The organism is Actinomadura macra NBRC 14102 (assembly GCF_001552215.1).
GTDB classification, from domain to species: Bacteria; Actinomycetota; Actinomycetes; order Streptosporangiales; family Streptosporangiaceae; genus Spirillospora; species Spirillospora macra.
Genome location: NZ_BCQT01000032.1, coordinates 1 through 56865 on the forward strand (window position 1 = coordinate 1; position 56865 = coordinate 56865).

Below are 56865 nucleotides of genomic sequence, written 5' to 3' on the forward strand. Positions count from 1 at the left end.
GGCCGGTGATCTGCGTGACATGGGTGGTGTCATGTTGCGACCCCTCGCAGGGGCGATGAGGACCACCGCTAGAGGTCCTGGACGACTTCCGGTGGACAGGGTTGCGACCCCTCGCAGGGGCGATGAGGACCGACCACTACGGGCAGTCTGGCGCTGCGGATGGCCACGTTGCGACCCCTCGCAGGGGCGATGAGGACGCGGCGGCCGCCACCCGCAGCGGCGGCGGCCAACTGTTGCGACCCCTCGCAGGGGCGATGAGGACCGACGGCCGCGTCCCGGAGCCGGATCGGGTCGGTGTGTTGCGACCCCTCGCAGGGGCGATGAGGACTGGCGCGGATTCCTCCGCGGGGCTCGTCGGCCTGCACGCGTTGCGACCCCTCGCAGGGGCGATGAGGACCTCTAGCCACGTCGTAGCCCCGCGCCCGGACGAAGTGTTGCGACCCCTCGCAGGGGCGATGAGGACGGGTCGGGGCTCGGCGGTCATCGGATCGTCTCCGACGTTGCGACCCCTCGCAGGGGCGATGAGGACGGGTAGGGGGTCAGGTGGCCGCTGCGCGCTCAGATTGTTGCGACCCCTCGCAGGGGCGATGAGGACGACCCTGAGTCCGATGGTGATCAGCATCGCCCCCCCAAGTTGCGACCCCTCGCAGGGGCGATGAGGACGTCTCGGCGTTCTTCCGCGACACCCTGCAGGGCGCGATGTTGCGACCCCTCGCAGGGGCGATGAGGACAATCGCCTGAGAGGGGATCACGCGACAGGGGGGCAGTTGCGACCCCTCGCAGGGGCGATGAGGACTCGTAGAACCCCGCGCCACCGACCCGCCCCGCAGGTGTTGCGACCCCTCGCAGGGGCGATGAGGACTACCTCAACCTGGCGCACGGTGGCCGGCTCGGCGCCGGTTGCGACCCCTCGCAGGGGCGATGAGGACGGAGCATTCGGCGTGGTGGGCCGGTCCGTCTACCAGTTGCGACCCCTCGCAGGGGCGATGAGGACGCATCGGGCCCACCGTCTGGTCACCCTTGTCCAGGTGTTGCGACCCCTCGCAGGGGCGATGAGGACCCCCACCTCTGCGAGGATCATCCGGTACGCCTCTTGGCGTTGCGACCCCTCGCAGGGGCGATGAGGACGACGTCGTTATGGGACAACATGGCGCATCTCTCCGGGAGTTGCGACCCCTCGCAGGGGCGATGAGGACCAGTTCCTTCAGCCACTGCGACGGGAGATCCGGTCCTCATCGCCCCTGCGAGGGGTCACAACATCTCCGGTCCACTGCCGACGCGCAGGTCTCCGAGGTCCTCATCGCCCCTGCGAGGGGTCACAACGGCTTGAAATCGGCAAGGAGCGGATCCAGTTCTCGTCCTCATCGCCCCTGCGAGGGGTCACAACCGAGGGCCCCCAAGGGCATGACCCTCGACGACCTCTCAGGTCCTCATCGCCCCTGCGAGGGGTCACAACAGATGCCGTACACCTCGGCAACAGCTTCCTCTTCGAGCGTCCTCATCGCCCCTGCGAGGGGTCACAACCCCTGTGCGGCAAGACCCCCGCCGAATGGACCGACCAGTGTCCTCATCGCCCCTGCGAGGGGTCACAACTCGCCCAGATGCGCGCCGACGTCGAACGACTCTCCCAGTCCTCATCGCCCCTGCGAGGGGTCACAACTCGGCCTGGACGAGGCAGCCGTCGAGCGCGGTGTGGAGGTCCTCATCGCCCCTGCGAGGGGTCACAACACGGAGATGCCGTGTCGGCCGTGGACATCGGCGACGGTCCTCATCGCCCCTGCGAGGGGTCACAACCCGTCCTGTCCGCCCATGAACATCAGCTCGCGCAGCGTCCTCATCGCCCCTGCGAGGGGTCACAACGCGCGCTGAACCGGTCACTGGGCGGCGACGACCAGCGTCCTCATCGCCCCTGCGAGGGGTCACAACCCCCCGAGCGGACCTCAGCCTGTTCGCTGACCAGCGGTCCTCATCGCCCCTGCGAGGGGTCACAACCCCCCGAGCGGACCTCAGCCTGTTCGCTGACCAGCGGTCCTCATCGCCCCTGCGAGGGGTCACAACCCCCCGAGCGGACCTCAGCCTGTTCGCTGACCAGCGGTCCTCATCGCCCCTGCGAGGGGTCACAACATCGCTGAGCCGATCCGTGTCGGGATCCACCAGGGTCCTCATCGCCCCTGCGAGGGGTCACAACATCGACGAATCATGCGGCTACAAGCCCACCTGGACCGTCCGGACGCCGTCCGCCGTACCTACCAGCTCCTCGCGGACCGCCTCGATGACCTCGACGTCGAACCCGATGACGAGACTCGTAAGCTCGTGAAGCTTCCGACGACGAAACGAAACGGGTGTGTCAATTTAACGGCTGATCTTGGTTGTTGAGTGGTCAGTTGTTGCTCGGGGTCAGGCGGCCCTCGAAGGCGATCTGGAACGCGTTCAGGGGTGCCTTCCAGCGCATGGTCCACCTCTTGCGGCCCTTCCCCGTCGGGTCCAGGCTCATCAGCGCCATGTAGATGCACTTGAGGGCGGCGGCCTCGTTCGGGAAATGTCCGCGGGCGCGGACGGCCTTGCGGATGCGGGCGTTGACGCTCTCGATCGCGTTCGTGCTGCAGATGACCTTGCGTATCTCGACGTCGAAAGAGAGGAAGGGCACGAACTCGGCCCAGGCGTCCGACCACAGCTTCACGATCGCCGGATACTTGGTGCCCCAGGACTCCTGGAACTCCAAGAACCGCTCCGTTGCCGCATCCTCGCTGGGTGCGGTGTAGACGGGCTTGAGGGCCTTGGCCACCTTGTCCCAGTCCTGCCTGGCCGCGTAATGGAACGAATTCCGCAGCAGGTGAACCACACACGTCTGGACAATCGTGCGAGGCCAGACGGTCTCCACGGCCTCGGGAAGACGCTTGAGTCCGTCACAGACCAGCATGAGCACGTCGTCCAGGCCGCGGTTCTTCAGTTCGGTGAACACCTGCAGCCAGTACTTCGCGCCCTCGCCGCCGTTACCGGCCCAGATGCCGAGGATGTCGCGGGTGCCCTCCACGGTCACCGCCATCACGACGTAGATCGGACGGTTGGCGACCTGCCCGTCCCTGATCTTGACGTTGATGGCATCGACGAACAAGACGGGATAGACGCGGTCCAGGGGCCGGTTCTGCCAGTCGGCCATGCCGTCCATGACCTTGTCGGTGATGGTGGAGATGGTCTGTTTGGACACCTGAGCTCCGTAGACCTCGACCAGGTGCGCAGAGATCTCCCCGTGGGTGAGTCCCTTCGCCGACAGTGACAGCACCATCTCATCGACACCGGTCAGGCGGCGCTGACGCTTCTTGACCAGCTGCGGCTCGAAGGTGCCGGCGGTGTCGCGGGGAACCCTCACCTCGACCGGGCCGACGTCGGTCAGCACGGTCTTGGCCCGGGTGCCGTTGCGGCCGTTGCCGTTGTTCTTCCCGGCAGGATCGTGCTTGCGATAGCCGACATGGTCGGTGATCTCGCCCTCCAACGCCGACTCCAGCACCCGCTTGGTCAGCTGCTGCAACAGCCCGCCGTCGCCGGTCAGCTGCAGCCCCTCGGTCCGAGCACGGTCCACCAGCATCGCGATCAACTGCTCGTCCGATGCCGCACCCTGCGGCGCCTGAACCGGCTGCTCGGCGGACTCGTCCTCAACGACGGTGTCACTCACTTGGCGTCTCCTTGATCATCGGATCCGCCGTTCATTAGACACTCCCACCGAAACTGACGAGGAGGGACGGTGCGCATCAAGCTCGCGGGCGTTGGTCGCGCGCGAGGATCCGGTCGGTGCTTGGGCAGGGAAGACGCGTTGTCAGGACCGAGGGGATGTGATCGGGTATCGGGGTGGACGTCGACCAGTTCTTCAGCTACGGGCCGCGCGCTCCATTTGAAGTACAACATGTCTTCACTGACCGGGAAGGGCCGATCCAGGCATTTCGAGACCGGTTCGCCCAACTAGCCGACCGGTCGTGGACCGTCGACGAACTACTCGACTTCCAGCGTCCGGCGTCCAACCTCATCGCCGTGTGTGGTGAAGGCGGCATCGGTAAGTCCACGCTGGCCCGGCGCGTCGCGTATCTGGCGGTGAACGGTGAACTGGACGGTTTGCCGCGACGAGGCGCGCACGCGGTACTGGACTTCGCCGACCCGGCCAGTTCAAGCTTCGAGGCCGTCCTGCTTCGGGTACGTGCCGCGTTCGCACCGCTTGCCAGATCGTGGCTGGCGTTCGATGTGGCGCTGGCCGTCTACTGGCAGCGCAAGCATCCGGGCGAATCACTGACGGCGTTCCTGCGGAAGGAAAACGCCTCGGACTCGCTCGGCGTCGCCGACCAGGTCGGTGCCGCCGTTGATCAGCTCCTCGGCGGCTTCGGCGCACTGTCGGTGGCGTACCGGGCGTTGAACCTGCTCGGCCGGACTACCGCGCAGAAGGCACGGTTGAAGCGGCTGCGGGCCGACCTGCCCGCGCTCGATCCGATCCTGTCCGAGCAGGACCCCGATCGGATGCTGGGCTACATGCCGGTGCTCCTGGCCGCCGACCTGGAACGAGCGCGGCGCAAGCATCCGGTGCTGGCGCTGTGCGTGCTGGACACACTCGAGAACGTCCAGCGCCTGCCTGCTGAGCGCGGTGGCCTTGAGGACCTCCTGTCGCGGTTGGTGTACCTGATGCCGAACGTGGTGTTCGTCGCGGCCGGGCGGCTCGCGCTGCGCTGGCACGAGCCGGCCAGGGCCGTCGCGCTGACCTACGGCGGCGAGCTCCGCTGGCCGGGCCTGGCCGGAGGCGACCAACTTGGCCTGGACGGGTTCGACCGGGCGTCGGCCGAGGCGTACCTGACTACGCGGCTCACCGTGGACGGGACCCCCGCGATCGGCCCCGACATCCGGGACCAGGTCATCGCGGGATCGGGCGGGTCGCCGCTCTACCTCGATTTGTCGGCCGGGCTGTTCGGTCAGTACCTGGCACGCGGCGAAGCGCCGCCGGCCGACGCGTTCGGGCTCGGGTTCCCCGAGTTGGTGCTGCGGACGATGCGGGACCTGTCCGCGCCCGACCGTGACCTCCTACGCGCCGCCGCGCTACTCGAGGCGTTCGACGAGGACATCCTGCACGCGGTGCTTCCACACATGCGGCGCCGCCAGATCGAACGGTTCGTGCAACGCCCGTTCGTTCGGCGCGACGAGACGGTGTGGCCGCCGTACCGGCTGCACGAGAACCTGCGCCGCAGTGTCATCGAATGCGACGCCGACACCGACGACGGCTGGACACAGACCGAACGGACCCGCAACGCCGAGCAGGCGACCGAGCATCTCACCCGCGTGGCGCTGGAAGTCTGGGACGACGACGCTGACCATCCACTTGCCCTGGGTAAGCGGAGCAGGCGATGCGTGGCGGCGTTTCTGCTCGTCCTGCACGCGGCGGACGAGCATCGGCTGGCGCCGGAATCCCTGGGTGACATCGCCTACAGCCTCACTGTGCTCGGACACTGGCAGGTGCTGGTGTCCCTGCCGGAACTGTCCGACTCGCCGCAACTGGCTCGGCTGACCGAGGCCGCGCGGGTGGCGGCTCGCGGAGATGTCAACGCCGAGGACCGTTACCGGGCTTTGCGCGACCTGATCGGTGAACCCGAGGGCCCGTACGCCGACTATTTCCGGCACGAGTTGGCGAGCCGCGCGCATATAGCCGGACGGGTCGAGGAGGCCGCCGACCATCTGTCCGGCATCGAGCCCGCGTCGCTGATCGGTGCGAGTGCGCGGTTCGGATTGGCCGACAACGCGCTACGCCGCAGCGTCTACCGCTCCGTGGTGCGGCTGATGGACGGCGCGTCGCAGGTGGGTCCGGATCAGGTGCGTGCCGCCGACCTGCTCGGCCACACCTACCTGCATAACGCCCGGTTCGCCGAGGCGGCCGAGCTCTTCGAGTCGACACTGGAGGCGGCACGCGAAGCCAACGCGCCGCTGTGGGAGGCGCGCGCACTACGGCACCTTCTGCTGGCGCTGATGTGGCACGACCCGGACAGGACGCTGTCACTGCTCGGCCGGGCACGTGAGCTGAACAGCTCCGCAGGCGAACCGATCGGGCTCGCCCAGTGCGACATGGCCGAGGCGATGGCACGGGCGCTGCGTGGTGAACGCCGCGCCGCCACAACGCTGCTGGACGCGGCGGCGCGGCGCTTCGGGGAACTTGGGGCCTCCCGTGAACTACTGCCCGTCGAAGCACTGCGAGTCCTGCTGGACGCCTCCGGTGGCCGGACGGATCAGGCCGCAGGCACCGCGCGGAGCCTAAGTGAAGACTGCCTGCCTGTCTGGGCGCCGGTGACACGATCGTGGGCCGGGCTGGACGCCGACTTCAGCGCCATCGGGTGGCTGGATGACCCTGACTCTGCGCGCCGCCGCTGGTCAGAGACGCTCGCCCGACTGCGGGCCCCGATCTGTGGTCCTCTGGACGTCGGTGACCGGCACGCACTGATCCCGACCGGCCGGGTGCCCGACGCGCTCATCGAGTCCGCGATCGGTGCCGCCTTGGGCAGCCCCGCGTTCGACGGCCGGCGAGACCTGGCGGCCGCGCTTGAGTCCCTCGGCAATGACGGTGTCGTGCGGGGGGCGCGGACGGTGGTGAAGGTGCGTCGGCGGCTGCACGAACGACTGGAGACCGTCCGGAACTTTGAGGAACTGCGCGCTGCGAAGGGCATCCGGGCGCCCCGGCTGCTGGACGCCGCAACGATCGGAGACGCCTGGTGGGCCGTCCTGGAACGCCTTCCCGGTGTGCCCGCGGACCGCCCGACGCCCGCACGACAGCGGGAACTCGGCCGCCAGCTCCGGCTCTGGCACTCCCGACCTCCCCGCGGCGGTCTGCGGCTGGACGATCCCGGCGCGCTGGGCGTCCTGCTGGGCTGGGCCCGGACCACCGCCCCGGACGCCTACCCCACCATTGCCGAACACATCGGCGCAGCCTGCGAAGGGCTCCCCATGACCGCGCTCCACGGCGACGCCGCGGTCTGCCACAACGCCCTGTTCGAAGGAGACGTTCTAACCGGGCTACTCGACCCGGGCGCGACCGAGGCCGGACCGCCGATGCTCGACCTCGCCTGGTCCCTGGCAGTCGACATGCCGCGCGGCGCGGATGCCGGCCCGCTCATCGAGGGCTACGGCCGCGACGCCGCCGACCAGGACTCCTTGACCGCGCTGCTACCGCTGATGATGCTGCGCCGCCTCATCGACGCCCCGTCCCTCGGCCTCGCCGGAACCGACGGCATGTGGATCACGCATTGGCTTCGTGACCACCGCCCCGACCTGCTCACCCTGGCCCGATGAGACCGGCTCGGCGTGCACACGCGTACGGAATGTAGTTGTCTAGCACATTCGCGGGCACAGCAAGCCGCTCATGCAGGTCGTCCTGGTCGTCTCGCGCGTAGAAGCGGTTGAGCCCGTCGAAGAGCGCCAGCCTGTAGCCGGCCGCCAGGACGCCGGGCTCCCACTCCTGGTGACTCGGCTGAGCCGTAAGCGGAACGGTCGCCTCGACCACGATCACCCGCGGCTGCCACACCCGCAGGTCAGCCGACCGCAGCACGGCGGCCTCGGCTCCCTCTACATCGATCTTCAGCAGGTCGAACCCTGGTTCCGCGTGCGCACCAAGCACCGTCTCCAACGTGACGACCTTGACGAGCAGCTCCTCATGACGCCAACCGTCCGCGAGATGCCTCTCCAGGACGTCCCTGCGCAGAGTGCTGAGACCACCGCCCCCGCTCTTTCCCCGCCCTGGGACGATCCGGAAGAACATCGTGGTGCCCGGCTCACCTCCCACGGCCACGCGCAGGTTCACGTCGCTTGGCCGGGCCTGGTGAAGACGTGCGTGGCGCTCGGGCAACGGTTCGACGTTGACCCCCCACCAGCTCAAGCCGTCCACGAGGTTCTTGGTCAGCGAGCCGCTGACGGGTTCCCCTGCCCCGACATCAACGAAGAACCCGCCCCTCTGGCCCGCGAAGGCGCGCATCAGCACGACGTCCTCCGCATTTCCCGCGTACGCGATCAAGTCATAACCACTCACACCCGCCAACCTACGGGCCACTCCATAAGCCTCCCCTAAAGACCGTCAAGGCGTTTGGTGGATGATCGTCGCTCTCAGGGGGAGCAATCAGGACTGCTTTCCCTTGTCGGGCCATTTCATGGCAGGATCGCACGATACTAATCATACGTCGGAAGAGTATTCGCGGGCTTGACGAATCGATGTGAGTGTTCTTTGCTGGTGGCCGGTTCGCCGCGCAAATTCGCCGCTAATGGGACGCGGCGGCAGGGCGGCCGGTCAGGGGGATCCAGAAAGTGTCGAGATCCAATATCGAAACCACGGCCTCGGCAACGGGGGGCGTCGACGTCGTGGCGGCGCGTCTTCCCGAGGCGGGTTGATCAGATTCCGCTGGCGCGGCAGTTCGCGATGTTCCTCTTCGCCGGGACCCCGATCGCCTCGGACGTGGGCTTCGTGGTGACCGAGCTGGCAACCAACGCGGCGCGTCACACCCGATCGGGCCAGCACGGAGGTCGGTTCACCGTCGAGCTGGTCCTCGGTGGCCTGGCATACATCGGCGTCACCGACCTGGGTGGCGGCGGCTATCCGATGGTGAGGCTGCCGTCCCGCTCGTGGCTATCGTCCCGAAGGACACCGGGCGAGCATCTAATTCCGTGAGGAACCCCTCATGGCGGGCCTGACCGAATTCTTCAACCGTGAGGTGTTCGGACCTCACCGTCGGGAACGCCTGCGCGCAACGCTCGCCCGGCTCGATGACACCCATCTCCACGAACACCGGGAACGCCTGGTGACGGTCGAGCGACAGATCGCGGAGCTGAAGCGCCGCAAGGAACGTGTCCTGGACTCGTTGGAGGCTGCCGACGAACCTACCCCTGCGTTCGTGAATTCCATCAATGAACGCACCACACGCATCGGCGCGGACCTGGAGGCCAAACAAGCCGCACTACGCGAACTTCGGGATGCGACTCCGGTGGCGCCGTGTCCCGAGTTGCTGGACCACTGCCCGACAGGGACGGTCGACCTTGATCTGCTACCTGAGCCGACCCTGCGGCGTCTGCTGGACGCCTTCGCCGTCCAGATGCGTCACGACAAGCAGGGCAACCAGGTTGACGTCCAGGTCACGATCACGCCTGAGACGGCGGACACGCAACTACGGGCCGCGAATGTAGTGATCATGGGGGATGGTGGCGGGCCGGATGGTGATCTTGCAGCCATGCGCGTGGTACCCCCTACGGGATCCCACGCAGACCGGCTCTGGCCCCCACCCCACCGAACGGCCGCCTAACGATCCCGTCCCGCTTCCCGGTCCGGTCGCCGGTCTCCCTCGCTTCGGCCAGCTGATCGCGGGCGGCCGAGACGCGCTGGGCGGCGGCCGGTTCGGTGGGGCGTAGTTCCTCTAGCAGGGCGGTCAAGCGCTCGACGGTCTCGGTCATGGCGGCTTCCTCCGTTCGGATTCCCCACGGCCGGCCCGAGTTCCGCCGCGCGGTCGGCGCTGACAAACGCCCAGCTTGGGCCTGGCAGAGATCGTCACCGTCCTAGACGTCAGCGCCGACGATTTGATGCGGGCCAGGTTGGGGTGGTGCGGTCCGGTGTTGCCGGGGGAAGCCTGTTGGCGTGGGCCGGGTCCGGAAGTGTGTGGTGTGCGGTGCGCGGGTGGCCGAGGCGCTGACGGCGGCCGCCGTCACCGACGACCGCGCCCGCGGCGCCACATGGAACACCAACGGCGCCGCGCTGGGTGTGGACGCCTTCCACCGCGCGGCGCCGGTACACCGGGGCCCGCCTCGGGTTCTGGGTGCCCGGGACGCCGGTCACGCTGAGGAGGCCGACGCCGAGGTCCCGTCGTCGACGCCGACGCCACCGCCATGGAGATCGCCAGTGTCCTGGCGGGCACCCGCGGCCCCATGGTGGGAGTCTCCGGGGAGGCCGACCGCGCCGACGCGCCCACGATCGGCGTCGTCACGGCGGCTCAGCCGCTCGAACGGCTCCTGCCAGCCCGGCCGGGCTCCGCCACATAGCTGCCTGCGCTGATCAAATGGTTTCGGTGAAGCGTTCGCCCTTTGGTCATGGACCCCGCTACCAGGATGACATCGCCGGTGTCGGCGGTGTCAGAGGTGACCTGCGCACCGACGGAATTCACGCGCACCACCGTCACTCCGTGTTTGAAGCGAGGACGGTCTCGCCCAAATCCACACCGACGATGCCACGGGGCGGATGCATCTGACCTGGGTGACGCCGCCAATGAACATCAGCACGTCGGCGACCCGCCAGCTCTGCGGCCGCAACTCGGCGACGTCGAGAAGGTTGAAACCGGCGTTGTGCGGGCTGGGCGTCATCCGAGCCGATCGTTAACATCCGAGCACGGGCCCACCCTGCGCGAAGGGCCTGGTCATGGCCGCGCCATGACGCTCAGCGACAGGGCGACGCTACAGTGGAAGAGGCGATCGGTTTCAAGGGAATGAGGGGTCCGTCTTGGTGATGAACCCGGCTTTGAGCCCGGGTTCCAACCGGGGGAGGGACGATAATGTCCAAGTTCATGGATGTTCACCATGGCATGAACGGAATATCTGGCGACCAGCTCAGGGATGCCCACGCGGCCGACCTGGCCCTCCAAGGTGAGGAAGGCGTCGTCTTCGAGCGGGCCTGGGCGGACCCGGAGGCCGGCACGGTTTTCTGCCTCTCGGAGGCTCCCGACGCCGCCGCCGTACAGCGAGTCCACGAGCGTGCCGGCCACCGCGCCGACGAAATCCACCCCGTGCCGCTGAGCGTCTGACGGCCCCGTCCAAGCCGAATCGTGTAGTTCGCCTGTGGCGAGCACGCCGAGTACGGGCGACATTCGGCCACCGTGGGGTGTGCATCTTACCGGCCCTTGGTTCTGGGCCGGCAAGGACGGCTATGCGCCGTGCCCTGGGCCGGGAGGGGCTCGCGGCGGTAGGGGCCCGGTGATCTCGCGATTGGATTGAGGTCCGACGTCACCCTCCAGGGCGGGTGGCGGCTTCGGGAGGCCGATGACCCCGGTGGCTTGCGGCCCCTTCCAGGGCGCTGCCGGGTCTGGTTGAAGGTTCTGGGAAAACGTTGCGGCCCGGCTGTCGATATGTGGTGAGCCCGTTCGTTGTGGGATGAGGGCGGGAAGGGCCCGCTCGGCATGAGGAGCACTGTCATGACCAAGTACATGCTGTCGGCCCACAGCGCCGAGGGCCAGTCCCCGCCGCCTATGAGCCCGGAGGACATCCAGCATGTCACCGAACAGGTGCTCGCATTGGAGGGGGAGATGAAGGAGGCAGGCGTCTGGGTGTTCGGCGGGCGTCTGCACAGCCCCGACACCGCCACGGTCGTGCGTGCGTCGGGGCAGCAAGTGATCACGACAGATGGACCTTTCGTTGAAGCACGTGAGCATCTCGGTGGCTTCTACGTTCTTGAGGCAGCCGACCTCGACACGGCGCTGTCTTGGGCCGCGAAGGTCACCTCCATCGTTGGCGCGCCGATCGAAGTCCGGCCCTTCGCCGGCCAGCCCGAGGGTTGATCATCGATGCGGCCTTGGTCGGCCGGATCTTCCGCGCGGAATCCGGCCGGTCGCTTGCCGCGCTGATCAGCGCCATCGGCGACATCGACCTGGCCGAGGACGCGGTGCAGGAAGCGTTCGCCATCGCCCTGCGCAAGTGGCCTGCCGCCGGGGTACCGCCCAACCCGGGCGCCTGGATCACCACCACCGCCCGCAACCATGCACTCGACCGGCTTCGTCGCCAGGCCAGAGAACGGCGGTTGCTCGGCGACGCCGCAATCTTGACGTCGCCGACGAAGGAGGCGGATCACGCGCTCGATGACCGGCTTCGGTTGATCTTCACCTGCTGCCACCCCGCCCTGTCGCCCGAGGCCCAGGTGGCGCTTACACTGCGGCTCCTCGGCGGCATGTCGACCGCGGAGGTCGCATACTCGTTCCTCGTGGCCGAGCCGACCATGGCCCAGCGCCTTGTGCGCGCAAAACGAAAGATCAAGGCGGCGCGGATACCGTACCGCGTTCCGGACGAGCACGAACTGCCCGACCGGCTTCCTCCGGCCCTGTCCGTCATCTACCTCATCTACACCAGCGGCGTGTCCGGCGGTGACCCGAGCCTGTGCGGAGAGGCAGTAAGGCTGGCGCGGACGCTGGCGAGTCTCATGCCCGATGAGCCCGAGGTCGCCGGGCTGCTCGCTCTGGTGCTGCTCAGTGAGTCCCGGCGATCGACGCGCACCCGTCCAGACGGCTCCCGGGTCCTGCTCGCCGAACAGGACCGAAGCCGGTGGGACCGTGAGCTGATCGAGGAAGGACACGCACTCGTCCGCTGGTGCCTACGCCGTGACCGGCCAGGCATCTACCAACTCCAGGCCGCCATCCAGGCCGTGCACACCGATGCTCCGACGGCCGAGCAGACCGACTGGGCGCAGATCGTCACGCTCTATGACCAGTTGCTCACTATCGCCGCGACCCCCGTCGTGGCTCTGAACCGCGCTGTGGCCCTCGCCGAGATCCACGGTCCCGCTGCCGCCTTGGTCCTGGTCGATGACCTGGACCTGGACGGTTACCACCTTTTTCATGCCACCCGCGCCGACCTCCTGAGCCGACTCGGCCGTGACCAAGAGGCCGCCACCGCCTACCAGCGCGCCGCAGCCCTCGCTCCCACTCCCGCCGAACGCGAGTTCCTCCACCGCGGCGGCCGCACAGCACGATCATGAAACATCGCCGGCAGCGATGATCCGCACGCCGCTCCCGCAGGCGCCTGACGAGATCGGAAGGGCGGCGGCGCTCGGCGGGGCGCTGGTCGCCACGGTGCCCGATCGCCAGCCGCCGCGCCCGCTGGACTGGCGGCCGCGGACGGTCTGCTACCGGTCCGGCGGCGGCTGCTCCTATGGCCATCTCCGGGTGCTGAGCCGGCTCGACGCCGATGCGCCGGTCCCCCTCCGCTGATCATCGCCTACCGCCCCGGTGACCCGCAGCGAGCGCACGAACTGCTTCCACGTCGCCGGCTTCAGTTCACAGAGTCTTGCATTCGCCCCTCGGCCCGTGGCCGGCGAGGAACCCCTCATCGGGGCGAAGCGGGGCTGCCACTTGCGCGGCTGGATCGAGCGGGCGGCTGCGGCTACGTGGCCAGCAGAGATCCGGCTGGTGGAGACCAAGGTCAACGGGCAACCGGCGCTGGCCGCCTACCTGCCCGACGTCACCGGCACCTGTCTCGGCACGGCATCATCGTGCTGACCGTCGGCCCGGCGAGCATCACCGAGATCACCGGCTTCCCAACGCCGAGATCTTCGCCTGGTTCGGCCTGCCGAGAATCGTCGGCTGAGCGTCCAGGCGGCGGCTGATTCCGGCAGCACCGATGGGTCGCCGCTCCTTCCGGGATCTGTCAGTGGTACACGGCCGCGCGCCGCGGCCCGACGCCTCTTGGAGAGAACATGGACGCTCTTGCCATTGCCGGGCGGTACTACGACGCCTGGATCCACCACGCCGACGACATGACCGGCGTCCCACTGGCCGCAGACTTCACCCTCACCGGCCCCGTCGCCGGCTTCGACAGCGCGGCCGGCTACCGGGCTATGGCCGCGCCGGCGGCTGCGGACGTGCGGAGCTTCTAGATCCGTCACCAGTTCGGCCACCGACCGGTTGGCCTGCTCGGACGCCGAGAACCTGCGCCGCGTTATGGCCGACGCGACCGACCCGCCGCGGCTGCTGCGCCGCAGCTACGACCACACGGCCGAGCTGATCGAGCGAGTCACCGCAGACGGCTGGGCCGCCCCCGGCTCCTGCGGCGGATGGATGGTGCTGCAGACCGCCGATCACCCGACCGGCGGGCTGCTGCTGATCATCCGGGTCGCCGAAGGAACACCGCCCGACCCGGTCGAGATCGACGTCCCGGGCCCAGACCGACACCGACCACCTGAACACCGACCCGGCCGGCGCGTTCCGTGCGGTGGCCGAGCGCTCACTGGCCGCCCTCGGCGAACCCAGGGCGCTGCAACGGGACTGCCCCTTCCTCGGCGGACTGAGCAGCGACGCGACGCTTGCCTCCATCTGCCTGCTCGCAACGCTGGTCCACGGATGTGACATCGCCCAGGGCGCCTATATCGATCACTGGGCCGGGGCCGTGGACGCGGCCTGGGCCTACGCCCGGCACGCCATCGGCGACGACCAGCGCCAGTCAGTCGTGTTCGCCGAACCGCTCTCCAACACCCCGGCCGCCAACACCTTCATCGCGCACCTGGCCCACCTGGGACGACGTGCCTAGACGGAGTCCACTGGGTTCGCGGCTGGCAGACCACCTGGCCGCGAACTCGGTTCCCACCGACTTGGAGGCATTCGCACCGTCAGGGATACCCGGCGCGCCAGGTCAGACCTTGGAGGTCGAGGCTGTGATGGCGGCGTAGCGGACGGCCATGAGGTCGTCACTCGATGGAGGAACGCCACACGTCGGTGTGGGCCGGCGGGGCTGCGGCCCGTCCCCTTCGCCCGAGGCGAACGATCGCGCCCCGTGTGACATCCGGCCGTGCAATTCGCCGGGAGGGTGAACGGCCCGGTTCCTGCATGCGCACAGCGATCGTCCTGACGAGCGCAGGGTACGGATACCGCGCCTGGACGCCCAGTACACGACCGGCCCGCAATCGGCATGCCTGCGCGGCTGCAAGCTGGTCGACTACCGGGCCGAGGGCCGCCAGTCCTGGTACTTCATCGCCGCGCCGGAACTGCTGAACCTGCTGCGGTCGGCCGAGCACCTGCTGGCGGCCACCGACCGGGCCGTGGCGCTGTGCCCGCCCTACGGCGTCGCCGCCGGACAGGAAGAGCCTGCGGCGCTGGAGACAGGGCCATGACGGCGGTGACGCTGGGCCCGCCGCCACTGCGCCGGGCCCGTGCTGGCCCGCCGAGTGCGCTGGCTGGTGGCCGCCACCATCGCCTACAACCTCGTCGAGGCCGCCGTCGCGATCACCGCGGGCAGGGTCGCCTCGTCCGGGGCGCTGGTGGCCTTCGGGCTCGACTCGGTCATCGAGATCGCCTCGGCCGCCGCGGTCGCCTGGCAGCTCTCCGCCCGCGCCCCCGACCTGGTCGGGCGGCGCGAGCGGCGGGCGCTGCGGATCATCGCGTTCTCGTTCTTCGCCCTAGCCGGGTACGTCGCCCTCGACGCGGTCCGCACCCTCACCGGGTCCGGGGAGGCCGGACACTCCACCGCCGAGCTGGTGCTGGCCGCGCTCAGCCAGGCGATCATGCCGGGCCTGTCGCATACCCAGCGGCGTACCGGCCGGGAGTTGGGGTCGGCCGGCGCGGCCGCCGACTCCAAACAGACCTGCTGTACACCTACCTGTCGGCGGTGCTGCTGGCCGGGCTCGTGGTCAACAGCCTGTTCGGCTGGGCCTGGGCCGACCCGGTCGTCGCTCTAGTCGTCGCCGCCGTTAGGGAAGGGCGCCAAGCCTCCCGCGGCGACGCCCGCTGCGCTCTTCCCATACCACCCGGGGCTGCCACTGCCGGGCAGAGCGCGCCGACGAGGGCTGCGCGTCCTGTGGCCCCGGCTGTGCCTGCTGTTCCTGACCTGGCCTTCCTCCCGGGATCGGCCATTCACCGAGGCCGTCTTGGCCTCCTGTGGTGGCAGGGGTCGGCGCGTCAAGTCTGCGGCCCAGCGACAGGTGTTCGCACCACCATGACCATTCAAACATTGTTTGATACATTGTTTGAATGAAGGAGACGGAGGAAACGCGAGGCCGGATCGTCGCAGCGGCCGAACGGTTGTTCGCCAGCGGTGGGGAGGAGGCGACCTCGCTGCGGGCGATCACCCGGGAGGCCGAAGTGAACGTCGCGGCGATCCACTACCACTTCGGCGGCCGGGTCGGGCTGCTGCGGGAAGTCCTGGACCGTCACGTCGGGCCACTCAACCAACGCCGGCTGGCTTTGCTGGACGAGGCCGAGCGCGCGTATGGAACGGTGGTCCCGGTGGCGACGCTGCTGGAGGCGTTCCTGCGTCCGGACCTGGAACTGTTGGCGCGGCTGCGAGAGGAACAGGTGCAGGTGGCACGGTTCCTCGGGCGGGCCTACACCCAACCCAGCCCGGTACTGGAAGGCTTCGTGCGCCAGCAGTTCGAACCGGTCGCGGCGCGGCTTGTCCCGTCCCTGCGGCGGGCCCTGCCGGATCTCGGTGACGCCGAGCTCCGGATCCGGCTGAACCTGATCGTGGCCGTCGTCACCGGCATGTTCGCCACCGCCACCCCGGCCGGTCGGCCGACCGTTCTGGGCAGCGACGACATCGAGCAACAGTTGCGGTTCCTAGTGGCCTTCTTCGCCCCCGCCATGTCGGCCCCCCGCGCCCCGACCGGAGCATCGCCCGTCGACCGGCCAGGAGGATGATTATGTCCGGCTACCGACACTCGTCCAGGGACCTGTGGCCCTGGCCGACCAGCACGATCGCGACCCCCGCCGGGCCCGTCTCGGTGACCGACAGCCAAGGGACCGGGCCGACCATAGTGCTCGTCCACGTCGGTCTGGGCAGCCTGCTGTGGCGCGACCTCATCGCTGAACTCGCCCCCCGATTCCGGTGCGTGACCTTGGACGCCCCTGGCACCGGCCGCACCCCCGCCCCCACTACGGGCATCAGCTTGACCACCGCCGCCGACGCCGTGTCGGCAGTACTCCGCACGCTCGACCTCCGTCACGTGACGCTCGCCGTCCACGACCTGGGCGGCCCGGCGGGCATCGCCGCCGCGGCGCGCGAGCCCGACCGGATCGCCGCCATCGCCGCCATCAACACCTTCGGCTGGCGGCCCACCGGCACCGCGTTCCGCGCCATGCTGGCGATCATGGGCAGCGGCCCCGTCCGCGAAAGCGACGCCTGGACCGGCTGGCTGCCCTGGCTCACTTCTACACGTTTCGGTGTGGGGCGCCATCAGACGCGGGCCGAGCGCCGCTCGTTCCGCGACGCCGTCGACCGCGATGGCCGACGCGCGTTCCACCGCTACATGGCCGACGCCCGCCGCAACGACCGGCTCTTCCAGCACACCGAGGCCGCACTGAAGGGTCTGCTGGCCGACCGGCCGCTGCTGACCGTCTTCGGGCAGCGCAACGACCCGCTCAAACTGCAGCCAGAATGGAAGGCGCTGTTCCCGGACGCAGTCCAGCACACCATCCCCGGCGGCTACCACTTTCCCATGTGCGACGCCCCCGCCCAGGTCGCCGACCACCTCCGGACCTGGCACTCCGCCCACGTCACACAGACCTGAGGCCGGCGTACCGGCACGCTGCGGACACGATCACCCTGGCGATACATTCAAGCCTGTCCCGTAATGGTTGGAGAAGCGCAGCCGGGTAGCCGCCATGGTCTGGCTGTCTGGGGCCGGGGCAGCCGGTGATCGTCAGGTTGTGCATGAGGGCAATGCCGCGGGTGGCGTGGTGGACGCCGTCGCGTTCGTGTCCGCAGTTGCGCGGGATGTTCCACCACTTCATGTGCGTGAAGATGTGCTCGATGCGGGCGCGCACGCGTTTGTAAACGGTGTTGAGCCGGTGTTGTCAGGCCGGTAGTTCGCTGCCGTCGCGGGGCCGCCGGTAGGACATGCGAGCCGGTCGGCGACATGGGAGATCGTGCCGGTCTTCTCACCAGTCTGCGCGCATACTTTGAAGACCGTCCGGCCCGCGCGTTCACGCAGCTCAGGAGAATACTTTTCTGGCTGATTGCCGCGGCGCTGCTGCGCTGTGTGTCGTTACGGACTCCTTACAGGCCGGCTGGTGCCCTTGCCCATGCCGGTGATTGACCAGTTGCATCGTGTTGATCGTTTTCTCGTAGAGAGGATCACACGTGAGAGTACCCGATTCGCCCCCGCAACCGTCGCGCTGGCCGCCGCATCGATGGCGGGCCTGCTGTCGCTCGCAGCACCGGCCGCCGCATCGGTGACCCGGCCGGCATCGGCGAACCCGTCATCGGCAAGCGTCACGCTGGTCGAGCCGACCAACTTGCGGGTCACCGGGGTCAGTGGCCGGTCCGTCACATTCCAGTGGGACCACGCCCAGGGGGTGACCGGAGGCTGCAACCTGCCGTTCTTCCAGTACGACGTGTACCGGGACGGCGGCTACGTCGGTTCCACCTACCTTGGTAGCCCGGTCGCGGTGGCGAGCAACCTACGGCCCGGCCAGATCTACCGCTACCAGGTACAGGGCCGTGACAATTGCAGCGGACGGTACACCGCGCTGAGCGCCGCGCTGAACATCCAACTACCTTCGTCCTAAACTAACTGCCTTGCGTGAGGCCGCCGCCAGCCCATCCCAGAGTCCTGCCCCAACTGCGAGAGAGTCGACGGCGGCCGGTGCGGCCACCACGCCGGTGGACTCGCCGTCGCTGAGACCTACACAGAACTCGAAAGGCTCAGTGCGGCCAAGGCCGCACTGAGCCGTGAAACGGCCCAGCGCCGCTACCGCATTTGGCGAGCCTGTAACTCGAAGGGCTTTTCCAAGACTCCCGTGGTGACGGGCTGTGCTCTAGGCCAGGAGTATCCGTTTTCGAAGTAGCGGCAGGCTGGCCCGTCCGTACATCTGCAGCTTAAGTAGGGCCTGTCCAGTTAACGGCTCTGTCGCGTATTCGGTGGTGACGCCCTGACCTCGTGGTACCACGGTCGGTCATGCAGAAGATTAGCGATCTTGTGGAGCTGGTGTTCTCTGGGCTGTCTCCGCTGGTCATCGAAGACGTGGTGGACCAGGGCGAGCTGATCTGGGTGCGGGCCAGGACACCCGACAGCCCGGCGGCATGCCCGGGGTGCGGCACCGCGTCATCGCGGGTGCACGGTTATCAGCGGCGGACGGTTGCCGATGTCCCGATCGATGCCCGCAGGGTCGTGGTCGGCGTGCGGATACGCCGGCTGGTGTGCCCGACCGGCGCCTGCGTCCAGACCTTTCGTGAGCAAATGCCCGGCGTCCTGGAACGCTACCAGCGCCGTACTCCCCCGCCTGACCTCGCAGATCGGCGCGGTCACGCGGGAATTGGCGGGCCGCGCCGGCACACGTCTGTTATCCGGGCTGGGTGTGCTGGTGTCCCGGCACACGCGCTACGCATATTGCTGCGGCTGCCGCTGCCGGAGCGGCCGGTGCCGCGGGTGCTTGGTGTGGACGACTTCGCCCTGCGCAAGCGCCGCAGCTACGCCACCGTGCTGATCGACGCCCAGACCCGGCAGCGCGTCGAGGTGCTGCCCGACCGCAAGGCCGACACCCTGCAGGCGTGGCTGCGCGCGCACCCGGGCGTCCAGGTCGTCTGCCGGGACGGTTCGGGCGCCTATGCCGAGGCGGTGCGCCGTGCCCTTCCCGGCGCGCAGCGGGTCGGTGACCGATGGCACATCTGGCACAACCTCGCCGAAGCGGTGTTGAAGGAGGTCGCCGCACATAGCGCGTGCTGGGCCAAAGCCGGGCCGCCGCGGCGCCAGGGCAAGCGCGCCGCCACCACCCGCGAGCGCTGGCAGCAGGTCCACAATCTGCTGAACAAGGGCGTTGGACTGCTGGAATGCTCCCGCCGCCTGGGACTGGCGCTCAACACCGTCAAACGCTACGCACGTGTCCCCGAGCCCGAGCGGCTGGTGCGCGCCCCCGCAGTACCGGCCCACGCTGGTCGATCCCTACCGCAACCACCTGCGCCGACGCCGCGAGCAAGATCCGGTGGTCCCGGTGCTGCAACTGCTGGAAGAGATCAGACAGCTCGGCTACACCGGCAGCAGAACCTGCTCTACCGTTACATCACCCAGGGACGCGTCGAGGCCGACCGTCCCACCGTCTCACCACGCCGCTTCATCCGCGACCTGCTCACCGCCCCCGACCAGCTCAAGACCACCGGACCGAGCGGTTCGACGCGTGCGTCGCCGCCTGCCCGCAGATGACCGCCCTCGCCGGCCTCGTGCGCTCCTTCGCCGCCCTGCTCGCCCCCGCCGACGACAACGCCGAACACCTGACCGAGTGGATCACCCAAGCCAGAGCAGAAGACCTGCCTCACTTGCACGCTTTCACCCGCGGGCTCGACCTGGACCGCGACGCCGTGAACGCTGCCTTGACTCTGCCCTTTCACAACGGCGGTACCGAAGGCGTCAACACCAAGACCAAAATGATCAAGAGACAGATGTGCGGACGTGCAGGATTCCCGCTCCTTCGACACCGGATCCTGCTCGGCTGACACCACTGTCCGTCACCACTGAATATCCGACAGAGCCCAAATCGTACAGTCCCGTGACCAGCGAGGCGACGCTCCGGCGGGCACGGCGGGACGGAGGCGCTGGCATCACGCTGTCTTGTTTGAGGGGCGGCCCCGATTACAGGTAGCGCAGCCACAGGTAGGGGACGCAGAGGCCCACGGTAATGGTGGTGACGATGAGTCCGTACTTGGTGAAGGTCCAGAAGCTGATGGGGGTGCCGTTGCGGGCGGCGATGCCCAGGACGACGACGTTGGCGCTGGCGCCGACGGCGGTGGCGTTGCCGCCCAGGTCGGCGCCGAGTGCGAGCGCCCACCACAGCACGTGCCCGCCGTCCCCGCCGCCTTGCTGCTGGACGAGGTCGGCGACGATGGGGCTCATGGTGGCGACGTAGGGGATGTTGTCCACGATCGCCGACAGGGCGGCGGACGCGCCGAGCAGCAGCATGGTGGCGAAGCCGGGTCTGCCGTCGGTGGCGTCGGCGGCGGCCTCGGAGATGTCGCCGATGACGCCGGTCTCGACCAGGCCGCCGACCATGACGAACAGCCCGGCGAAGAACACCAGCGTCGGCCACTCGACCTCTGCGAGAGCTTGCTCGGTGGTGACCTTGGTCGCGGCGACCAGGAGCCCGGCGCCGAGCAGCGCCACGATGGACGGCTCATAGTGCAATACCGGGTGCAGGACGAACGCGGCGACCACGAGGCCGAGCACGGCCAGGCCTTGCCATAGCAGTCGCCGGTCGGTGATCGCCTCGCGTTCGTTGAGGGCCATCACGGCGATGGCACGCTCCTGGTCGTAGACGAACGCCGAGCGGAACAGCCACCGGCACAACCCGCAGAACACGGCCATGAGGCCCACGACCAGCGGCGCGAGGTGGCTCAGGAAGTCGTTGAACGACAGCCCGCCCTTGCTGGCGATGATGATGTTGGGCGGGTCGCCGACCAGGGTCGCGGTGCCGCCGATGTTGGACGCCATCACCTCGGCGATGAGGTACGGGGTCACTTTGAGGCCGAGGCGTTCGCAGACCAGGAACGTCACCGGCGCGATCAGCAGCACGGTGGTCACGTTGTCCAGCAGCGCCGACGCGACCGCGGTGATGACGACCAGCATGACCATGAGCCGGTACGGTTTGCCGCGCGCGCGTTTGGCGGCCCAGATCGCCACGTACTCGAACACGCCGGTCTGCCGCAGCACCGAAACGATCACCATCATGCCCAGCAGCAGGAAGATGACGTTCCAGTCGACCCCGGTCTTGATGGAGAAGAACGCCTTCTCGGCGTCGGTGATGTGGAACAGCAGCATCAGCGCTGCGCCGCCGAGCGCGACGGCGGTGCGCGGGACCTTCTCCGAGGCGATCAGGATGTAGGCGGCGACGAATATGACGAGCGCGGTCACGGCAGTCAAGGGACCTCCTGGTCGGCGGGCACGGGCAAGGCGTCGCCGACCAGACTTCCCGGCACACCGGTCACCACGTTAGTCCGATCGATCACCGTGGGTCATTCTCTGTCGTGGCGGCGTCCGGTCGTCCCGAACGCCGTACCAGGGCGTGGCCCTGGCCGAACCAGGCGGGGACTTCGTGTTCGTCGTCGAAGCCGCGGGCCACCACGATGTCGGTGGAGGAGTGCGCCAGGATCGACACCCCTTGGGGCCGAACCACATCGCCGCGCCCTGCTCGCGTGCAGTGAGCCCGGACCGCAGGAACGACACCCAGATCGCCACCGGCCGCGCGACCACCAGCGACAGCACCGCGAACACCCATCCCGCCCAGCCGACCTTCCCCAGGAACGCCGGTGACAGCAGCGCGCCGAAGACCAGCAGCGCGGCGAGCTTGAGCAGTTCGGCGACCAGCTCGCCGAACTCGATGAACGCCTTGCGATGCTGGTCGCCGATGCTCGCCACAGTGACGCCGGCGGCGAACGCGGCCAGGAACAGATTGCCGTGCGTGGCCTGGCCCAGCGCCAGCACCAGCAGCCCGATGGCGACCGCGTTCAGCGGCTCGTACTTGGCGGAGATGGCGAACAGCCGCGTGCGCTCCAGCATGATCGCGGCCCAGGGCACCGCCACCCCGATCAGCAGCCCGACGGCCAGCTCACTGCCCAGCTCGCCCAGGTGCAGGTCGTCCGAGCCCTGCGCAATGGTCAGGAACAGCACGACAAACAACAGGATCAGCCCGTCGTTGACGCCCGACTCCAGGTTCAGCAGATGCCGCAACCGGGGCGGCACCCGGTCGTTGCCGACCAACGCGGCGGCGAACACCGGGTCGGTCGGCGTGAGGGCCGCCGCGATCAGCAGCGACGCCACCCAGCCCAGCCCGACCACATAGTGCGCCAGCACCGCGGTGATCAGCAGTGTCAGCGGCAACCGCCAGCCAAGCGCGCGGCCGGGCAGCCGCCACGCGCTGCGCAGATCGGCCCAGCCGGCGTGCATTCCGTCGGTGAACAGCACCGCGAACAGCGTCGGCTCCGCCAGCGTTCCCACCATCGAGTCGCCCGGCTTCAACGAAACGACGCCGATGACACCGTCTCCGAGCACCAACCCACCGACCAGGAACAGCGCGGCGGTGGACAAGATGGTGCGGTTGGCCAGATTGGACAGCAGCACGGCCAACAGCAACAGGCCCGCGAACGCGGTGTGCAAGGTTGTCATCGGCGCACGGCGCCTTTCCGGGTCGACAAGGGACATGCCGACCAGACTTCCCGGCTCACCAGGCCACGACCTTAACGGGATTCTGGCGTACTTTCCACGTGTCGACAGCGCGATGCGCCCCAGTCCGCCGCCCCACAGGTGGGGTAGCGTCGCGGGTGTGCGAGCCCGAGAACTAGCCGTGGACTTCCCCACCGTGACGCCCGAGACCAGCGCGCTGGAGGCCGCACGGCTGCTGGCCGAGCACCAGCTCCCCGGCCTGATCGTGGTCGACCGCGACCGCCGCCCCAAAGCAGTGTTCCCAGGCTCTCAACTGCTGGGATCGATCATCCCGCAGTACGTGCAGGACGACCCGGCACTCGCCCGCGTCTACGACGAAGACCACGCCGACAGACTCTGCGCCAAGCTCGTCGGCAAGACCGTCGCCGACCTGCTGCCCAAAGACAGGACCCCGCCGCCGGTCGTGGACGCCGAGGCCACCGCCATGGAGATCGCCAGCGTCATGGCCGCCACCCGCAGCCCCATCGTCGCGGTCTCGGCCGACCCCCGCCGCACAGACGCCCCCATGATCGGCGTGGTCGCGGTCTCCCAGCTCCTCACCAGGCTGCTCCAGGCCGGCGACGAACTCTAGAGCGCCGACCTGAGGAACTGGCGGATCGCGCCGGCAACCCTCGGATGGTCGCGGCCCAATCAGAGGAGATGGCTGGCGGTCTCGCTGACGAGCAGGTCCGCCTGCTCGATCCCGGCGACGAGGGACTCGGCGTGCTCGAACGGGACCGCGTCCGCCCCTTGCGGCCGGCGATGACGAGCGTCGGCTGGTGATCTGCGGCAGGGGCGCTCGGGGTGGGCTTCCAGGTCGTTTCAGGAAGCCGGGAGCCCGACCGCCATCCCCAGGAACAGCGCGACCACTTCCGCTCGCTGCTCGGTGCTCGGCGTCGCGCACGCCGGCCCGGTGGACAGGCTGCCGAGCATGGCGCGGAGCGCCCGCTCAGGGGACCAGCGCGGCAAGACACCGAACGCGGCCCAGGCGGCGCCCTCGGCAGCGGCGGTGAACACGACGTTCGCGCCCAGCCGCATCGCCCGGCCGGGCCAGGGCAGGAACGACACGGCACTTTCCAGGACCGGTCGTTCGACGAACTCCAGATGCCGCGAGGCCATGGTCAGCGCGGATGGCGGGAAGCGCAGGTCCTCACGTGTGCGCTTGCCGGGGTGCAAGGCCCGAATGGGACGCCCGCGTACCGAGCTGTCGAGTCATCGATGGCGATCCTGCCGGCAACGGGGCGGGCAAGTGGCGTGGCCGGGGACTCAGCCGAGGTCACGCTCGCGGAACCGCCAGGTGCCGACCGCGATCAGGACAGCCGCCGCGGCAGCCAGAACACCGGTATCGGTGACCTGGAACCCGTTCTCAGCAGCTCGTAGCCCAGCGTAGGTCAGTTCGCGTTGGAGGTCGCAGTCCAGTTCTCCGGCGGCCGCGAGGGCCTGGACCATGTGCTTCACCGTGGACTGTGGTGCTCTGGTGCGCGGGGGGCGGTGAGGTCCATCACGGAGAACGCGCCGTCGTGGATGCGCAGGGCGAGGCGGTCGAGGTGCAGGACGTCGAGCACGTCGAGGATGTGCTGGATGCCACGCACGAGACCGAACATCTCGGAGATGTGCACGGTGTCCCCGGGCCGCGGGTAGGTCAGCAGCTCCCCGAACTTGGGTCGCTGGAGCGGGTGGAGGCGTCTGGAGGTGCCAGCCTGCTCCTCGAAGGTGATCGGGCCGGTGATCCGGGCTGCGCCCAGGACGAGGTTCTGCCGGGAGGTCGACTGCTGCTCGGTCGAGACCCGCTTGTAGACCAGGTTCGCCATCGGGTCCCTTCCGCGGGGAGGGGCGGACCTTATCTGTCGTCAAACCCTGTCATCAATCACCATCGGATCTGATTGGAGCGGCGCCGTCCCAGTGCCCTGGTCATGCCGGGTTTCATTGGGCGTGTGCGCGCCCTGTCGTCAAAGGTTCGTTCGTCGACATGTGGCTATGCCTAGAAGGGGCACCGCTTGACTCGTCTCCCCTCTGGGGTTAGCTTCTAACAAAAGTTAGTCACTAACACATGGGCGGGTCTCATGCACGATCCCACTGTCGTGGGTGATGGAGCCGGTCCCACCCAGCGGCGGCCGGGCAAGGTCCTGTTGGAAGCGCAGGGAGTGCGCCGGTCACTCGGTGGCGATGTCGTCCTGCATGGCGTCGACATGGCGGTCCAGTCCGGCAGCATCCACGCGCTGGTCGGCATGAACGGCGCGGGCAAGACGACGCTGATGCGCATCCTGCTCGGGATGCTGCCGGCTGATGGCGGGAGGGCGTCGCTGTTCGGCATCCCGGTCGGTGCGCTGCCCGCCGAGCGCTGGCGCGATGTCGGGCAGATGATCGAGACCCCGTCCCTCTATCCCGAGCTCACCGCCCGGGAGAACATGACCGCGGCCGCTCTGCTGCACGGCCTGGACCGCGAGGGTGTCACGGACAGTGTGCGGCGCACCGCCGCCCGCCTCGGCCTGGAGCGGTGGCTGGACCGGCGCGGCAAACGGTTGTCGCTGGGCACCCGGCAGAAGGTGGCGCTCGCCGCAGCGCTCGTCCACCGGCCAACCGTGCTCGTGCTCGACGAACCGAGCAACTCCCTGGACCCCTCGGCGCTGGTCTCCCTCCGGGAGATCATCACCGGCATCGCCGAGCGCGGCGGTGCGGTGCTGATCTCCAGCCACCACCTGGACGAGCTGGCCCGGCTCGCGGACACCGTAACCGTGTTGCACCGGGGCCGGATCGTCGGCGGCCTCGATCCACGCGGCATCGACCTGGAACGCGCGTTCTTCGACCTGATCTATCAGGTCGACCAAGACCGGCCCGGGGAGGCGGGATGACCGGCGACTTCGGCAGGCTCCTCGCCGTCGAGACCATGAAAATGCGCCGGGCACCGGTAGTCGTCATCTGCACGGCCATCATCGTGCTGGCGCCGGCGCTGCTCGCCGCGGCGGCCATCTTGGCCCTGCGGGCGGACTCCTCATCAACCTTTGCGGCGAAGGCCCGGCTGCTGGCATACGGATCCGGCTGGACCGCCTACCTCGGCACCGGCGCGCAGGTCATGGCGGTCGCGGTGCTGCTGTGCCTCGGTTTCGGCATCGCCTGGTGCTTCGGCCGAGAGTTCACCGAAGGCACTGTCGCCGGGCTGTTCGCCCTCCCCATGGGCCGCGGCGCCATCGCGCTGGCGAAATGCACCGTCCTGCTGGTCTGGAGCGTGCTCGCCTCGATCGCCTCGACGCTGGTGCTACTCGGGGTGGGCCTGGCCCTCGGCGACCTCGGGTCCCAGCCGCCGCGGTGGTGGCTGCCGCTCGGCGTCTGCCTACTGAGTGCGTGCAACACCTTCCCGCTGGCCTGGCTGGCCACCGTCGCCCGGGGCTACCTCGGCGCCGTCGGTGGCCTGATCGGCCTGGTCGTCGCCACCCAACTCGTCACCTCGTTCGGCGGTGGCGGTTGGTTCCCGTGGGCTGTGCCGGGCCTGTGGGCCGGGCTTGGCGGCACCGACATCCACATCGTAGGAGGCCAGTTCGTCCTGCCTGTCGCCGTCGCGCTGATCTCCATCGTCGCGACGACGGTGCGCTGGCGCAGCCTCGAACTCGGCAGCGCCTGACCAGCGAAGGAGAGAGCATCCAATGACCGCGTCCAAGCCGCCGCCAACAGGCCTGCGGGCTCGGAAGAAGGCCCAGACGCGCCGCACTATCCAGGAACAGGCCCTTCAGCTGTTCCTGGCCAAGGGGTACGAGAACACCACGGTGGAGGAGATCGCCGCCGCCGCAGGGGTGTCCCACATGACCTTCTTCCGGCACTTCCCCACCAAAGAGGCCGTCGTCGAGACCGACGACTACGACCCGATGATCCTCCAGCTCATCGCGCAGCGCCCTGAGGAAGAGGACACGCTCACGGCCCTGCACCACGCACTGGCCCAAGGGCTGAAGACGGTCTACGCCACCGACAAAGACACACTCCTGATCCGCACCCGGCTCGTCCTGAGGACACCGGCCCTGCGCGCCCGAGTCTGGGAGAACCAGCACGCCACCGAGGAGACACTCACCCAAGCCCTCACCGCCCGCCGACCGGCCCAGAGTGAACTGGCCACCCGGGTCCTCACCGCCGCCGCACTGGCCGCGCTGACCACCGCCCTCACCATCTGGGTGGACAGCGAAGGCACCGAAGACCTGCCCAACCTGGTGGACAGCGCATTCATCACCCTGCAGGAGCACAGCCCGCAGACCAAGGCCACGAGCTGAGACGGAGCGACGACGGCTGCGGCAGCAGCTTGTCGACGCTGGTCCAGCGTCCGATCTGTTCAGCGGGCACGGCGGGTTCGGCTGGAGAACGGGCGGCGTCAGCCACACGACCGCTCTCGCCACCAAGGCGGTCGGGGCGCAGCCCAAGGACCACCCGGCTCGTGCGTTGCCCGGCGCGCAGCTCGGCGAGGGCGGTACGGATCACCAGTGCGGCGATGATCAGCGCCGGGGCGCCAGTCCCGCTTCGATACCGCCCCTGCCGCTTCGGCACGGCGGGCGGGTCGCTGGTGGTGCCGGCTGCGGCGGGCCAGCACGATCGCGGCGAGCAGAGCAGCGGCGGTTCGCCCAGGATAGAAGAGCATCGGGGCTCGCGGTCACCCTCGTGGTACACCAGTACAAACGGCTCGACCGCAGCATCGAACTGGCCGCGCTCGCCGAACAGCTCAAAGCCACCGACATCGGGCTGGAGTTCCTCACCGGTGAACTGTGGAGCTCCCACGACCCGTCCGGCATCGTCTTCACCGTACCTACCGCCCTGTCCGGCATGGAACACGAGTACATCCGCGACCACACCCCGGACGGCCACAAGTCCGCCCGCACCCGCGGCACGACCATCGGCGGCGCCGCCGTCACCGACGACGCCATCCCCAGTACCAAGGGCAATAAAAGGGCCAGCACCCCTCACCCGCCACCGTCTGGCGCATGCTCCGCGAACACGACGAGAGAGCCCCCGCGACCGCAGCAAGCGACTGACCGGGGCACCGCCCCGACGACAAACCCCGGACGCTCCTGACCAGCCTCGCCAGTTGCCTCACTCGTCGAGGTGAAGCTGGGGCAGGCTTTGTGGGTGTCGGTGGTGGCGGTCGCTTTTGAGTGAAGCGCGCCCGGCTTTGGCGAAGCCTGGGCGCAGGGCGACGAACCACCGGTCGGCCTCCTGCCACTGTTCGGCGACGGCGGCGCGGCATGCGGCGGCCAGCACGGGGACACCGTCTGCGGACACATGCGCCCAGGGGAACCATTCGCCGACCGCGCGGCCCGACCGCAGCCGCAGCGGTTCGGTCCACGACGGCGCGCCCGGCGGTTCCACCTCCGCCAGCACCCGGCCACCCGGTCCCAGCAGTGCCAGGACGCGCCGCAGCAGCGCGGCGGGGTCGCCGCCGATGCCGATGTTGCCGTCGGCCAGCAGTACCGTCCGCCATCGTCCGGTTCCCGGCACCCGCCCGAACACGTCCCGGCACAGCGCCGGACCGCCCGCCTCGATCGTCAGCGCGACCGCGCGCTCGGCGACGTCGATGCCCAGCACCGGTATCCCGCGCCGCGCCAGCGCCACCGTCAGCCGGCCCGGCCCCGACCCGACGTCCAGGGTGGCGCCCGTGCAGCGGTCGAGCAGCCCGGCGTCACCGCGGCGCAGCGCCAGCCAGTCTTGCATGGGCAGCGGGCGACAGCGGCCGTCGGCGTGCTCGATCTCCACTCCCGCGGCGCCCCGCAGCGCCTCATCGTACAAGTCGCCGATCATGCCGGTCCGGTCCTGGTTCCGGGCCGGGCCCCCAACGCCCGCACCGCCACCGCGAACCGCCTGGCGGGCGCCTGTGTCGCGACCGCCTCGGCATGGGCGGGGGTGTCCATGTCGGTCGGTTCCGGCAGTTCCCTCGCGGCGAGCCCGGCATTCGCTCGGCCGAAGTGCACTTCGTACCGAGTCATTTGCCCCGGGTCCGGCGGTGTTGCGAGGCGCTCCCCAGGCGCAGGGCGTAGATGAGGGCGCTGAGGGCGAACAGGGCGGCGGTGATGAGCAGCCAATGACCGAGGTATGCCTGCTGGGTACGCCCGGTGGCGGCGAGGTAGCTGGACCGCCCCTTCTGGATGATCAGGGGAAAGAACAGAAGGAACAAGAGTCCTGCTCCCAACGCCGGCACCCTGATGTGGTTCACCGCCGGCACGGGGGCCGGTGCCGCGGCGCTTGAGGGGCGCACCGACCGGAGGGCTCGGACGAGGGAACGGTCGGCGAGGGCGTACAAGGGGAAAACGATGAGGTCGTGACCGACGGCGGCGCCGGCGAACCAGACCAGGATCCAGGGCCAGTGCGAGGTGGGGAAGGTCTGAACGGCCGCATAGCCGGCCAGCGCGAAGCAGATCACCAGGGCGAGCAGGTGCAGCGGGGCGGCGCCGTAGAAGTTCTTGACGGTCATCAGCGCGTGCCGCATCTCAGGTGTCCCGGAATGCGATGGAGCGCACCCATTTGGTGTTGTGGACGCCCGGCAGCGCGGGGACGATCACGCGGGCGGGGTAGCCGTGGTCGAGAGACAGATCGGTGCCGTTGACCTTCAGAGCCAGTAGCGCGTCGGGGTCCAGGACCTGGTTGGACTGCAGGGTGGCCTGGTTGAAGGCCCCGCCCTCTTGCAGGGACTGGACGTGCGCTGAGGTCGGATGGCCGGCGCCGACGAGGGAGGCGAGGTCACGCAGCCGGACACCGGTCCAGGTCTGCACGGTCGACCAGCCTTCGACGCAGGCGATGGGCAGCACGGCGGTGTGCTGCGGCATGGCCAGCAGCTCGTTCCGATCCAGCCGAACCGTCCGGCCACCGCCGGTCAGGGTCAGAAACCAGCCAGCGCCGACGTCGGCGTTGATCCCTGCAGCGGCGGCGGTGTGATTGACCGGGAAGTCGTGCGGTGTGTCCCGATAGCCGCCTCGGGGGGCCAGCAGCGCGACGCGCCGGGCGGTTCCGCCGATGCTCTGCCCTGCGATCATGACGGCGGTCAGGACGCTGCCGCCGCCCACCAGGGCCAGTGCGCCTCGGCGGCTGAGGGTGGCCGGGGCCGGATCGCCGGCCACCAGTCCGTCGGGATCAGCGGATTCAGGCCGGGTGGCGGCCCGAGAGGTCCGAAGTTCCCGGCGGAGGGACGGCGAGCGCAGGGCACGGATCAGGCGCGGCAGCTTGATGGTCACGTGCGAGACGAAGGCGCCGATGAACACCCAGGCGCCGTAGTAGTGGGCGGTATAGAAGTCGAAGTTGAACGCGTACCAGTACTGGATGTCCAGGACACCGGTGACGATCTCGAACAGGATGCCGCCCACCAGAAGCAGCAGGGAGAACCGTTCCAGCACCTGGGCGAGTGAACGGGCGGGCGGCCAGATGAACAGCTTCGGCAACACCGACCACAGCTTGGCCAACACGACCGGCACCACCGCCAGCCCGAGGCCGACGTGCACCCCCTGGTTGAGACGGTACAGCCAGACCGGTCGGGTCGGCCAGGCGAAGTACGGCAGGTGCAGTCGCCCGACATGGGCCGGGTACGCCTGCCCGAACCACGGCGCGTACGCCACGAACGACACCAACCCGGTGATGATCACTAAGGGAAGCGTCACCAGCAGAACCGCCCCCAACATCGACGTCAGCCACGGCCCCCGCAAGGGGCTACGCCACGCTCGGGCACGACCGAACCCTGGTGGACGGGCTCGCTCCAAGGCGCGCCAGAGCTTCACCGGAAAACCGAAGGTGGCCCTCCCCTCGGATCCACGCCGATCAGGCGCGGCCACGTTCCCTCGCCTGCCGATCAGATGGACCGCGAGGACTGCACCGACCTGTGCCACCACAGCCGAGCGGCCCACGTTCCATTGCTTTCATGATGAACGCATCTGCGCGCCATGAAGGAACCCACTCGCCACCATAAATTACCTTGGGCAAATCATGTGTTCCCTTCAAGAAGGCGCCAAGGGCAACCCTCGCCACCAGCCCTAACGGATGCCGTTCACTTGGAAGGGTATATTGCTCACGTTTCCAGGGAGGGCAAGCGGACATCCATGGCAATTATCGGCATCGCACTACAACACGGGCGCGAATTATCCGGCGAAACGGGAATTTGCTTGCAGCGGCCGATGGCGGCGGCTTTTGGTCTGCCGTGACGCCGCGCCACCTTCGTGCCGTGAGGACGGCTTTCCGTCACGTCATCGTGAGTTGAAAGGAGCACCGCAGGCATGAGGGCCACCGCGATTTGGCGGAGAAACCGGGCGAGGCGAGGGGGAGACCGCTTCGGTCGCCTGCATGTGGCCGGGCTGGTGGTTCTCGTCATCGCCACGGCGGCGGTCGCGGTGATCGTGGTCGGGATCGCGCGCAGAGGCCCCTCCACAGGCGGCGTCTCGGTGCCGGCGGGGAGCGGCGGCGCTGATGCCGTGAGCCGCTATCAGCAGAGATTGCGAGCAGTTCCCGGCGACTACCAGACTTGGGCGGAACTGGGTGGGGCTTATGTTGAGCAGGCCCGGATCAGCGCTGACCCCTCCTACTACCCCAAGGCTGAGGGTGCGCTGCGGCGATCTCTCACGCTGCGCCCCGCCGACAACCATGCGGCGATGGTCGGGATGGGCGCGCTGGCCAACGCACGGCACGACTTTCGCGCCGCAGCAGGCTGGGGGGAGCAGGCCAAGAAGACCAACCCCTTCAGTCCAGGTGTATTCGGTGTTCTGGCCGATGCCTACACCCAACTGGGTGACTACGCGGCCGCCACCGTTGCAGTCGGCCGCATGACCAGGTTGGCCCCGGGCGTGTCGTCGTTCACCCGAGCCTCCTACGAGTTGGAAATACACGGTGACCGGAAGGGTGCCCGCAAGCTCCTGCTCCAGGCGCTGCAGGCTTCATACGTCCCCTCCGAGATCGCCTACTGCCGGTACTATCTCGGTGAACTGGCCTTTCATTCAGGCGATTTCGCCCAAGCCGGCCATCAGTACCGTCTTGCTTATACAGCTGACCAGTCGTATACCCCGGCGCTTGAGGGGATCGCGAAAACGGCGGTGCGTCGCGGCGACCACGGCTCCGCATTCAAGACGTATGAGGCGGTCGTGGGCCGGATGCCGCAACCGCAGTACATCATGGAGTACCTGGAGCTACTGAACGCCCAGGGTCGCAGGGACGAGGCCGCCCAGCAGAGCCGGCTGTTTGACACCACCCAACGGCTGCTCGCCGCAGGCGGTGTGGCCGACAACCTGTCGGCCTCGGAATACGCCGCCGACACCGGTGACGCCCGGCAGGCCCTGGTCCAGGCCCGTGCCGAATGGCGCCGCCGCCACAGCGTGGTCGTCGCCGACGCCTTGGCCTGGGCTCTGCATCTGAATGGCAGGGACCGGGAAGCGCTTGGCTTTGCGAAGAAGGCGACACGGCTGGGCTGGCGGAACGCCCAGTTCTATCAGCACAAGGCCGTCATCGAAGAGGCGCTCGGCGATCACCGGGCCGCTCGCCGCGACCGCGTCAGAGCCTTTCGCGCCAACCCGCACCTGGACGAGAAAATGGCCGCGTTGGGAAGAGTCACGTGAGGGACTCACCACGCCGTCTGCTGCTGCCGGCCTCGGATGGCGTGCCATGGGCGAGGGGTGTGCTCGTGGTGTTTCCGGCCGCGCTGATCTTGCTGGTGGTGATCCTGCTGGTGGGGGTCGGGGTTGGCCCGGTCTCGGCCGCAGCGGCGCATCCGCTGGGCAACTTCACCATCAGTCACTATGACGAGCTGACGCTGCGCAGCGACCGTGTGGATGACCTGGCGATCGTGGACTCCGCGGAGATTCCCACTCTGCAGGAACGGGGCAGGGCCGACGTGGACCACGACGGCAGGGTCACCTCCGCCGAATCGGACGGTTACGCGCGCGATCAGTGCACCCGGCTGAGCCGAGCCATTTCGGCTGAGGTGCAGGGAAGGCCGCTGGTCTGGCGGATCCGGTCCTCAGCCTTCGTCTACGTCCCGGGCGCGGCGGGCTTGCTGACCAGCCGCACCACCTGCGCCCTGACCGCCGCGACGTCTCTTGGGCCGGGGTCGCACGTGGTCTTCACCGACGGCTTCCGCAGCGATCGCATCGGCTGGCGCGAGATCACCGCGGTCGGCGACGGAATCCAGCTCGACCACCCGCCGGTTCCGCGCCGCAGTGTCAGTCGGCAACTACGGCACTACCCCGATGACCTTCTGGCCTCCCCTTTGGACGTGCGCTCGGTCACGCTTCGGATCGGCCACGGAGCGGGGTCCTCGGTCGGAGTGCTGCCGCAGCTGCCCTCCGCAGGTCTCCTCACCCGAGCGGTCAACCGGCTGAACAGTCGCTTGGACGCGCTCGTCGCCTCCCGAGAACTGACCTTCCCCATCGGCCTTCTCGCCCTATGCCTCGCGCTGGTCCTCGGCGCGTCCCACGCCGCGATGCCCGGCCACGGCAAGACCGTCATGGCGGCCTATCTCCTGGGTCGCCGCCGCAACCTGCGCGGCGGGCTGCGCGACGCCGTCATCGTCGCCGCCACTGTCACCCTCACCCACACCGCGGGCGTCCTGGTTCTTGGGCTCCTGGTCAGCGGCTCGGCAGCGCTGGCCGGGGAATCGCTGCTCAAGGTCCTCGGCGTCGTCAGCGGACTGCTGGTCACCGCTATCGGGTTCGGGTTGCTGCGCAGTGCGTGGCGAGCCCGCCGAACCCCCCGCCCCACCCTTGAGGTTCGCGAGGATGCCGCCCTACCAGTCGCAGCGATGGCCGGGCATCCCGCCATTCAGTCCCCCGAAGACGCCCACGCCCACGGGCACGGGCACGGGCACGGCCACGGCCACGGGCTGGTGCACCGGCACGTGAAGCGGCCGGATGGAGGTTCTCGCCGGAGTTGGCTGCTCGGGTTGGGGATTGCCGGGGGGCTGGTGCCCAGTCCTTCGGCGCTGGTGGTGCTGCTCGGCGCGATCGCACTCGGCCGTTCCGGATTCGGTGTCGCGCTGGTCCTCGGGTACGGCGCGGGCATGGCCGCCACGCTCACCGCCACCGGGCTCCTGCTGGCCCGCCTCAGTGACGTGCTGCATCAGGTGCCGTTCTGTCGACGCGCGTGGAACCTGGCCGGGTACACCCGGATAGTGACCGCCTGGCTGGTCATCGTTGTGGGGACCGGGCTGGCCCTGCGCAGCCTTACCGGCTCGGTCTGAACCTCCGCTGGAAACACCGCGCCATGCCTGGCGGAACGCCTTCGGTCTTGAGCGATGCCGGGGCCCTGCCAAGTCGATCACGTTGGGGTCGTTTCCGCAAAGTGAGGCGGTGCGTGCGCGCCTGCACCTCGCGCACGGCGACCGCGTTCAGCCCCTGTTGCGGATGGTCCTTCAAAAGCTGATCAACTCCGATTCCAGAGATCTTCTTGCGGGGCGTTTCGGTCCCCAGCGGGGTATGAGGCAATTCAGTGATCAGCTGCGGAAGGGGCCGTCTGATGTCCGTGTCCGCGCCCGACCGGAGGAGGCAGGCGGAATGCGCCAATTGCGTGAGCGGGTGCGCGTAAATCGCGTCCTAGTCGCGTCCGCGGCGGCGGGGACGCTCAGTGTGGCCAGCATGCTGGCCACACTGGGCCCGGGGACGAGTACGGCATCGAGCCATCGCGAGGCGCCGCTCATCGCCAATGACCCCCAAGCCGACAACACCGACGTGTATGCCTTTACCAGCCCCGACTCCCCGGACACCGTGTCCATCGCCGCGAACTGGATCCCGTTCGAGGAGCCTGACGGGGGCCCGAACTTCTACCCATTCGCCACAAATGCGCGCTACAACATCAAAATCGACAACGATGGCGACGGTTACGCCGATATCACCTATCGGTGGACGTTCCGTAACGAAGACCGCAGGGGTGACAAGACGTTCCTGTACAACGACGGGCCCGTCAAATCCCTGCGTGATTCGACGCTGCTGTTCCGGCAGCACTACACCCTGACCAAGATCACCAAGGACCGGACGCGGACCCTGGTCAAGGACGCGATCGCCGCGCCTTCCTTCGTCGGCAAGACATCGATGCCCAACTACGCCGCACTCCGGCAGCAGGCCATCACCTCACTGCCGGATGGAGGAAAATCCTACGTCGGGCAAGCCGATGACTCGTTCTTCCTGGACCTGCGGATCTTCGACCTGCTCTACGGCGGTGACCTCAGCGAGACCGGTACCGACACGCTCAAGGGATACAACGTCAACAACATCACGCTGCAGGTTCCCAAGTCCGACCTGGCGCTCAAGGCAAACACCACCCGCAACCCCGTGATCGGCGTCTGGTCCACCACCGACCGCAAGGGAGCGGGCGTCAGCATCGACAAGGCGCCGGCGGGCACCTACCGGCAGGTCTCCCGGCTGGGGAACCCGCTGATCAACGAGGTGATCTCCCCAGCCGGGCTGAAAGACGCCTTCAACCGGCTCGACCCTTCCCAGGACCACACCGTCCAACCGCTGGTGAACCGTGTCCTCAACCCCGAGGTGCCGCAACTGATCCAGAAGATCTACAAGATCAAGGCACCGGCCACCCCGCGCAAGGACCTGTCGGAGATCTTCCTGACCGGGATCTCCAAGAATTCCGGCGGTCCGATCAAGGCCGACCTCAACTCGCAACTGCTGAACAAGGACGTCGACCCCAAGCGGTTCACCCCAGCCGAGGAGCTGCGGCTGAACATGGCCGTCCCCCAGACCGCCCAACCCAACCGGCTCGGAGTCCTCGCCGGTGACCTGCAAGGCTTCCCCAACGGGCGCCGGCTCACCGACGACGTCGTCGACATCGAACTCCAAGCGCTTGAAGGCGCCGCGCAGACCGGCAAGCTCGTTCCCGCCCTGGCCAAGGGCGACCGCGTCGACCACAACGACAGGCAGTTCGGCCGATCCTTCCCCTACCTGGCCCTTCCGCACAACAGCGGGTCGGGCAAGGCCATGCCCAACGGCGGAGCCGCCACCGGAGGTGGATCCACCTCCGGCCTGCAACACACCGGCCTGCTCGGTCTAGGGGCCGCGCTGCTGGCCGCGGCCGCCGGAGCCATGGCGCTCCACGGCCGCAGCCGCACCATCGCAGCCGTTGAATGATCCTTCGTACCGCCGCAGCGCGCCTGCACACCGCGCAGACAGCCCTGCGGCCCGCCGCCGGCCGCCAGGACCACGCCGTCCCGGCGGCCGCAGCGACCCTGGCCATCACCGGCGCCAGCATCATCGCCTTCACTCTCGCCGCCCAGCGACACGCGCCGCAGCCGCCACTCACCGTAGGCGCGCCACCTCAAGCACCAGCCGCCACCCCGGCCCCCGGCCCCATCGCAACACCATCGGCTTCCCCGCTGCCCTACGCCGTCCCGGCCCGGATCGAAATCCCCGCGATCAAGTTGAGCGCGGCGATCATCGCGCTCGGGCTCAACGACGATGGCACCCTCCAAGCCCCCCAGCCGGGACCCGACTACGACAAGGCCGCCTGGTACACCGGCTCAGCCGCACCAGGCCAACCCGGAACCGCCATCATCGAAGGCCACCTCGACTCCGCCCGCAACGGCCCCTCGGTCTTCTACCGGCTCGGAGCCACGCGCCCCGGCGACCTGATCACCATCACCCGCACCGATCACCAGAAAGCGACCTACCGCCTCGACACCATCAGGCGCTACCCCAAAACCGCCTTTCCCACCGACACCGTCTTCCGCGACACTGACCCCCCATCACTCCGGCTGATCACCTGCGGCGGCCGCTTCAACACCCGCACCCACCACTACACCGACAACACGGTCGCCTTCGCCACCCTCACACCACCCCCGACACGCCACCACAGACCCGAACTCACCGCCTGACCATCACCGGTCGCGGCGGGGGTCCCTATGGGGCTCGTCAAACAGCCTTCGGTGTCCCCGGAGGTTGGGAAGGAAGTGCCGCGTGCGGAGAGCAGCGCGCAATCGCGGGTTCGCGGCCGAGCAGACGTCCGGTGACAGGGCCCCTCGTCGTCGGTCCACGTCGCCCTCGCCCCGCGCAGGGAACGCCTCGGCCGCGTATCCACCGATCGCCATGCCGGGAACGGGCTCATCGTCAGGTGATCACCGCCTCGATTTCCAAACCTTGTCGCCGACCATCACGCCTCCGGCGGCCATCGGCAGGGTGATGTCGATGACGAAGTCGCGGCGGTTGATCTCAGCGCTCGCCGAGAAGCCCGCCCTCGGCCCGCGCGAGTCGCTGGTGAAGCCGAGAGGTTCGAGTACCAGCGGGACGGGACGTGTGACGCCGTGCAGGGTCAGCTCACCGGAGATCAGCCAGTCGTCACCCCGGAACGCCATACTGACGGAACGGTAGGACATCTCCGGGTACCGTTCGACGTCGAGAAAATCGGCTGAGCGCACGTGCTTGTCTCGGTCCTCGTTGCGGGTGTCGATCGAGGCCATGTCGACGTGCGCGGTCACCGAGGAGGCGAGCGGGTCCTTGGCCGTGACGATGGTGCCGCCGAAGGTGGTGAAGTGGCCGCGGAACCGACTGATCATCATGTGCCGGACGGTGAACGCCACCAGAGGGTGCACCGGATCGATCTGCCAGGTCGCCGCACGGTAGCCGGGAATCGGGATCGAGGATTGTTCGGGCATGGGTATCACGTCTCCGTCGAATTCGTGGGTGTCCGGACCGGCAGGGTGGGGGCTAGCTGCCGGCCCAGATCTTCTTGTAGGCGCTGCGGAAGTCGACTGGCGGTTCGTACTGCGCGCCCGAGGCGGGCAGGTTGTGCTCCTTGTCGACGAACTGCCAGCCGCCGCCCTCGCTCGGCAGGGTGCGCGGGTTCTGGCCGGCGAAGACGCGGTTGAGCGTGTCGGCGAGTCCCCACATCAGCCATGAGTACGGCAGCGGGACCGAGGCGGTCTGGGTGCCCTGGCGGATCAGCTCGTAGTTGAGCCTGCCGCCTTCTCCGCCCACGACGATGACGTTCTTGCCGCGCAGCGGTGACTGCTGGATCGCGGTTTGCATGCCGATACCGAAGAGTTGGTCGCTGTCCACTCCGATGGCCTTGGAGTCGGGATTGGCCAGGATTCCGCTCTTCCAGATCTGCGTGGCCGGGTTGGGTACCTGGTTGAAGGCGAAGTCGACCGGGACCAAGCGGCATTTGGGGCAATCGCGCTTGATGAGGGTTTCGAACGCGGAATCGATCGCCGAGTAGACCCGAGATGTGCTTCTGATACGCGCTGGCACCATCGAGGCCCGCACCAATCCGCGTGTCCGGCCGAAGGGGTCAGTGGTCCTGGAGGTTGGTGAGGAGTTGGTGGGTTTGGTCGTTGGGTTCGGTGTTGAGGTCGGTGAGGCGGGTGGTGAGGAGTTGGTAGGTGCGGTGGGCGGCGTCGGGGTGGCCGAGTCGGGTTTGGAGTTGCATGACGTCGCGGTAGAGGTGTTCGGCGTAGGGGTCGTGGGTGATGGCCTGTTCGAGGACGGCCAGGGCTTGTTCCGGGTGGTCGTGCTGGAGGTGCCGGGCGTGTTGGGTGAGGGCGTCGATGGCGGCGCGGCGGAGGTATTCGCGGTGGGCTTCGGCCCAGTGGTAGGTGAGGTCGGTGGCGAAGTCGGCGGTGTAGAGGTTGGTGATGGGTTTGAGGGCGGCGGTTCGTTCGGTGTCGTTGGTTGCGTGGCGGCCGTGGGTGAGGGCTCTAGTGAGTTGCCACAGGTCGATGTTGATGAGGTGGGAGTCGAGGCGGTAGCGGCCGGCGATGTGGATGACGAACATGGGTTCGCGGAGGCCGGTGTGGGTGCGCAGGACTTTGCGGATGTTGGCTACGGCGGTGTTGAACGCGGTGGTGGCGGTGTCGGGGGAGTGGTCGGGCCACAGGGCGCCGATTGCTTGGTCGCGGGTGATGCCGTCGGGGTGGAGGGCGAGGTAGGTGAGCAGGTCGCGGGCGCTGCGGCGGATGCCGGTGGTGATGAGGCCGTTGGCGGTGTGCAGGCGGATCTGGCCGAGAACCTGCAGGCGTGCAGGTCGCGGGTGGTCCTCGTCGGCGGGATGTGGTGGCGGGGCGAGCGCGGCGGGTTCTTGGATGGTTGTGGGGGTGGTCTGGCTGCTTGCGCCGTTGTCGGTCGATGTGGAGACATTGTTGGTGGGCGGGGCGCCGGTGGCGGTGTGCAGGGTGTGGAGCATGGCGGTGGCGTCGTCGGCGGTGAGGTGGAACAGGCGTGCGCCGAGCAGGGTGCTGGCGTGGGGGCCGTCGGCGTTCGTGATGGTGGTGTTGTCGGTGAGGTGGGCGTTGGTCGCGGTGGGGCAGAGGCCGAGGGTGAGGGCGCCGATGCCGTAGCGGCGGGCGAGTTGGGTGATGGTGTGCAGGGCCGCGGCGTTTTTGTGGTCGGGGGTGGAGGCGACCAGGAGCAGGGTGGGGAGCGGTTCGGCCGGGTCGGTGGCGCGCAGGGCGGGCAGATCTGGTTGGTCCGCTGTTTCCAGGAGCCGGGCGCGGCGCAGGACTTCTGCCTCCAACTGCGTGAGGGCGGCACTCAGGTTGGGCATGGTGGTGAGGCCGGGAAGAGCGGCGGCGAGTTCGCTGCCGGGGTAGATGGCCTGGAGGTCGGGCTGGGGGATGAGGAGTTCGACGCGGTCGCGGGACGCCTTGGCCAGCAGCTCGGTGATGATGGCGCGAGCTGCGCCGAGTGCGGTGTCGCCGGACAGGCTGAGGTGAAGTCCGGGCAGGGGCAGGCTGACGGGGTGCTGGTTGCGGGTGCCCAGAGTGATGCTCTCGGGTGCTGGGGTGATGCGGTCGTGTGCGACGAGCTCGGCGTCGGAGGGGATTGAGGCGTCCTGGTCAACGCGGGTCTGGTCCAGATGGGCCTTGCGTACCTGGGCGACCGGTGCCGGTGGGGTGGGTTCGCGCGGCGGGGGGTCTTCTGTGGTCGTGGTGCCTGGGCGGTGTTGGTGGCGGCGGTGGAGCCGGGTGGCGGCGACGGCGATGCTGAGCGCTGCGGCCAGGCCGAGGCCGATGTAGGAGCCCGATGGCAGCGTGACGGCTGAGGAAGGGTGCTCCTCGTCCAGGGTCCGGTTGGTCGGCGAGGGCTGGTTGGCGGTTGGCTGGCCTGTGGGTGGCGGTGCGACGATTGGGCTGGGGATTGGCGATGGCCTGGCCGCGTTCGGGGTTGGTGGCCGACCGGGAGGTCGTCGGGTGTGGTCGGCGCGAGTATCGGCGTCTGGTGACGGCTGTTCGGTTCGGGATGGTGGGGATGGGCGGGATGGTGCTGACCATGGGGTTGTCTTGTTGATCGGGGGTAGTCGTATCCGCTGGCCGGGGTGGAGGTCGGCAGGGTTGCTCAGGGCGGGGACACCGTCGGGTTGATCGAGGTGTTTGCTGGCTTTGTAGATGGTGGGGTAGAGGCTGCCGGAGCCGTAGGCGCGATGGGCGATGGCCCACAACGTGTCGCCGCGTTCAACCACACGCGTCCGCCAAGCGGTGGGGTTGGGAGCCTGCTGGTCAGTGGGCTTGTCGCTGAGTAGGGGCGCCCATTCGCCGTCGTCGGTGGTAGTGGTGTCGGCGCCGGATGAGGACGGCGCGGGGGTGGGGGGTTCGGGGATGGGCGAAGGGGTGGTGGTGTGGGTGCTGGCTGAGGCGTGGGTGGTGAGGGTGGCGGTGCTGAGGACGAGGGTGGCGGTGGCGAGCAGGTTCCGGGCCAGCATTTGCAGCGGACGTACTGGACGCGGCAGAAACGGTGCGGATCGTCCGGCCAGGTAGCTGATGGTTTCGGTGCAGGTGGCGATGGCGAACACGGTCCAGGCCGCCCAGCCCAGCAGGCGCATCGCCGTCAGGAACAGGCGTTGGTCGGTGTCAGGCCGCAGCAGTATCGTGGTGATCTGGGCACTGGACGGCAGGGTGTCGGGGACGGGGGAGCCGGCGACGGCATGCAGGCCGATCGGCGCTCCGACCAGCAGGATGGCGAAGACGAGCACCGCGCCCAGGCCGCGGCAGACCTCGACGAGGCGAGGGCGGACAGGATTGTTCATGGCCTGTCGGGTCCTCGCACTCCGGTGATCAGATTCGCGGTCGCGGAGGCGTCGGCCCGCAGGTGGGTGATGCCGATGACGGGGAGGAACAGCGCTGGCCGGGTGACGGTGACCTGGACGCGGATGGCGCGGGTCCCGGAGGCGGTCACGGTTCCGATGTAGCCGGCGTCTCGCAGGTAGGTGCGGGCGGCGCGTATCGCCGACCGGCGGTCCACGGTGAACTCGCCGCGGGCATAGGCGCGATCGAGGTCGACTTGGCCGGCGCCTGCGCGTGCGGCTTCCTGGGCGACGGTGGTGGCGTCCCGGCGGGCTTCGAGGTTTTGCTCCACATCGACGACGGCGCCGAAGAGCACCAGCACGACCAGGGTGATGATGACCGCGAAGATACTCACGTCAGTCTCACCCGAAGATCGCCTGCGCCAGACGGGCGCGTCGGGGTGGACGTCATTGCGGTCACCCTGCCTTTGCGCGGTAGGGGTCGATGGGAGAACGGTGGGTCTTGGTGACAGTGCGGGTTCCCGGCATGCCGGGCAACGCGACGTCAGCGAGCCGGATCGCGCAAGTGACGCGAGCCGACACGACGGCGCCCTGGCCGACCGGACGGCCGAACCCGGCCAGGTCGAGCCGGACGGTCGGCGTGCAGTGCAGGTCATGGTCGCGCAGCGTCGTCATCGCGCTGGTGACCGCGCCCGCGCGAGCGCGCCCGACGGTGCGGGCGATGGATGCCTGCCGCGCGGCATCCGCGGCGGCCTGAGTCACCACGGCGGCACCGTGTTGGACGCGCATCGCGGTCAGTAGCCCGGCCAGGAAGAGGATGAACAGCGGCGCGAGGATGGCGGCCTCGACGGTGGCGTTCCCTGCGTCCCTCGAATGAAGCGATGACTTCGGCCGCCAGGCGATCCGGATGTTCATGGTCGCCCGGGGATGGTGAAGCGTTCGCGGGCGCCGCGTACGGTCCGGGTGATGTCGATATGGACGCCGGGCATGATCGTCGGAGCGCTGCCGGTCACGCGCACGGTGACGGTGGTGCTCCCGGTCACCGTGGCGACGGGTGAGCGCAGAACGGGTTCGGCGCGGGCGAACTGGACTGCGGCGGTACGGCCTTGTGCGGTGGTGCCGTGGTGGGCGCGGGCCACGCGTAGTCCTTCTTCGGCGGCCGACAATGCGATGTCGCCGGCGACCGACACCATCACCGCTTGCAGCAACGCCAGAAACAGCAGACCCACGGCGGGGAAGATGATGGCGGTGGTGAGGGCGGCCGAGCCAGCCTCCCGTTCCGCCTTCCCGGGGAAACGACGACAGGTCATGGGCCGCTGGCTCCGGGAATCTTGTTGATCCAGGCATGCACCTTCCCGGAGACCGCGAGGTAGACGGTGAAGGCCAGGCCCGCGAAGCCCGCGACGATGATGATCGTCTCGACCGTGCTCGATCCGCGGTCGCGATCGTGGCACAGGTCGGCGATGAGCTGGTCACGGCGGTTGATCACGGCGACCGCAGTCTTGGTGGTGATGGCGTTGAGTGTGCGCAAAGGTTCCCCCGTGGTTGGTGGCATGGGTGTGGCTCAGCCCGATCCAAGGAGCTTGGAGAAGAACGGGAAGCCGATCAGGATCACGAAGCCGAGCATGAGCAGGGAGGTGGGCACCCACATCGCGGTGGTACGGGCGTTGGCTTCCGCGCGTGCCGCAGCGGACGCCTCGTGCCGCATCGAGGCGATCTTGGCGATCAGGACGTCGTGCATCTTGGCGCCCTGGCTACCGGCGATCTCGGCGGTGTGCGCCAGATCGATCAGATCACCGACGTCGATGTCGGCCCCGAGTTGAGCCAGCCCGCGCCAGGGCTGCTGCTGGGCGTGCCGGGCCCGGGTCAGCGCCTGGTGGACGCGCTGGAACGGCCACCCATCGGTGATCTTCGCCGGATTCTCCAGCGCGCTGTTCAGCGCCGCACCTGCTTGACGTTCCAGGGCGACCAGTTGCAGGTAGCAGGTGAAGGCGTAGCGGAAGTCCTTGCGGCGCTGCCGAGCCTGGGAGCGCACGCTCCAGTCCGGCACCATCGACAGCGCCACCGCCAGCACCAGCCCCGCCAGCACCGGCACCCTCCACGGGGGCGAACCACCGGCCAAACTCACCAAGCCGCCCAGCACCGAGGGCGCGGCCAGCCCGGTGAGAAACAGCGACAGTTTGACCAGCATGAATCGCTCGACCGAGCGCCCGAGCAAGTCCAGGTCGCTGAGGGGAACAGCGAGCAATCCGCTAGGGCGCGCGACCCGCTTGACCAGCCATCGTCCCCAACGCTCGCTGCCGCTCATGCGGGAGGCCAGGGCATCGTCGGGATGAATCGGGGTGGGTTGGATGCGTGCCAGAGCGGCGTCCAAGCGCGGCGGTGCGGGCCGCAACTCCCCGACGAGCACGATCACTCCGACGGCAGCCAGGCACCCGACTAGCGCGGCGAGCGCGGTCATGTGCCTGCCTCCTGCTCAGCTGCTACACGTGTGGCGTGTAGGAAGCGGGTACCGGTGGACAAGACGGCCAGTCGCCGCATCCACCACAACCCCGCCGCGTAGATCCCGGCGACGATGGCCAGCACGCCCTGCCCGACGGACGTGCCGTAGGGATCGGCGAGCGTCGAGGAGGCGGCGAAGAACACACTCAACATGCCCACGGACGCCACGATCACGATCAGAGTCGTCCGCAGGCCGGCCCGTTCGGCCTCCACGTCCCGCCGCACGATCACCTCCTGCTCCACCGCCTCGGCCAGCAATCTCAACGCCTCCTGGGTACCGGGGCCGCGGCGGTGCGAGGCCAGGATCAGCGCGCAGGCGATCAGGTCGGCGACCGGGTCGTCCAGTTCGTCGGCGAACGCCCGGAGCGCATGCTCGGTGCTGGCATGGTTGGTCAGCCGCTCAGCGAGAGTCTGGACCGGATCGCGGATACTGCCGGGTGCGACGCGGACACTGTCGGCCAGGGCCTGTTCCAGTCCACGGCTGGCGCCGACCATCTCGGCCAGCCGCCGCGACCACTGAGCCAACGCCTCCAACCGGGCGATCCGGCGCTGCGGCGCCCGGCCCGAGAGCATCGGCGGCAGCGCATACACGGCCGCAGCGGCGGCCAGGGCAGCGACCGGCCACCCCGACAGCACCAGCACACCCAGCGCGGCCCCGGCACCGGCCAGCAGCCGGTTCCGGCGCCCCGGCCACGCGGGCGACCGCAGCACCCGTCGCCAACGCGACGGCGGACGCCCCTCCCGCGCCCCCGGTTCAGTTCCCCGCACCCCGGCTACCGCGGTGATGACCGCCCCTGCGGCGCACATCCCCGTGAACGCGGCCAGCAGCAGCATTATCACGACCAGCTCCCACTCGCCGATGCCAGGAGCGCGGGGTCGAAGTCATGCGCCGCCAGCTCATCTAGAAGGCTGGTGCTGATGTGTCCACCGGCCGGGACGGCGCGTCCGTCGGTCCCGGGGGTGAAGATGACGTTGCGGGTCGGCTCGGCCGCGTCTGCCGGCGGCCCGATCTCCATCACCTGGGACACATACCGGTCGTTGGTGGTCTGGTCGCGTCGAAGGTAGACGATGAGCGGCTCGGCCAGCCCGAACATCAGGCGCACGTCATCGGCCGCCAGACCGAGGTCAGCGCGGCGGCTGAGCTGGACGACCCGACTGAACACATGCTCGGGCCGGTGGACGTGCAGGGTGCACATCGACCCACGCGCCCCGGAGTACATCACCTCCAGCATGGGCGCGAGCTCCCCATGCCGAGCCTCACCCACGATCACCCGGTCAGGGTTCAACCGCAGGCACGCCGGCACCAGATCCTGCAACCGCACTTGCCCGACGCCTTCGGAGTTGGCCTGGCGAGCCTCCAACGCAACGACATCCTGGTGTCGGTGCGCCAACCGGGGATCATCCAGGAACAACTCGAAATCACTTTCCAACGTGATGATCCGCTCCTCCACCGGGATCTCGTTGGCCAGCGCCCGCACCAGCGTGGTTTTACCGGTGTTGACCTCCCCGCACACGATGATGTTGCGGCGCGCGCCGATCGCCGCCCGCAAGAACCCCTCCAGCGGCTCGGTCAACGTGCCCAGCCCGGTGAGCTGCCGCAAGCTGATGTCAACCAGCCGATGAACCCGGAACGCCAGGTGAGGACGCCGAGACACCCACCCCACGACCGCCAGGCGCACCCCGTCGGCGAGCGCGACATCCAGCAGCGGTGAGGCGTGCGAGAACTCCCGGCCCGTATTGCCACGCCGCGCGAGGAGCTGCACCCACTCAACAAGGTCGTCGTCGGTCGCGGCGGTCGGCGGCCCCGCTTTCTTGGTGCCGTCGGTGAAGGTCACCCAGGTCTGGTCGCAACCGTTGACCACGATGTTCTCCACATCGGAGCGGTCCAATAGCTGCTGCAGCGCTCCCAGCCCGAACCGCCGATCGAACACCAATTGCGCCACCCGCCGCTGTTCAGCCGCAGGCACGACGCGCCCAGAGGCCGTTTGCTCATGCATCCACACCTGCACTTGCGCACTGATCAACTGCCGCGCCTGAGCGTGATCCAGATCGTCGCCAAGAGCATCCACGAGCTGGATGGAGATCTGGCGCACCGCCGCCCACACGTCCACATCGCTGCCCTCGGTCGGCCGTTGAGACGACGAAGTGGATCCTGATGGCCTGAAGGCCGCGTGGCCGGTGCCGATCATTCTTGCCGAGGTCCAGCCCGACACATTCACCGGCGGCCTCCCGCGGCAGGCGCGACCGGGCCTGGCGACCCGGTGGCGTGGTCATCCGGCGACCCGGTGGCCATGAGCGTGCGGATCCGCCGACCGAGGCCGTCCAGCGACCTAACCAGTAGCGAGGACTTGAAGGTCAACCGAGGCCGAGCACCGTCCGACAAGACCGCCGCATCAACCGGCGAGCACGGCAGCTCCGCCAGCACCGGCGTATGGAGCACGCGCTCGGCCTCGCTTGCACGGTAGGAACCTTCACGAATCACGCACAACCCGATCGCCGCTGGATCCGTTACTAGCTCCTTCAGAGCGTCCAGACGCGGAGCCGCCGCATCGACCTGCGGCAGCGTGGACCCCAGCACCATGACCACCAGGTGCGCCGCCTTCAGCAGGTCCTCCGGGGTGTCGGTGCCGCCCACCCGGCCAAGGTCAGCCAGGACATCTCCGTCCCGCTCCACCAGCACTTCAGCTAACCGAGGCCACAAGGGCGCCAAGCGGACTCCATGCCGAGGATCACGAACACCATGTAGCAACTCCACTCGCCCGTCGTCCGCGATCGGCATGACGTACTCCTCCAACGGAACCGCCGCCCGCGGATCGGCCTCGGCCGCCATCGCCACGCCCAGCAGCCCCGGCCCAGTAGGCTCCCGTATCCGATCGGCCATGAACCCCGGCAGCACACCGCGCCCCATCGGGTCGCACTCAGCCAAAAGCACCCGGCCAGGCCAAGTCAGCGCAAGACCCAGCGCCGTCGTCGTCACCCCCGGCGACCCGCCAGACGAGATCAGGCAACACAACGCCATCGCCTCAATCCCTCCTTTCTGTCACCACGAGCACGATCGTCCCGGTCGCCGCCTGCCTCGCCACCGTGCTGCTCTGGGAATCGGTCACCAGCAGCGACACCGTCACCGAACCCTCGGCATCCGGCTCCTTCACCTGATCGACCACCGCCTCGACATCCGGCAACGCCGTGCCCGGCGTACGGTCCTGCCCGCCTGCGGGACTCGGGTTCTGGTCGCCAGAGGTGAACACGATGCGAAGGCGCCAACCCGGCCCCAACCCGGGAGGCAATGCGCCGGCTTTCACAGGAACGGTCACCAGCGCTTGCCCCGGCTGCGGACTCTGCTGCACCGTCAGCTGAGAGGCTGCCAGCAACGTCCCCTTGCGCAATCCGATCGAGGCACGCCGCCCGACGACCTCTGAAAGCTGACGGTCCGGAATCACCGGGACGGCCGAGTCCACTGCCACCCGGGCCACATCCAGATCGGCATGAACGACCTGTTGCCCCACCGGGACATCACGCGCCAGGCGCACCACCGGTTCTCGGGCGCTCGACGACCGGACCAGCTGCACGTTCGCCAGCACGGCAAAGGCCATCAGAATCACCCCGACGGCAATCCACTCCGGACGGCGCTGCCGTGCCAGCCGTGTGGACGACATGGAGACCGGACCGCCTGTCAGCTTCGGTACGCGTGACCGGGGTAGCGTCCTTCTGGTGCCTTTCATGATGTTCCTCGTACGTACAGGCCCTGCGCTTCGGCGACCCGCATACGAAGGCTTGTCGAACGGCTCAACGGTGGCAACATCCCACCCGATCCGTCCGACCCTCTCCACGTGCCGCCCCAGGTGACCGTCACTCGCACCCGATACGCCGCACCCCGCTCATGAACCGACGACTGTGAAAAGGTGTACGAGCAATCGGTGCGTTGCGACGACACCGGCATGGACTCGTCGAATGCGGTGCCCGCACCGCTACATCGCACGACCCGATGCCCATACCCCGGATCGATCGTCGTGCTCTGCGGCCTGGCGGTCACCTCGGCCCAGACTCCCCGTGCAGCCGCGCGCCCACTGACAGATCGCCAGTTCGTCACCCAGAACCACTCCGGCAACCCCACCAGCCCATCAGACCAACGAGGTGGAGCCGTCCTCACAACCGGCACAGGAACCGGAAGCCGCGTCCATTTCGTCAACGCCAACTCGGCCGGCGACAACTTCCGTGACTTACCGCGGCCCTTAGAGGATGGCGTACACACCTGCACGTTGTCGCTCAGCGTCCGGCAATCATGAGGTCCAATGTCATTCTCCTCCGCGCCCAGATGGCTGCTCTCGTCCGCCGGCCGTCCCCCCTCGTTGCTTGTTGAGCTTCCATCGTCAAGTGCGCCGAAGTGGTAGCCGTAGGTGTTGACGCCAGGTGGGATGGGATCGTGCGGGAACGACGCTGAGACACCGGGAGAGAACGCGCTGATTATCGCTAGCGTGAATGCTCTCAATTTGTCAGCATCCTTCATTGAGTGTGATTGACCTGCTCACGCGCCATTGACCATCGGGGCTCTTGTTCAATAGCGCCTTTAGGCTTCCTTCTTTAACGCCCCGGTTGACTATCTGCCTCGTATTTACCTCTATGAGCCCCGCTCGACTGGAATCTTGGCAATCCAAGACGATGGCGTTGTCGAGGTTGATCTGAATACTTCTTACGTGGGGCGCCACCGTGCCGTACGTCATGAGATTCTTGTTCCTCATCTCCTCGATACGCTTCAGCACCCGAGTGAGTTGAGGTTCGATCATTACCGTCGATAGTTGCCGTAGGCGATCACTCGCTGCGAGAGAGCCCGCGCGGTCCAACATCGCTACAAATTTCAGGTAGGTCTGTCGAATAAGCTCTCGATCACCAGAAGGTGGCAATGATGGCTCATGGACCGAAGCGGGGGATGGGGATAGGGCAACGCCTTTGTCGCTGGTGTTGCAGCCTGGCAGTAGCAACACGGACCCCACCATGCTGATCACCAGGCCGAGTCGAGTTCCTCTGCGACTGATTCTGGGCAAGCTCCTACCTCCATACACCTGATCGTTTGAAGTGCTTGTTCTCCCAGCTCCGACTGGAGCCCGAACGAGACGTTGGCGACACCGCCACCCTGGTTCTTCATCCCTGTGACAATGGTTGGGAGTAGCGCGATCACCCACTTGCCGATCGGCGAGGCGGTTCGCTCCACTTGGAATGCGCCGGCCACCATCTGGACTAGGGGAAGGCCCCATCCGCCCGTTCGGTCGTCGTCGGGCCCAAGGGCTTCAGGGTCGGGGACGATGTCGTCCAGTGTCAGGTCACCGAGCGCGCCGACGGTCGGCATGGTCGTGGAAGAGTCCCAGACGCCGATCACCAGCCCGATGCTGATCCATCGCAGATGGAGAATCACCTGATCGGTCGGTCTCGACATCCGGATGGCGTTGGTGACCAATTCACTGACGACTAATACGGCATCGTCCAACGACACCGGAAGGCGCCACTTATGAACTGCGGTCGCGATTTGGTCGCGGGCCAAGCCAACGCTCGAACTCAGTGCGGTGAAACGGCGAGTGCTGGTACACCTGGTCACGGTTGTGGTCATGGTGCTCACATTTCTCAGGCCCCACCGCTGGCATAGGACAAGATGGTGTGGGCACGGTAAGGCTAGTTGGTCTGCGCCTCAATACGGTCGCTGTCAATCAACGCGATTGAGGCGACAGAGTAGTAGTTGTACGGACCCTGGCCGCGTATTACGTTCGAGATCGCCCGGTGATGATTGAGGAGGCGCTACACATGCACCGGGCATGCCGGGCGGCCTTCTAGTAGTCGATGGATTTCTAGGCGCGCGCTTCAGGGTGATCGCTGTCGTGCTCAATTTACTGAGCACTTGGTGGATCCAACCTCAGAGCAAGGTGGGGCGCGCTGCGTGACCGACTCGGGGCCGGTCTACGCGTCCTTCTTTTTGATCGTCAGATCGATGAAGAGGGCCTTGCCGGGAACCTCGCCGCCCCCGAAAAGCTTTTCAGGCAGGGGTTGCGCTCGTTCGCGGGGATTCCGCCTAGTGCGCCGTGAGTGGCGGTTGTTCAGGCTGAGAGCGCTGTCAGTCTTGCCGAATGGAGCGCGGCACCCTGTTCCACCCTTTTGGCTTGCGCTGGCCTTGCGTCCCGCTATCGCGGTGAGTGATGTGGCCAGTGGTTAGCCGGGCAGGACGGGCACAAGCGGTCTCAGCAGGCCACGCTCGTGCAGGTGCTGGTCGGCGGCACCTGCTTGGGTCAGCAGGCGGTATGCGGTGATGAGTGCGGCCGGACTGACGGCAGACGGTGCGGCGTTCATGATCCAACTCACCCCCTCGGCCCAGTTGACGCCGCGGCGGACATCACCGCAGGTGGTCATGGTGGCGCGGCGCAGTGTGGGACTGAGCGCGATGGCTTCGGCCGCGATCCTGATGGCCGTCAGTTCGAGGTCGAGGTCCTCACGATCGGCCAGTGCATCGCTCGCGCGTCGCAGGGCATAGGGGTCAGGCTGTAGACCCCTCCAGTGATCGGGTCGGAATGCCGACGTCTGCGCCAGTGCGTAGGTGTGCACGAGCCGCGTTAGGGCGTTCACAGCCGGGTCGAGGACTGTGCGGGCGTTGGTGATCTCCCCGTCTGGCCTGCTTGGTGCGTGAGCGGCCTGCTCCATGGTGTACCCCCGTGGTGTTGTCGCCTGACCGATCATCTTCACTTATAAGTGAAGGACTGATACGGAGAGTAGTTATCCAGAGCCTCTCTGTCAACCAAGCGAGCCGATTCGAGCTTCGATGCTTGGAACAGAAGTGATGGACCTCTGTGGCATCGCTCATGCCGCGCTGTGATGCGGCCGGTTCGTCCGCGATGCGGGTCTAGCCGGGATTGGGGTGCCAGCGAACTGGGAGAGCGTGTAGACCGCGCATCATCCGACTCGCGCGCCAGGCAAGCGGTTCGGCAGCAGTGTCCAGGTGCAGACCAGGGAAGCGGCGCAGCAGGCTGGCCAAGGCGATGTGGGCTTCAGCGCGGGCCAGCGCAGATCCCAGGCAGTAGTGGGGGCCGTGGCCGAAGGCCAGGTGGCCATGCGGGGCGCCGGTGCGGGTGAGGTCGAGGGTCGCGGGGGCGGGGTAGTGAGCGGGATCGCGGTTCGCGGCGCCGATACCGATCATGACGATCTGTTCGGCGGGGATGATGGTCGAGTCGTACGCGACCGGTTGGGTGGTGAATCGGACGGTGGCGATCCCAAGCGGGGAGTCGTAGCGCAGGAACTCCTCGATGGCTGAGGCGAGCCGGTCGGGTGTGGCGGCCATGGCGGCGTGCTGAGCGGGGTGGAGCAGCAGAGCCAGCACGGCGTTGCCGATCAGGTTGGTGGTTGTCTCGTGCCCGGCGATCAGCAAGAGCGTCGCCAGCGACACCAGTTCCTGCTGGCTGAGGCGGTCGCTGCGTTGGCGGGCCGCGATCAGGGCGTCGAGTAGATCTCCGTCCTCGCCTCCGGAGCCCGCGTCGTGCTCGGTGCGGTGGCATCTGCTGGCGACAAGGGCCGCCATGTAGTCGGCGATGTGATGGGAGGCCTGGTCGCGGATGGTGGTGTCGCCGGTGGTGAACATGGCGTTGGACCAGAGGCGGAGCTGCGTGCGGTCGTGTTCAGGCAGGCCCAGTAGCTCGCAAATGATGGTGACCGGCAATGGTACGGCGAATTCGGCGATCAGATCGGCGGCGCCTTGGGGCGCGATCGTCTCCAGCAGCCGGTCAGTGATCTGCTGGATGCGGGGGCGGAGCCGCTCCACTGTGGTGGCGGTGAACGCCTGGGCTGCTAGGCGCCGTAGCCGTGTGTGGTCGGGGGGATCGGTGGCCAGCATGTTGGCTTGCAACGCCGGGGCGATGTCGCGGCGGTCGCCGAAGAGGTGTCCGAAGCGGCGGGTGTCCCTACTCAGCCGTGGGTCGGTCAGGGCGGCACGGGCTTGCGCGTATCCGGTGATCATCCAGGTGTGATGGCCGTTAGGTGCGACCTTCACCTGCTGCACCGGGCCCTGGCTGCGCAACTTGTCATAGACCTGGTAGGGGTCGCGGTGGAAATCGACGTCGAACACAAGTGACTCCTCATTCGAGATCCAGCTCACTCAGGCGTCATGGACGTGTACGAGGCGCTTCAACGAGGGCCTCAACCAGGTCGGCCGAGGCGGAGAACGCCAAGGACACGCGCATCAGCCAGTCGACCTCGCTGCCCAGATCGCTTCCCGTGCCGCTGGTCGTCGTGTCTCTGCGCTCGCGCCCGGTCGGGGGAGCGGCTTCGGCGAGGGTGGTGTTGTAAATGGGTGTCTCAGCAGGATGTCCCGACAGGTAGGCGGCCAAGGCCATGCGGACTGAGGTCGCCTCGTGGAGTGCCGCTGCCTGCCGAGCATCGAGTTCGGCACCACCTGCGCTGGTCTCGACCCGGCATGTTCCCTTCGAGTGGCGATAGGGCCCCAGGATCAGCAGCCCATCTCGGATCTCGATAACCCGGCGGTGCACCCCGTAGCGGTAGCTGAAACGATCTGGGCCATTCCGGGGCAGGACGATCTGCGGCATCGCCGCTGCCAACGCCCTCCACAGCGGGTCCAGTCGCCGATAGATCCGCCAGTACCGTAGCCACCGCACCGGAGCCGCTGCGGCCGGGCCCCACGCGGGCAAGGTCATGCCTATCGTGATCGCCAGCGCCGCGAGCAAGGGCAGCCCGACAGCGAACACGCATCCGGGAGGGTGCAACGGGCTTGTACACGGCTGATCCTGCCCCGGCACTAGCGGGCCCAGCTGCAGCCACTGCGAGACCACCACCACCGTCTTCTCAACCAGATAGACGACTAGAAGGACGCATCCGAGGGTCACTATCCGCAGGCCGGTGCGGAGTGCGGGCCGTGCGGCAGGGCCTGCGTACTTTGCTGTGATCACTGCCAGGCGCGTGAAGGACCACCCCAAGAACACCACGAAGATCAGGATGTAGCCGACCAGAGCTGGACGGCCGCGGTACAAGGGGCCGAAATCCCCGATGACCGGTGGCAGCGGACTGGCCACGAACAGCCCGGTCATCGCGGTCACGGCGGCCAGCAACGCCACCAGCCAGCGACGGATGCGCACCCGGGCCTCCACCTGCGGGCACGTGACGCTCAGTTGATGCGCCAAGGCTGCGAAGGCGGCAACCGTCGTGCACAAGTTGGACAGCAGACGACCCAGATTCGGGTATAACGCGTTCTCTGCCTGCTGTGCCCCGTCCGAGATCAGCACCAATGCCAGTCCGATCGTCACCAGCAGCAGGCATGTCGAGCCCAGCCCGGGCGGGGCATCAGGACTGCGAAGGTTGTATGCCTTGAAACCTGCCGCAACGAACGCCGCTGCGGCCACCGTCCAGAACACTACGTTGATCACCAACAGCCCCCGATGTGCGTGTCGGCCGCTCGTTAGCACTGACTACTGGCTCGGCTCCCCTTTGCGTCGCCTCGCTCGTGGCCCGTCGGGTGCGGCCGTCTCGGCCGGCCCGGAACGCTGGAACGCGGAGCGGCGTCCCCAAGCGTTGTCCAAACGGTCGAGTACGGCGGCGACATCTGGATCGGTAGGAGCGACTCGACGGCCGGTATGGCAAGGCCGCGACCGGTTCATGACCAAGGTGGCGAAGTATTCTGCTTCGCGTTCCTGTTCGCTGGTATAGGTGGTACGTCCCAGCATTGCGCGCACCAATGCGGGATCTAGATCAGGCAGCAACATCGTGGCCAGATCGCCCACGCTGACCTCACCCTGGTGGCCGGCGAGCAGGTGGCCGATCTCGTGCAACGCGATGTGCTCGCGATGGAACTGGGTGGTCTCCGTCGTGGTGTACACGTAGTCGGTACGGGCGGTGGAGACGAACAAGCCGCACAGGCCCTCTGGCATGGCCGGGATCTGCATCACGTGTAGCGTGCGGCCCGTATGAGCAGCAACAACGACACAGAACTGCTCAAAATCCCACGGCTCAGGGACCCCCAACGCCTCCACACGAGTCCGACATCGCCGTCGTAGGGCGTCTCCCCGCACTAGGTCACCTCCCCGGTATCCACGCCGAGTGCTCGCACCCACCGACAGAGCTTAGTGTGATCGCTTCGCTACTTCTTGTGATTGTGTCATGGGTTACTCAGCTACACGGAGAGGAATCGGCATCGTCCGGCCTGGCGCGCCGCTCCAAGCGAGCGGTCGACTCGATCAGCTCACCGACCATCTGCTGAGCCTCGGGCGACAACTGGAGGAAACTACGCAGGTGCGCGCCGCGTACCCCGGTATCGCGTAGCAAGGTCAACAACTCGATCTGTTCTTCGACGGTCCTGAACACCTCGTCGTCGAAGAAGTAGGAAGGAGGCACGCCGAAGAATGCTGCCAGGGCCTCCAACACCCGCTTGGTGGGATTGTCGTGCTTACCGGTCCGCAGCTTCCACAGGGTGTTGTGCGAGATCTTCTCCCCGGTCAACTCCTCGATCGCGGCCGCAGCCTCCTGGAGGGAGTAGGGTCCGCGCTCATCCGGATGCATCCGGCGGAACAGGTAGTCGACCTTGCGGGCCAGAGGCGGTGCTGCAACATCATCGTCCGACCTCCCCTCCGCGGTGTCATCGCGAGTCACAGAACACCTCCTCCTCTGCGGACGCCGAAGACCCTGGTCACAGTATGTCACTGGCATCTATCACAAGCGCCGTACTTGCCTCTCCCGGCCCGGCAAGACGACCTGTTCGCCACTATTTGTCGGCGTTGTTCGTATTGGGTGCATGCTGGCCCGAATGAGCCTCGTCATTTGTTGGCGGCCAGCTGCGATTTCCCACTGGCGGCCAGTTAGTGGGGAGCTATCTGGCCGTGGATTTTCACGCTTAGTGATCGCGTGGGGTCAGCCGAACGTTCGGGAGTGGAGCTGTGGATGCGGAAGGTCTCCTTACTCGTATAGGTAAACCTTCCGAGGGTTCCAGCCTGACGAATCGCCGATCCGGGCACCGCTCGTCCAGCGCAGGAGTGCGCCTGGAGCATGCGTGACAGCAAAGCGGACCCACGCCCGGCGTGGACGGGACGCGTGTCCCTGCCTCGCAGGACGGCGCCCTCTGGCGTTCATGCTCGGACAGCGGCCATCCTGGGAGGAATCACTCACGGTAGGCGAATGATCCGTTCGGGTAACGGGTGCGGGGGCTTCTACGGCAGGCTTCTACGGCCCCCGGCGCAGGATCGACGGATCAAGCCGCGCGCCGCCCGGGAGTGCGGGCCTCCGCCCCGTGCACTATCTCAGGGGGCGGGTGGCCACGCGCAGGCGTCGCGCCGCGTCAAGCCGGCCCCGTCGAGGGGCCGCCGCGGCTCGACGCAGGAAAGGGGCATCATGTTACACACCGCTTCCCCCGGCCCGCAGGCGGGCGCACCGCGGGCCGGTGCGGCAGGCCCGGTACCGGCGCAGCCCGACAGCACAGCCTCCCTGCCATCGGGCACCACCCGGCGGCCGATCACGCGCCTGGTGACCGCCGTCACCACGATCCTGGCCGTGGCCGCGGCGCTCACGCTGGCGGCGACCGCGCCAGCATGGGCCTACCCGGGCATGTCGGTATCGCTGTCCCAGGCGACCGTCTCCCCGGGCGGCAACGTCACCATTACGGTGTCGGGGACCTCCGACGACACCTACACCAACGCCCGGGTCGGCCTCTACGAGCAGGCAGGCGGCGGCGGCCTGCAATCCTTCACCTCGGTCGCCGCGTGCTCCACCACCTGCACCGAACTGGCAGGGCTCGGGTACTCCGTCACCATCGGCAACCTCGCCCCCGGCGATGCCTTCAACGTCTCCATCACCCTGCAGATCGATCCGGGCACACCCGACCAGAGCTTCTCGGTCCGCAACCAGTTCCGGACCACAGGCCAAGGCAGCGACGCCACCCAAGACGGCCCGACCTTGACCATCGTCGGCACCCCGCCCTACTCCTTCACCGGGTTCTTCGCCCCCGTCGACAACCCGCCCGTGCTCAACACCGTTAACGCCGGGCGCAGCATCCCGATCAAGTTCTCCCTGGACGGCGACCAGGGCCTGGACATCCTGGCCGACAACTCGCCCTACTCCCAGGCCACCACCTGCGGCACCGGCACACAAGACCCCGTCGAGACCACCACCAACTCCAACTCCGGCCTCACCTACGACTCCGGCAGCGGCCGCTACACCTACGTGTGGAAGACCGACAAGGACTGGGCCGGCACCTGCCGCACCTTCCACCTCAAGCTGGCCGACGGCACCGACCACACCGCCCTGTTCCAGTTCAACTAGAACCAGCATCGACTCATCCCCGTGGCCCCGGCACACCGCCGGGGCCACCCCACCGCCCGACCTCAGCTCGCTCGTTTCACCTCCTCGCCGATCACTCAGCGTCATGATCTGACTGGCCGTACGTGGGGAATTGAGGCTGGCCGCTGTCAGTCATTCCCGCTCGCTCATTGAAGAGCAGGCGGTTCTTCTTCCAGTGACCAGCCCTGGGCGTTCTCCTCCTGCTCGCCAACGTCTTCTCCGGGCGTTGCCGCTTGAGCGCCTCCAAGGTTTGATCGACTAGGCGCCAACACCGATGAGCATCGCCGGGATTCACGCTGCCGCGATTCGCGCCATCCGCCACAGGGCTGGTCGGCTGTTGCTCCGTGGTCTGATGAGACTTCTAGACGACGTGCACTGCCTTGGCTTGCTCCGTGCGGTCAGGTCCGACCCATCAGCTCCGGTACGCCAACTGTAAGAACACCTCGTGGCCGCCCACCGGTCGCAGGCTGACGGGTTCCCCGATTGCCAAGGGGGCACGCGGGGACACCCAGTCCACGTCCGCCAGGCGCGGCCCTTCGGTGGGCAAGAGGGTTTCGAACCTTGAGTGGTCGAGTACCTGATTTGCGCGCGTCACATTCCTGAGGCTGGAGCAGCCGATATGGAAGAGATCCGCCCGTCTTGGATTGCGGCGGCGATGCGTGACTCGGCGATACGCCGCTGTTTGTACAGCTTGTTCGCTGCTATCCTTTTGGTCAGGGCGAGTTCTTGGACGGATGAGCCATCGAGACGTGTCGCTATGATCAGCTCGGCCGCTTCCCGGCTGATGATTCGCTGACGTGCGGTATCCAATAGCAGGACGGCCGGGTCGACGCTGAAGGCGGGCGCGCGATCTGGTAGCTCCGGTAGTTGGGTTGGATCGCAGGGGAGGGCACGGTCCTCTCTACCGCGGGCACGAAGCGCTCCCTTGCGGGCCCAAAGCATCAGACGCGCCGCGATATGTGGGCGCTTGGTATCGATACGCGTCAGCTGAGCGACGAACTCAGTAAGCAATTCCGAGATGATGTCGTCCACGAGTTGGCTTGGGCTCGAACGGATGACCCGTGCGGCTGTGCCCTTTAGACCGGGCATGGCCACGCCGATGCAGCCAACGATCCACGCGGGGTCACCGGTCCGGGCTTGATTGAGCAGTTCTCGCCACGCGGCGTCCTTGAGCTCATCTGACGCGCCTTGCTCAAGCAGCCGCAGCTGCAGCTCCTGCAGGTCCACAGGCCGTGGGGGCA

General features: G+C 67.9%; 58 protein-coding genes and 1 CRISPR repeat array (1 of these 59 only partly in view). Of the genes, 28 read left to right on the plus strand and 30 right to left on the minus strand.

Translation table 11 applies throughout. From position 1 onward, the window contains the following. The first annotated feature begins 33 nt into the window (after nt 1–33). A CRISPR array of direct repeats spans nt 34–1196; the repeat unit is 30 nt; unit sequence GTTGCGACCCCTCGCAGGGGCGATGAGGAC. A gap of 1184 nt (nt 1197–2380) precedes the next feature. After that, nucleotides 2381–3586, minus strand: a complete 1206-nt coding sequence (locus AMA02S_RS38070; RefSeq protein ID WP_218005266.1) for an IS256 family transposase — start codon at nt 3584–3586, stop codon at nt 2381–2383. 260 nt (nt 3587–3846) lie between these two features. On the opposite strand from AMA02S_RS38070, the gene AMA02S_RS38075 reads away from it, so the two are divergent. Further along, the gene (locus AMA02S_RS38075) at nt 3847–7308 is read left to right on the plus strand and encodes a protein kinase family protein (protein ID WP_067469406.1); all 3462 of its coding nucleotides are present in this window, start codon (nt 3847–3849) and stop codon (nt 7306–7308) included. Here AMA02S_RS38075 and AMA02S_RS38080 read toward each other — a convergent pair. Further along, on the minus strand, nt 7292–8041 hold the full coding sequence (locus tag AMA02S_RS38080) for an FkbM family methyltransferase (protein ID WP_067469409.1): 750 nt from the start codon (nt 8039–8041) through the stop codon (nt 7292–7294). The genes AMA02S_RS38075 and AMA02S_RS38080 overlap by 17 nt on opposite strands. A 384-nt stretch (nt 8042–8425) precedes the next feature. On the opposite strand from AMA02S_RS38080, the gene AMA02S_RS38085 reads away from it, so the two are divergent. The 16 genes from AMA02S_RS38085 to AMA02S_RS44510 all read left to right on the plus strand — a co-directional run bounded on the left by AMA02S_RS38085 (nt 8426) and on the right by AMA02S_RS44510 (nt 20166). Further along, nucleotides 8426–8674 (plus strand): ATP-binding protein, encoded by a 249-nt coding sequence (locus AMA02S_RS38085; protein ID WP_067469411.1) that lies wholly within the window; start codon nt 8426–8428, stop codon nt 8672–8674. Between the two features lie 10 nt (nt 8675–8684). After that, nucleotides 8685–9302, plus strand: a complete 618-nt coding sequence (locus AMA02S_RS38090; RefSeq protein WP_067469414.1) for a hypothetical protein — start codon at nt 8685–8687, stop codon at nt 9300–9302. Nucleotides 9303–9879: 577 nt separating this feature from the next. Next, nucleotides 9880–10032, plus strand: coding sequence for a hypothetical protein (locus AMA02S_RS42555; protein WP_157431109.1), 153 nt, complete (start codon nt 9880–9882; stop codon nt 10030–10032). Between the two features lie 506 nt (nt 10033–10538). Continuing rightward, nucleotides 10539–10787, plus strand: a complete 249-nt coding sequence (locus AMA02S_RS38100) for an SCO4226 family nickel-binding protein (RefSeq protein ID WP_067469425.1) — start codon at nt 10539–10541, stop codon at nt 10785–10787. 387 nt (nt 10788–11174) lie between these two features. After that, on the plus strand, nt 11175–11537 hold the full coding sequence (locus tag AMA02S_RS38105) for a YciI family protein (protein ID WP_067469550.1): 363 nt from the start codon (nt 11175–11177) through the stop codon (nt 11535–11537). Then, the gene (locus AMA02S_RS38110; RefSeq protein ID WP_067469428.1) at nt 11534–12727 is read left to right on the plus strand and encodes an RNA polymerase sigma factor; all 1194 of its coding nucleotides are present in this window, start codon (nt 11534–11536) and stop codon (nt 12725–12727) included. The genes AMA02S_RS38105 and AMA02S_RS38110 overlap by 4 nt, the downstream gene beginning before the upstream one ends. 16 nt (nt 12728–12743) lie before the next feature. After that, nucleotides 12744–12959, plus strand: a complete 216-nt coding sequence (locus AMA02S_RS38115) for a hypothetical protein (protein ID WP_067469430.1) — start codon at nt 12744–12746, stop codon at nt 12957–12959. A 96-nt stretch (nt 12960–13055) separates the two neighbouring features. Further along, entirely contained in the window at nt 13056–13247 is a 192-nt protein-coding gene (locus AMA02S_RS42560) for a hypothetical protein (protein ID WP_169806968.1), read from the plus strand. A gap of 197 nt (nt 13248–13444) precedes the next feature. Continuing rightward, complete coding sequence (locus AMA02S_RS38120) at nt 13445–13624, plus strand: hypothetical protein (protein WP_067469435.1); 180 nt, start codon at nt 13445–13447, stop codon at nt 13622–13624. Between the two features lie 335 nt (nt 13625–13959). Next, on the plus strand, nt 13960–14274 hold the full coding sequence (locus tag AMA02S_RS38125) for a hypothetical protein (RefSeq protein ID WP_067469438.1): 315 nt from the start codon (nt 13960–13962) through the stop codon (nt 14272–14274). Between the two features lie 619 nt (nt 14275–14893). After that, nucleotides 14894–15418, plus strand: a complete 525-nt coding sequence (locus tag AMA02S_RS38130) for a cation diffusion facilitator family transporter (RefSeq protein WP_369688431.1) — start codon at nt 14894–14896, stop codon at nt 15416–15418. A 292-nt stretch (nt 15419–15710) separates the two neighbouring features. Then, nucleotides 15711–16376: a TetR/AcrR family transcriptional regulator gene (locus AMA02S_RS38135; protein WP_067469441.1), complete on the plus strand. Its 666-nt coding sequence runs from the start codon at nt 15711–15713 to the stop codon at nt 16374–16376. Between the two features lie 2 nt (nt 16377–16378). After that, nucleotides 16379–17245, plus strand: coding sequence for an alpha/beta fold hydrolase (locus tag AMA02S_RS38140; RefSeq protein ID WP_169806969.1), 867 nt, complete (start codon nt 16379–16381; stop codon nt 17243–17245). 514 nt (nt 17246–17759) lie between these two features. Continuing rightward, a complete protein-coding gene (locus AMA02S_RS38145; protein WP_157431111.1) occupies nt 17760–18245 on the plus strand; it encodes a fibronectin type III domain-containing protein in 486 nt (161 codons plus the stop codon). A 389-nt stretch (nt 18246–18634) separates the two neighbouring features. Beyond that, a complete protein-coding gene (locus AMA02S_RS41005; protein WP_245668018.1) occupies nt 18635–19876 on the plus strand; it encodes an ISL3 family transposase in 1242 nt (413 codons plus the stop codon). After that, nucleotides 19873–20166, plus strand: a complete 294-nt coding sequence (locus AMA02S_RS44510; protein WP_067469453.1) for an ISL3 family transposase — start codon at nt 19873–19875, stop codon at nt 20164–20166. The genes AMA02S_RS41005 and AMA02S_RS44510 overlap by 4 nt, the downstream gene beginning before the upstream one ends. Before the next feature lie 136 nt (nt 20167–20302). Here the strand turns inward: AMA02S_RS44510 and AMA02S_RS38160 are convergent, their stop codons facing one another. Both AMA02S_RS38160 and AMA02S_RS38165 read right to left on the minus strand, forming a co-directional pair. Then, nucleotides 20303–21577: an ArsB/NhaD family transporter gene (locus tag AMA02S_RS38160; RefSeq protein ID WP_439951625.1), complete on the minus strand. Its 1275-nt coding sequence runs from the start codon at nt 21575–21577 to the stop codon at nt 20303–20305. A gap of 78 nt (nt 21578–21655) precedes the next feature. Then, on the minus strand, nt 21656–22828 hold the full coding sequence (locus AMA02S_RS38165; protein WP_218005259.1) for a cation:proton antiporter domain-containing protein: 1173 nt from the start codon (nt 22826–22828) through the stop codon (nt 21656–21658). 157 nt (nt 22829–22985) lie between these two features. On the opposite strand from AMA02S_RS38165, the gene AMA02S_RS38170 reads away from it, so the two are divergent. After that, on the plus strand, nt 22986–23456 hold the full coding sequence (locus AMA02S_RS38170) for a CBS domain-containing protein (RefSeq protein WP_067469459.1): 471 nt from the start codon (nt 22986–22988) through the stop codon (nt 23454–23456). Between the two features lie 68 nt (nt 23457–23524). After that, on the plus strand, nt 23525–23647 hold the full coding sequence (locus AMA02S_RS44810; protein ID WP_281181959.1) for a hypothetical protein: 123 nt from the start codon (nt 23525–23527) through the stop codon (nt 23645–23647). Nucleotides 23648–23686: 39 nt separating this feature from the next. Here the strand turns inward: AMA02S_RS44810 and AMA02S_RS38175 are convergent, their stop codons facing one another. The 3 genes from AMA02S_RS38175 to AMA02S_RS38180 form a co-directional block, all read right to left on the minus strand. Next, nucleotides 23687–24040, minus strand: a complete 354-nt coding sequence (locus AMA02S_RS38175) for a hypothetical protein (RefSeq protein ID WP_157431113.1) — start codon at nt 24038–24040, stop codon at nt 23687–23689. 90 nt (nt 24041–24130) lie between these two features. Next, on the minus strand, nt 24131–24313 hold the full coding sequence (locus AMA02S_RS43710; protein WP_218005260.1) for a hypothetical protein: 183 nt from the start codon (nt 24311–24313) through the stop codon (nt 24131–24133). A gap of 5 nt (nt 24314–24318) precedes the next feature. Then, nucleotides 24319–24675: a recombinase family protein gene (locus tag AMA02S_RS38180; RefSeq protein ID WP_218005261.1), complete on the minus strand. Its 357-nt coding sequence runs from the start codon at nt 24673–24675 to the stop codon at nt 24319–24321. A 252-nt stretch (nt 24676–24927) separates the two neighbouring features. On the opposite strand from AMA02S_RS38180, the gene AMA02S_RS38185 reads away from it, so the two are divergent. The 4 genes from AMA02S_RS38185 (at nt 24928) to AMA02S_RS41010 (ending at nt 27913) form a co-directional block, all read left to right on the plus strand. Beyond that, nucleotides 24928–25716, plus strand: a complete 789-nt coding sequence (locus AMA02S_RS38185; protein WP_067469465.1) for an ABC transporter ATP-binding protein — start codon at nt 24928–24930, stop codon at nt 25714–25716. Further along, a complete protein-coding gene (locus AMA02S_RS38190) occupies nt 25713–26483 on the plus strand; it encodes an ABC transporter permease (protein ID WP_067469467.1) in 771 nt (256 codons plus the stop codon). Before AMA02S_RS38185 ends, AMA02S_RS38190 begins: the two co-directional genes overlap by 4 nt. A 22-nt stretch (nt 26484–26505) precedes the next feature. Then, nucleotides 26506–27120 (plus strand): TetR/AcrR family transcriptional regulator, encoded by a 615-nt coding sequence (locus AMA02S_RS38195; RefSeq protein WP_067469470.1) that lies wholly within the window; start codon nt 26506–26508, stop codon nt 27118–27120. A 166-nt stretch (nt 27121–27286) separates the two neighbouring features. Next, nucleotides 27287–27913, plus strand: a complete 627-nt coding sequence (locus AMA02S_RS41010; protein ID WP_218005262.1) for a recombinase family protein — start codon at nt 27287–27289, stop codon at nt 27911–27913. 18 nt (nt 27914–27931) lie between these two features. On the opposite strand, the gene AMA02S_RS38205 is transcribed toward AMA02S_RS41010, so the two are convergent. The 4 genes from AMA02S_RS38205 to AMA02S_RS38215 are packed head-to-tail and all read right to left on the minus strand — an operon-like array spanning nt 27932 to nt 30483. After that, on the minus strand, nt 27932–28636 hold the full coding sequence (locus AMA02S_RS38205; RefSeq protein WP_067469476.1) for a class I SAM-dependent methyltransferase: 705 nt from the start codon (nt 28634–28636) through the stop codon (nt 27932–27934). Then, nucleotides 28633–28821 carry a hypothetical protein gene (locus AMA02S_RS42565; RefSeq protein ID WP_157431114.1) on the minus strand — a complete coding sequence of 63 codons (189 nt, stop codon included), beginning with the start codon at nt 28819–28821 and terminating at the stop codon, nt 28633–28635. Before AMA02S_RS42565 ends, AMA02S_RS38205 begins: the two co-directional genes overlap by 4 nt. After that, nucleotides 28818–29321, minus strand: a complete 504-nt coding sequence (locus AMA02S_RS38210) for a hypothetical protein (protein WP_067469479.1) — start codon at nt 29319–29321, stop codon at nt 28818–28820. Before AMA02S_RS38210 ends, AMA02S_RS42565 begins: the two co-directional genes overlap by 4 nt. Nucleotide 29322: 1 nt before the next feature. Continuing rightward, nucleotides 29323–30483, minus strand: a complete 1161-nt coding sequence (locus tag AMA02S_RS38215; protein ID WP_218005263.1) for a molybdopterin-dependent oxidoreductase — start codon at nt 30481–30483, stop codon at nt 29323–29325. Nucleotides 30484–31092: 609 nt separating this feature from the next. Between AMA02S_RS38215 and AMA02S_RS44515 the strand changes: the two genes are divergently transcribed. The 4 genes from AMA02S_RS44515 (at nt 31093) to AMA02S_RS38235 (ending at nt 36677) form a co-directional block, all read left to right on the plus strand. Beyond that, nucleotides 31093–32421, plus strand: coding sequence for a tetratricopeptide repeat protein (locus AMA02S_RS44515; protein WP_245668019.1), 1329 nt, complete (start codon nt 31093–31095; stop codon nt 32419–32421). 65 nt (nt 32422–32486) lie between these two features. Then, a complete protein-coding gene (locus AMA02S_RS38225; protein ID WP_245668020.1) occupies nt 32487–34040 on the plus strand; it encodes a High-affinity nickel-transporter in 1554 nt (517 codons plus the stop codon). 394 nt (nt 34041–34434) lie between these two features. Beyond that, entirely contained in the window at nt 34435–35934 is a 1500-nt protein-coding gene (locus AMA02S_RS38230) for a DUF4331 domain-containing protein (protein ID WP_245668021.1), read from the plus strand. Beyond that, complete coding sequence (locus AMA02S_RS38235) at nt 35931–36677, plus strand: class F sortase (protein WP_084266028.1); 747 nt, start codon at nt 35931–35933, stop codon at nt 36675–36677. The genes AMA02S_RS38230 and AMA02S_RS38235 overlap by 4 nt, the downstream gene beginning before the upstream one ends. A 240-nt stretch (nt 36678–36917) precedes the next feature. Here the strand turns inward: AMA02S_RS38235 and AMA02S_RS38240 are convergent, their stop codons facing one another. The 18 genes from AMA02S_RS38240 to AMA02S_RS38325 form a co-directional block, all read right to left on the minus strand. After that, nucleotides 36918–37454: a YceI family protein gene (locus AMA02S_RS38240; RefSeq protein ID WP_067469489.1), complete on the minus strand. Its 537-nt coding sequence runs from the start codon at nt 37452–37454 to the stop codon at nt 36918–36920. 52 nt (nt 37455–37506) lie between these two features. Next, nucleotides 37507–37956 (minus strand): type 1 periplasmic-binding domain-containing protein, encoded by a 450-nt coding sequence (locus AMA02S_RS38245; protein WP_067469492.1) that lies wholly within the window; start codon nt 37954–37956, stop codon nt 37507–37509. A 133-nt stretch (nt 37957–38089) separates the two neighbouring features. Continuing rightward, on the minus strand, nt 38090–40819 hold the full coding sequence (locus tag AMA02S_RS38250) for an AfsR/SARP family transcriptional regulator (protein WP_067469495.1): 2730 nt from the start codon (nt 40817–40819) through the stop codon (nt 38090–38092). After that, nucleotides 40816–41211: a pilus assembly protein TadG-related protein gene (locus AMA02S_RS43130; protein WP_067469498.1), complete on the minus strand. Its 396-nt coding sequence runs from the start codon at nt 41209–41211 to the stop codon at nt 40816–40818. The genes AMA02S_RS38250 and AMA02S_RS43130 overlap by 4 nt, the downstream gene beginning before the upstream one ends. 61 nt (nt 41212–41272) lie before the next feature. Then, entirely contained in the window at nt 41273–41731 is a 459-nt protein-coding gene (locus AMA02S_RS43135) for a TadE/TadG family type IV pilus assembly protein (protein WP_067469501.1), read from the minus strand. Next, nucleotides 41728–42126, minus strand: a complete 399-nt coding sequence (locus AMA02S_RS43140; RefSeq protein ID WP_067469504.1) for a hypothetical protein — start codon at nt 42124–42126, stop codon at nt 41728–41730. The genes AMA02S_RS43135 and AMA02S_RS43140 overlap by 4 nt, the downstream gene beginning before the upstream one ends. Further along, the gene (locus AMA02S_RS38270) at nt 42123–42347 is read right to left on the minus strand and encodes a hypothetical protein (protein WP_067469509.1); all 225 of its coding nucleotides are present in this window, start codon (nt 42345–42347) and stop codon (nt 42123–42125) included. The genes AMA02S_RS43140 and AMA02S_RS38270 overlap by 4 nt, the downstream gene beginning before the upstream one ends. A 33-nt stretch (nt 42348–42380) precedes the next feature. Continuing rightward, a complete protein-coding gene (locus AMA02S_RS38275; protein ID WP_067469516.1) occupies nt 42381–43277 on the minus strand; it encodes a hypothetical protein in 897 nt (298 codons plus the stop codon). Beyond that, complete coding sequence (locus AMA02S_RS38280; protein WP_067469519.1) at nt 43274–44152, minus strand: type II secretion system F family protein; 879 nt, start codon at nt 44150–44152, stop codon at nt 43274–43276. The genes AMA02S_RS38275 and AMA02S_RS38280 overlap by 4 nt, the downstream gene beginning before the upstream one ends. Nucleotides 44153–44154: 2 nt before the next feature. Continuing rightward, the gene (locus AMA02S_RS38285; protein ID WP_084266030.1) at nt 44155–45507 is read right to left on the minus strand and encodes a TadA family conjugal transfer-associated ATPase; all 1353 of its coding nucleotides are present in this window, start codon (nt 45505–45507) and stop codon (nt 44155–44157) included. A 26-nt stretch (nt 45508–45533) separates the two neighbouring features. After that, complete coding sequence (locus AMA02S_RS38290; RefSeq protein WP_157431117.1) at nt 45534–46295, minus strand: hypothetical protein; 762 nt, start codon at nt 46293–46295, stop codon at nt 45534–45536. Nucleotides 46296–46341: 46 nt separating this feature from the next. Next, a complete protein-coding gene (locus AMA02S_RS38295) occupies nt 46342–47040 on the minus strand; it encodes an SAF domain-containing protein (protein WP_157431118.1) in 699 nt (232 codons plus the stop codon). Nucleotides 47041–48317: 1277 nt separating this feature from the next. Further along, a complete protein-coding gene (locus AMA02S_RS38300) occupies nt 48318–48920 on the minus strand; it encodes an ATP-binding protein (RefSeq protein ID WP_067469532.1) in 603 nt (200 codons plus the stop codon). Nucleotides 48921–49513: 593 nt separating this feature from the next. Beyond that, nucleotides 49514–49999 (minus strand): hypothetical protein, encoded by a 486-nt coding sequence (locus tag AMA02S_RS38305; protein WP_067469537.1) that lies wholly within the window; start codon nt 49997–49999, stop codon nt 49514–49516. 199 nt (nt 50000–50198) lie between these two features. After that, entirely contained in the window at nt 50199–51413 is a 1215-nt protein-coding gene (locus AMA02S_RS38310) for a cytochrome P450 family protein (protein ID WP_218005264.1), read from the minus strand. Between the two features lie 37 nt (nt 51414–51450). Further along, complete coding sequence (locus AMA02S_RS38315) at nt 51451–52725, minus strand: MAB_1171c family putative transporter (protein ID WP_067469539.1); 1275 nt, start codon at nt 52723–52725, stop codon at nt 51451–51453. Between the two features lie 42 nt (nt 52726–52767). Then, nucleotides 52768–53241: a hypothetical protein gene (locus tag AMA02S_RS38320; protein WP_157431119.1), complete on the minus strand. Its 474-nt coding sequence runs from the start codon at nt 53239–53241 to the stop codon at nt 52768–52770. A gap of 223 nt (nt 53242–53464) precedes the next feature. Beyond that, nucleotides 53465–53944, minus strand: a complete 480-nt coding sequence (locus AMA02S_RS38325) for a helix-turn-helix domain-containing protein (protein ID WP_218005265.1) — start codon at nt 53942–53944, stop codon at nt 53465–53467. Nucleotides 53945–54679: 735 nt separating this feature from the next. On the opposite strand from AMA02S_RS38325, the gene AMA02S_RS38330 reads away from it, so the two are divergent. After that, entirely contained in the window at nt 54680–55606 is a 927-nt protein-coding gene (locus AMA02S_RS38330; protein ID WP_157431120.1) for a PxKF domain-containing protein, read from the plus strand. Nucleotides 55607–56215: 609 nt separating this feature from the next. Here the strand turns inward: AMA02S_RS38330 and AMA02S_RS42570 are convergent. Continuing rightward, nucleotides 56216–56865, minus strand: the 3' portion of a protein-coding gene (locus tag AMA02S_RS42570; protein ID WP_157431121.1) for a hypothetical protein. 154 nt of this gene lie beyond the right edge of the window; the window shows 650 of its 804 coding nt (coding positions 155–804); its start codon lies off the right edge, out of view; its stop codon occupies nt 56216–56218.

Bases quoted from the DNA above. Each gene is read 5' to 3' on its own strand.
- AMA02S_RS38070 (WP_218005266.1), bottom strand. From the start codon at position 3,586: ATGCTGGTGGACCGTGCTCGGACCGAGGGGCTGCAGCTGACCGGCGAC.
- AMA02S_RS38085 (WP_067469411.1), top strand. From the start codon at position 8,426: ATGTTCCTCTTCGCCGGGACCCCGATCGCCTCGGACGTGGGCTTCGTG.
- AMA02S_RS38090 (WP_067469414.1), top strand. From the start codon at position 8,685: ATGGCGGGCCTGACCGAATTCTTCAACCGTGAGGTGTTCGGACCTCAC.
- AMA02S_RS42555 (WP_157431109.1), top strand. From the start codon at position 9,880: ATGGAGATCGCCAGTGTCCTGGCGGGCACCCGCGGCCCCATGGTGGGA.
- AMA02S_RS38100 (WP_067469425.1), top strand. From the start codon at position 10,539: ATGTCCAAGTTCATGGATGTTCACCATGGCATGAACGGAATATCTGGC.
- AMA02S_RS38105 (WP_067469550.1), top strand. From the start codon at position 11,175: ATGACCAAGTACATGCTGTCGGCCCACAGCGCCGAGGGCCAGTCCCCG.
- AMA02S_RS38115 (WP_067469430.1), top strand. From the start codon at position 12,744: ATGATCCGCACGCCGCTCCCGCAGGCGCCTGACGAGATCGGAAGGGCG.
- AMA02S_RS38120 (WP_067469435.1), top strand. From the start codon at position 13,445: ATGGACGCTCTTGCCATTGCCGGGCGGTACTACGACGCCTGGATCCAC.
- AMA02S_RS38135 (WP_067469441.1), top strand. From the start codon at position 15,711: ATGAAGGAGACGGAGGAAACGCGAGGCCGGATCGTCGCAGCGGCCGAA.
- AMA02S_RS38140 (WP_169806969.1), top strand. From the start codon at position 16,379: ATGTCCGGCTACCGACACTCGTCCAGGGACCTGTGGCCCTGGCCGACC.
- AMA02S_RS38145 (WP_157431111.1), top strand. From the start codon at position 17,760: ATGCCGGTGATTGACCAGTTGCATCGTGTTGATCGTTTTCTCGTAGAG.
- AMA02S_RS41005 (WP_245668018.1), top strand. From the start codon at position 18,635: ATGCAGAAGATTAGCGATCTTGTGGAGCTGGTGTTCTCTGGGCTGTCT.
- AMA02S_RS44510 (WP_067469453.1), top strand. From the start codon at position 19,873: ATGACCGCCCTCGCCGGCCTCGTGCGCTCCTTCGCCGCCCTGCTCGCC.
- AMA02S_RS38165 (WP_218005259.1), bottom strand. From the start codon at position 22,828: ATGACAACCTTGCACACCGCGTTCGCGGGCCTGTTGCTGTTGGCCGTG.
- AMA02S_RS44810 (WP_281181959.1), top strand. From the start codon at position 23,525: ATGGCTGGCGGTCTCGCTGACGAGCAGGTCCGCCTGCTCGATCCCGGC.
- AMA02S_RS43710 (WP_218005260.1), bottom strand. From the start codon at position 24,313: ATGGTCCAGGCCCTCGCGGCCGCCGGAGAACTGGACTGCGACCTCCAA.
- AMA02S_RS38180 (WP_218005261.1), bottom strand. From the start codon at position 24,675: ATGGCGAACCTGGTCTACAAGCGGGTCTCGACCGAGCAGCAGTCGACC.
- AMA02S_RS38185 (WP_067469465.1), top strand. From the start codon at position 24,928: ATGCACGATCCCACTGTCGTGGGTGATGGAGCCGGTCCCACCCAGCGG.
- AMA02S_RS38190 (WP_067469467.1), top strand. From the start codon at position 25,713: ATGACCGGCGACTTCGGCAGGCTCCTCGCCGTCGAGACCATGAAAATG.
- AMA02S_RS38195 (WP_067469470.1), top strand. From the start codon at position 26,506: ATGACCGCGTCCAAGCCGCCGCCAACAGGCCTGCGGGCTCGGAAGAAG.
- AMA02S_RS38205 (WP_067469476.1), bottom strand. From the start codon at position 28,636: ATGATCGGCGACTTGTACGATGAGGCGCTGCGGGGCGCCGCGGGAGTG.
- AMA02S_RS42565 (WP_157431114.1), bottom strand. From the start codon at position 28,821: ATGACTCGGTACGAAGTGCACTTCGGCCGAGCGAATGCCGGGCTCGCC.
- AMA02S_RS38210 (WP_067469479.1), bottom strand. From the start codon at position 29,321: ATGCGGCACGCGCTGATGACCGTCAAGAACTTCTACGGCGCCGCCCCG.
- AMA02S_RS44515 (WP_245668019.1), top strand. From the start codon at position 31,093: ATGAGGGCCACCGCGATTTGGCGGAGAAACCGGGCGAGGCGAGGGGGA.
- AMA02S_RS38230 (WP_245668021.1), top strand. From the start codon at position 34,435: ATGCTGGCCACACTGGGCCCGGGGACGAGTACGGCATCGAGCCATCGC.
- AMA02S_RS38235 (WP_084266028.1), top strand. From the start codon at position 35,931: ATGATCCTTCGTACCGCCGCAGCGCGCCTGCACACCGCGCAGACAGCC.
- AMA02S_RS38240 (WP_067469489.1), bottom strand. From the start codon at position 37,454: ATGCCCGAACAATCCTCGATCCCGATTCCCGGCTACCGTGCGGCGACC.
- AMA02S_RS38250 (WP_067469495.1), bottom strand. From the start codon at position 40,819: ATGAACAATCCTGTCCGCCCTCGCCTCGTCGAGGTCTGCCGCGGCCTG.
- AMA02S_RS43135 (WP_067469501.1), bottom strand. From the start codon at position 41,731: ATGAACATCCGGATCGCCTGGCGGCCGAAGTCATCGCTTCATTCGAGG.
- AMA02S_RS43140 (WP_067469504.1), bottom strand. From the start codon at position 42,126: ATGACCTGTCGTCGTTTCCCCGGGAAGGCGGAACGGGAGGCTGGCTCG.
- AMA02S_RS38275 (WP_067469516.1), bottom strand. From the start codon at position 43,277: ATGACCGCGCTCGCCGCGCTAGTCGGGTGCCTGGCTGCCGTCGGAGTG.
- AMA02S_RS38280 (WP_067469519.1), bottom strand. From the start codon at position 44,152: ATGCTGCTGCTGGCCGCGTTCACGGGGATGTGCGCCGCAGGGGCGGTC.
- AMA02S_RS38285 (WP_084266030.1), bottom strand. From the start codon at position 45,507: ATGATCGGCACCGGCCACGCGGCCTTCAGGCCATCAGGATCCACTTCG.
- AMA02S_RS38295 (WP_157431118.1), bottom strand. From the start codon at position 47,040: ATGAAAGGCACCAGAAGGACGCTACCCCGGTCACGCGTACCGAAGCTG.
- AMA02S_RS38300 (WP_067469532.1), bottom strand. From the start codon at position 48,920: ATGACCACAACCGTGACCAGGTGTACCAGCACTCGCCGTTTCACCGCA.
- AMA02S_RS38305 (WP_067469537.1), bottom strand. From the start codon at position 49,999: ATGGAGCAGGCCGCTCACGCACCAAGCAGGCCAGACGGGGAGATCACC.
- AMA02S_RS38320 (WP_157431119.1), bottom strand. From the start codon at position 53,241: ATGCAGATCCCGGCCATGCCAGAGGGCCTGTGCGGCTTGTTCGTCTCC.
- AMA02S_RS38330 (WP_157431120.1), top strand. From the start codon at position 54,680: ATGTTACACACCGCTTCCCCCGGCCCGCAGGCGGGCGCACCGCGGGCC.